The sequence below is a fragment of the Halorubellus amylolyticus genome (assembly GCF_034808145.1).
Classification (GTDB): domain Archaea; phylum Halobacteriota; class Halobacteria; order Halobacteriales; family Natrialbaceae; genus Halorubellus.
In genome coordinates this window covers 1-56,055 of the sequence record NZ_JAXHGM010000014.1, presented here as the reverse complement: position 1 = coordinate 56,055, position 56,055 = coordinate 1, and the positions used below count along the sequence as shown (strand labels likewise).

Below are 56,055 nucleotides of genomic sequence, written 5' to 3'. Positions count from 1 at the left end.
GGCTGATGTGCGCGGTCACGCCGAGGGGCTCGCGGCGCGTGTAGTTCAGGCGCGGGCCGTCCACGGGGATCGTCGACCCGGTTATCTTGTCGGTCCAGCCGGCGTAGTACCGGAACGTGTCGATGACCATCCCGACGTCGATGCCGGCCTCGAACGGCGTCTTGCCGTTGTCGTGGCTCTCGACGAGCGTGATCTCATCTTTCATCTCCTCGAGGGCGTCCGCGAACGCGCGGAGCTTCTGCCCGCGCTCGCTGGGCCCCATGCGACGCCACTCGCTATCGCGTGCCGCGGCGCGGTCGGCGGCCGCGACGGCCGCGTCGACGTCCTCGGGCCCGGCGTGCGCGACGGTCGCGTACACCTCCTCTGTCGCCGGGTCGACGGTCTCGTTCGTCTCGCCGCTCGCGGCGTCGGTCCACTCGCCGTCCACGTACAGCTGGGTCGGGCCGTCGTAGCTCATACCCGGACGTTCTCGCGGACGCGAGATATGCGTACTGGTCGCGGCCGTCGAGCCGGAACTCGATTCCGAGTAAGGATGCCGAGCGTAGCGGCGGGTATGCAAGGTTTTTGTGTCGTGCGCACTCCGACGGGGACGTGACGCCGTCTTCGGACCCGGTCTGTCCAGAATGCGGTGCGGGCGTCGGGTCGACGAGCACGTACTGCATGCACTGCGAGACCGATTTCGACGCCCCGGCGGCTCCCGCCGAGGAAGACGGCGCTCGTGGGGCAGCGACCGCCGACCGGACGACGTCGAGCGCGACGCCGGAGAGCGTCGACGAGTACGGGACCACGGGCGACGGCTACGACGGCGACCATCCCCTCGACGGGGTCGCGCGCGTCCTCAGCCTGGTACTGACTGTGCTGCTGGGGCTCGCAGCGACGGTCACGGTCACCATCGCGTTCGCACAGCGAATGAGCATCTGGCTGCCACTCGCCCTCCTCGCGCTCGCCGGCACCGCTGTCCTCGTCGTGCACGTGTGGCGGTTCCCGACCGGTCGCGGCGCTCTCGCCAGGTCACTGTACCTCGACGCGGCCGGACTCGTCGTGGTCCCGGTCACGTTCGGTCTCCTCGGCGACACCGACGACTCGGTCGTAGTCGGCCTCATCTTCGGCATCAGCTTCGGCGCGATCGGCCTCCTCGTCGCCGTTCCCGTCGCGCTCCTCGGGTACTGGCTTGCCCCCGACCGCGTCTGAACCGCTCGCGCTCGCTCGGGCACACCAGCGTGCTGGCGAAACGGTTTTGCTCCCCGCGGCCGCGTGTGAAGTCGTGACACAGCCATCGGACCCGGTGTGTCCGGAGTGCGGCGAGGCCGTCGGGGCGACGAGCACGTACTGCATGCACTGCGACGCCGACTTCGACGCCCCCATCGACGCATCCGAGTTCACCGGCGGCAGTGCGACGACGGACCAGACAGGCGGTGTGGGCGACTGGGGCGGCACCGACCAGGCCGACCTCGAGGACGACGCCGACTGGGGGGACAGCGACCAGGCCGTCACCGAGCACGCGAGCGGCTGGGACGACGGCGGCCCGGGCGACGCCGGGCACACCGACGGCTGGTCGCCGGACGACGATTCCGCGGCGTCGACGACCGAGTCGACGGCGACAGACGACGCGGCGACGGGCGCGGACCCGACGCCGGCGTCGGTGAGCGACTACGGGACGACCGGCGGAGCGAGCGCGACGACCGGCGACACCGCGGGACGCGAGGACGGAGGGACCGGCCGCAACCTCCTGCAGTCCATCGCACGCATCGGGGCCGTCCTCATCACCGTCGTCGTCGGCCTCGTCACCACGGGCACGCTCATGCTCCTCACCGCCGAGGTGATCGAGCTCTGGATTCCGCTGGTGCTCGTCGGCCTCGTCGGCATCGTCACCGGCGGCGTCGTCGTCGCCCGTCAGGACACCGGCATCGACGCGCTCGCGGACTCGCTGTACGTGACCGCCGCCGCCGTCGTCGCCCTCCCGTTCGTCTTCTTCCTCCTCCTCCCGACCGACCAGTCGATCACCGGCCGACTGGTGCTGGCGCTCGTCGGGTCGTTCATGGGCGCGTTCGTCGGCGTCCCCGCGTTCGTCATCGGGTACGTCCTTCAACCCGACGACGAAGGGCTGCCCTGGACCTGACGCCGGTCGACCGAGTCGCTCACGAGCCTCGGAAAACGAGTTCGGCGGAATCGACCGCTCGTCTGCTCGCCGCTGCCGGTCTCGACGGAATCGAGCGCCAGTTACTCGCCGCTGCCCGTCTCGACGGGTGCGCCGACGAGGTTCCCCCACTCGGTCCACGAGCCGTCGTAGTTGATGGCGTCGTCGTAGCCGAGGAGTTCGTGGAGCGCGAACCACGCGACCGACGAGCGCTCGCCGATGCGGCAGTACGCGACGGTCGTCGAGTCGCCGTCGATGCCCTTCTCGGCGTAGAGCGCCTCGATCTCGTCGTAGCTCTTGAACGTGCCGTCGTCGTTCGTCACTGCGGCCCACGAGATGTTCTGGGCGCCGGGGATGTGGCCGCCGCGCTGCGCGGTCTCTTGGAGGCCCGGGGGTGCGAGAATCTCGCCGCTGAACTCCTCGGGCGAGCGAACGTCCACGAGCGGAATCTCGCGCTCGATGGCGTTCTCGACGTCGTCGCGGTACGCGCGGATGCTCTCGCGCGGGCCGCTCGCCGTGTAGGTGGTCTCGCTGAACTCGGGGGCGTCCTCGGTGAGCGGGTAGTCGTGTTCGAGCCAGTAGTCGCGGCCGCCGTCGAGCAGGCGGACGTCGTCGTGGCCGTAGTACTTGAACTGCCAGTACGCGTACGCCGCGAACCAGTTCGAGTTGTCGCCGTAGAGGACGACGGTGTCGTCCTCGCCGATTCCGTGACTCCCGAGGAGGTCCTCGAAGTCGTCCTTGGTGAGGATGTCGCGGGTCTGCTGGTCCTGGAGCTGTGTCTCCCAGTTGAACCCGATGGCGCCGGGGGCGTGGCCCTCGTCGTACGCTTCGGTGTCGACGTCGACCTCCACGAGTCGGTGGTCGCTGTCGTCGTCCTGGAACGCGTCGAGGTTGTCCTCGACCCAGTCGGCGGTGACGAGCACGTCGTTTGCGTAATCGGTCATGCAACTCGTATATAGCGCGCCCGGTATATATCGAGTCCCACCCCGGCAGGCGTCTCCCCTCGTGGAACGTAGCGGCTGTTCTTGCTGGTTGTCTGTGAGTGGGTACGACGCCATCACGAGCGTGCAGTCGCGTGGTTCGGGGCGGGAGTCCAGAGGGCGGCCGGATGCGCGATACGTACGGGGAACGTTCTCTATAGAGACGAAGCAGCCAGTGTTGCCGGTATCTCGGAGCGGGCGCGTTCGAGACGGGAACCCGAGCGCCTAACGGACCCGACCGCGAACGACCGCGCATGACCGACGACCGCGCAGCGAGCGACGACCGGCGCGTCCCGTGGACGGTCGACGCGGACTGGCTCGCCGCACACGCCACTGACCCCGACGTCGCCGTCGTCGACGTCCGCGACGCCTGGGAGTACGACGGCATCGGACACGTTCCCGGTGCGGTGAACGTCCCCTTCGACTCGTTCCGGAGCGACGACGACGCCGACGTCGGGATGCTCCCCGGCGCCGACGACTGGGCGGCAGTCATGCGCGAGGCCGGCGTCGACCGCGACGACGTCCTCGTCGCCTACGACGACACCCACGGCGTCTTCGCCGCCCGATTCCTCGTCACCGCCCTCATGTACGGCCACCGCGACGTCGCCCTCCTCGACGGCGACTACGCCGCGTACAACCGCGAGCACCCGACGACGACCGACGCGCCCGACGTCGACGAGAGCGACTACGACGCGACGGTCCCCGACGACCGCCCGCTCATCGACGCCGACACCGTCCAGGCACTCCTCGACGACGCCAGCGCCGCGGCCGATACCACCGCCGCGGCCGATACCAGCAACGCGGACGGGGACGTCGTATTCGTCGACACCCGCGACGACCGGGAGTACGACGAGGGCCACCTTCCCGGCGCCGTCAACCTCGACTGGAAGGCGCTCGTCGACGACGAGACCCGCGGTCTCCTCCCCGAAACCGCCCTCCGCGACGCCCTGGAATCACACGGCATCACGCCCGAGAAGCGCGTCGTCCTCTACTGCAACACCGCCCGCCGCATCAGCCACACGTACGTCGTCCTCCGCGCACTCGGCTACGAGCACGTCGACTTCTTCGAGGGCTCGCTCACCGAATGGCGCGACCGCGACGGCACGCTCGAGACCAACGCGTGAGAACGGGGAGAAGAAGAGAGCCTCAGTCCGCAGTGTGACGGAGCCTCGCCGCGGCGAACGTCAACGCGAGGAGCGCGACCACGACACCGAATCCGGGTGACCCACCCGCTCCGGAGCCGTCGGATGCGGTCGACGCGGCCGTCGTCGCCGCGTCGTCGCTCGTCCTTGCGGTCGTCGCCCCGTCAGCCGTGGTATCGACCGTGGTCGTCTCGCCGCCGTCACTCCCGTCTTCGGTCGTTTTGCGAGCGGTCGTCGTGCGAGCGGTCGTCGTCCCGTCACCCGGAGACTCGTCGTCCCCACTATCGGCCGTCGTCGTGGCATCGCCGTCGCCATCGGTCGGTTCGGTGACCGAGACGAACGCGCCACGCTTCCCGTCGACGCTGACCGCGTACGTCCCGGGTTCATCGAACGAATGCTCGAACGTGGTAGTGCGCTTCGAGTTAGCGGTGACCGTCACCGGGCGCTCAGCGACCACGGTCGAACCGATCGAAAGCGTCGGCGTCATGGTCTTCGACGTCGCGTACTCGTTCTCGTAGGTGACCGTGACGGTCATCGTCTCGTCGGTCGTCAGATCCGTGGTGCTGACGTCCACCGAGACGATACCGACGGTCTGATCTTCGCCTGCACCGCCACCACCGCCGCCGCCACCGCCACCACCGCCGCCACCGCCGCCACCGCCACCGCCGCCGGATTCCTCGTCGACGGCGACCGCGACCGTCTCGTTGTCGCGGTGGCCGGAGCGGTCGTAGACGTCGACGTTCACCGTGTACTCGCCCGGCGAGTCGAACGTCCGCGAGACGGTCGGCGAGGTCGTCCGTGTGTCGACGGACCCGTCGCCATCGAGGTCCCAGGCGTACTTCGCGATTGCGTCGTTGTCCGCACTCGCGGACGCGTCGAAGGACACCGAACCGCCAGCGACGATCGACGTCTGCGACGCCGTGACCTCGGCCGTCGGTGCGGTCGTATCCGTACTCTCGACAGCGACCGTCGCTGTCGCCGCGTTCTCGTACGCGTCGACGACTTCGACCGCGACCGGGACGCTCCCGGTGTCGTTGATCGTGGAGACGAACGTCGCATCGGTCGTCTCGTGGTCGAACGTCCCGTCACCATCGACGTCCCAGCGGTACGCCGCGACGCCGGAGTCGTCGGTCGCGTTCGACGCGTCGAGCAGGATCGCATCGACGCCGACCTCGACGCTCGACTCGTTCACGGCGAGCGCCGCGGTCGGCGGTTCGCCGTCCTCGACCGAAACGTCGAGCGTTCGCGTCGCGACGTTCCCGGACTCGTCCGACACGTTCAGCTGGACCGTTCGCGTCCCGGGCGAGGACCAGGCGACGGTCGTCGACGGCGACGTCACCGTCGATCCATCAGGGAACGTCCACTCGTAGCCGGTGATACCGACGTTGTCCGCCGAGCCGGACGCGTTCAGCGCGATCGATTCGTTCACCGCGATCGTCGTGGACCCGTCCTGCTCCGGGCTTCCGTTCACGAGCAGCGAAACCGTCGGCTCAACGCGGTCCACGACATCGACCGTCGTCTCGAGCGTCGACGTTTGGCCGTTCGTGTCCGTCACCTTCAGCGTGACGTCGTGCAGGCCGAGTGTCTCGAACGTGTAGTTCAACCGTGGGCCGGTGAACGTCTCGCCGGAGACGTTCCACGCGTACTCGACGATCCCGTGGTTGTCAGTCGACGTACTCGCGTCGAACGCGACCGTCGTGCTGACGTTCGAGACGATGTGCGTCTCCTCCGACCGGTTCACCGACACCCACGGGGTCGGTGGTGTGTCGACCACACGCGTCGCGTTGAACACGGTCGTGTACGCAACGTCCCCGGCTTCGTTCTCGACGCGGGTCGCGAAGTGGAGCGCGCCGGTATAGTTCCGGACGTCCCCGCGGAAGCGGTCGATGGACGTCGATGACGCAATCGCATCGAACTCCGTCCACGAACCCGCATTATCGATCGAGCCGTCCGCCGCGAACGGATCCGTCGACACCGACTCGTTCGCGACGAACACCCGGACCGACGTGACGTTCTGGCCGTTCGTGGACTCGTACGCCGAAACACCGGCGGTGACGTTCCCGTTCGGAACGGTCCCGTTCAGTGACGCGTTATAGAACCCGTTCGAGCCGATGTAGGGCGCGTTCGAGTCGCCGTCCGTCCGGTTCTTCGCCACGACGCCACTCACGATGCGCGTCGAGAGCGATTGCTCGTCGTTCTTCGCGACCAGCCTGACGCGATAGGGCTCGTTCGCTCCGATCGACTCGCTCAGCACGAACCGGTCGGTCGTCGCCTGCGCGGCCTGCGCGACCGTCCCGTCCACCACGAGCTCGATCGAGTCGGCGGTCCCGTCCTCGTACGCGGCCGACGGGAAGCTCTGCGTCCGCATCGTGTGCGCGGTCACCTTCAGGTTCCCACCGACGACGTTGTGCCGGATGTGACTCCGATACGGGTGCTCGTTAACGGAGCGATACACGCGCTCGCCAGCGCTCGGAACGCCCGCCTCCCAGTCGACCGTGGCCACCCACGAGTCGTCCAGGGAACGCGCGCCGACGCTGTGCGATTTCAGCGCCGGGGAGACGTAGATGTCTTGCTGTCGCCGATCTTCGAGCAGTCCGAGCGAGTAGAGGCTACTCCACCCGTACTCGCTCTGGATCGTCGCGAAGTACGTCTGATCCGGCGTCGCCCGATAGTACCGCATCTCCTTGACGCCGAGCTCGCTCACGTTCACGTCGAGCGTCGTCGGCTCGGTCACGCCGTTCAGACGATGCGCGAGATGGTAGACGGCGTCGGCGTCCAGCGAGTGCGGTCTCTCCTGTTCGTTCGTCGGCACGAGGAGATGCTGGACGCTGAGTTCGAGGTCGCCGTCCGGGTGAACGCGGATCGCGTCCGTCGACGCTGCTTGCGTCCTAATCGAGCCCCCGTACGGAATCCTCTCCGTTGGGTTCGTGAACGCGATCGCGATGCTACGGTTGTCGAGCGGCCCGCTCCGATTCACGAGCGGCTGGTGTTCCAAGTCGACCGTGACCGTGTTCTCCTCGTCCAGGACGACGCTGGCATCGCCGGGGAGCGTCACCTCCTTGGTCATGACGACCGGCTGTCCGGTGCCCTCGACGAGCCCGGTCGTCTGAACGTTGTACCGGCCCGGGTCGACGACCGTCACGTTCGCGGAACCGTTCTCGAGCTGGACGACGCTCTTCGTGTCGAGGATCGACGACTGGTTCGAGTACACGAAGACGGAGTCGTCGCTGACGTCCGACCCGTCGAATCCGCGCTTCGTAATCTGGACCTGCGTACCGCGAACGAACCCGAAGATAGCGGTGTGCTCGCCCCCATCCACCGAGATTCGACCGGAGTACGCACCGTTGTCGACGGACTCGTCGATGGTCACCGACAGCGCGACCTGCGTAGACTCGCCCGGACCGAGCGTCAGCGTCGAGGTATTCAGCGAGACCGGTGCAGCGTCCCCGTCGTCGATAGCTGCTGCGGTCGCGGAGACGTCGAGTTCCGTCGATTCGCTCCCGTGGTTCGTGACCGTGATCGTCCGGTTCGTGGTGCCGGTCGACGTTCGCACGCCGAAGTCGGTCGTCCCGGGCGTGACGACGACGTCGCCGGCGAGCGCTTCCGTGGCGTTCACGCGACCAGCGCCCTGCGAGTAGACGTCAGCACCGCCGAGGGGGTCGGCGCTCGCGATGAGCGTGTTCTTCACCCGAGCGGGCTCCCAATCCGGGTTCGCTTCCAGAAGGAGCGCTGCGACGCCGGAGACGACGGGCGTCGCCATGCTCGTCCCGCTCTTCGAGACGTAGTCCGAGTCGTACCCCGCATCATGCGACGCGGCGCTCATCACGCCGGAGCCGGGCGCGACGAGGTCGGGTTTGACGTACCACCCGACCGGGGTCGGGCCGCGCGACGAGAACTCGCTGATTTTCCCGTTCTTATCCGTCGACCCGACCGTGATGGCGTCCTCGATGACGCCGGGGCTACCGACCGTGGCGTAATGGAACTCGTTCCCGGCTGAGACCACGACGGTGGCGTTGTTCGCGACCGCGTGCTCGACGGCGTCGTGATACGGGTCGTTCGACCGGAGGTCCTCGGCTGTCCCACCGAGACTCATGCTGAGGACGTCCGCGTCGTTGGCGACCGACCAGTCCATCGCCGCGATGATGGTCGACGTCTTCGCGCCGCCGTCGTAGAAGACGCGTGCGTCGAGGAGCGACGCGTTCGGCGCGACCCCTCGATACTCTCCGTTACTCGCGTCACCGTCGCCGGCGAGGATGCCGGCGACGTGCGTTCCGTGACCGATGCGGTCGTCGGTCGATCCGTGCCCCGTGAAGTCCTGGCTGTTGATGACAGAGCCCTCGTCGAGATCGGGGTGGTCCTCGTCGATACCGGAGTCGATGACGGCAACCCGAACGCCGTCGCCGCTGACGTCGTACTTGCGTCGCGCACGCTCGGCGTCGACGATCGACGCCGCTTCGTCGACCGCGACCGTGTACTTCACGTCGAGCGACACCTGCTTCACGTCGTTCGTGCTCGCCAGGTCCTCGAACGTCGACGCGGCGGTGGTCTTTCGAACGTATCCTGCCTCGCCACCGATCGAGGGGAGCGTCGAGGTCAGTTCGGCGCCGGTCGCCGACGTCAGGACGCTCTCGCCGTCAGTCGTCTCTCCGGGCGTCACGCGACCCTGGGTCTTCGTGACGATGACCGGGACCGTCGTCGTGTTCGCGTCGGTGTATCCCTGTTCGATGAGGAGGTCGACGTTGAACAGCGACCGGTCGAACGTGTCGAAGTCAGTCCCGACCGGGAACACGTACGTGCCGTGGCCGGTCCGGATCTTCTGCATCGGTTCGTCCCCCTGCACCCGGTAGCGGGTGGTGCCGTTCGATTCGACGACCGTCACAATCTGACCCGAGACGAGCGTTACCGCGTGTGTCGTCGCGTTCTCTCCTGGCGTTCCAGGCGGAGTGCGGTCGGCTACCCCGCCTCGTTCGCTCGCGACCGGTTCCGCGTCGACGGAGAGTGCCGCGTCTGGTGCGTTCGATCCGGCAGCGACCGGGGTCGCCGCGACCGGTGCAGCCACCATGCACGCGATCACCACGAACACGAACGCGGTATTCAATCGACTCCCGATTCGGCTTCGTCCCCACGTCTGGCCAGCGCTGGCATCCCCAGCGCGGCTGGCTTCCGATTCCAAAATCAATCCCAGCAGACCAATTAAATCCCTAATATTAAAGCGTGATGACTTAATAAAGTTCAAACGGCCGTTATGGTTATCAGTGAGGCCCGGGCAGGTCGTTTTCGAGATGCGTCAGACGGTAGTGGTGTCGCTCTCGTCCGGCACCGGTCTCAGGCTATCAGTTAGCTGTTGTAAACGAACCGGGGGTGTCAGCATCGGTCGCGGCAGAAAGGCGAGTTCACATCACGCTTCTTAAGACCACGCGGTGCAACCACCGAGTCATGAGACGACGTCGTTTCCTGCAGGCCGCCGGGAGCACGAGCGCGCTCGCGCTCGCCGGCTGTCTCGTACAGGACGAAGGGAGCACGAGCACGACGCCGCCTACCGACGAGACGACCACGAGCGGTGACGGCGCGACCAGCACCACGAGCCGGACGACGACCGAGGCCGGCCCCGACCACTCCGGGACCGTCACCGTCGCGACCTACGAGTCGTTCCTGAACGCGCCAAGCGAGAGCTACGACGCGCCCGGGAAGTTCGTCAAGGAGCGCTTCGAGGAGGCGTACCCGGAGGCGACCGTGGAGTACACCGTCCCGAGCAACGGCCTGAACGAGTACATCCAGCGCCGGAAGCAGGGCGCGAGCGTCGACGCCGACGTCTACGTCGGCCTGAACGTCGACGACCTCGTTCGGATCGACGAGAACCTCGGGAGCAAGCGCCTCTTCCAGTCCCTCGACCGCGGGCGGATGGAGCACGCGGACCGCGTCCGCGACAGCCTCGACTTCGGCGACCCGAGCGGGCGAGCGCTCGCGTACGACACGGGCTACATCAGTCTCGTGTACGACGAGCGCGACGTCGACGCCCCGAAGACCCTCGACGACCTCGCCACGAGTCCCTACAAGAGCAAGCTCCTCGCGCAGACCGCGCAAGGCACGGACACCGGGCAGGCGTTCCTCCTCTGGACGATCGCGGAGAAGGGCGCCGACGGCTACCTCGACTACTGGGAGTCGTTGTTGGAGAACGACGTGAAGGTGCTCGGGTCGTGGTGGGATTCGTATAAGGCGTACCTCGACGACCAGCGACCGATGGTCGTCTCGTACTCCACGGACCAGGTGTACGCGAACCGCGACGGTCAGAACATGGCCAAGCACCAGGTCGGGTTCCCGAACGACCAGGGGTACGCGAACCCCGAAGGCATGGGCGTCGTCAACGGCACCGAGGAGACGGACCTGGCGTACGCGTTCATGGACTTCGTGCTCCGCGGGGACGTCCAGCGGACCATCGCGCTCTCGAACGTCCAGTTCCCCGCGGTCGAGGACGAGTACGTCGACCTGCCCGCGGAGTTCAGCGACTACGCGTACCGCCCCGAGAACGCCGTCTCCCTGGGGTACGACGAACTGAAGGGGAACCTCTCCGGGTGGGTTGAGGACTGGTCGCGACTCGTCGCCGGCAACTGACGGCGCGCACTCGACCATCGGTCGCTCGCGAGGGCGTCTCGTCGGTGGAATCGAGGAGACCGCTGCAGCTAACATCGTCGCTCTCACATCACGACCCGTGTCACAGTCGACGCCCGACTCGCCGTCTCGCGCGTTCGTCCAGCGGTTCGTGGACGAGCACGCGCTCGCGGTCGGCGTCGGCGGAACCGCGGTCGTCCTCCTCCTCGTGCTGTACGTGCCGGTCGGCGTCGTGTTCTCCGAGGCGTTCGGCGTCGACGGGACGCCGTCGCTCGCGCGGTTCGCGGACGTGTTCACCGACGGCTTCTACGTCGGTGCGCTCGCCGGCGTCCTCGACTCGCCGTTCGCTTTCGGCGAGCACGCCGCCGCCGTCGCGGGGTTCGTCGGCGGGTTCGGGGTGCGCGTCGCGACGCTCGGTCCGGTTCCCTATCCCGCGCCCGTCCTCCCGTCGGTCGACACCGGCCTGTTCGGGTTCACGGCGTGGCAGGCGCTCCTCTCCACCGTCGCGAGCGTCCTCATCGGCCTCCCCGCGGCGTACGTCCTCGCGACGTTCGAGTTCCGCGGCCGGCGAACCCTGCGCTCGATAACCATCCTCCCGTTCGTCCTCCCCGGCATCCTCGTCGCCGCCGGGTTCTTCGCCGCGTTCGGCGAATCCGGGCTCCTGAACGACGTCCTCAGCGTCGTCGGCCTCCACCAGTCGCTGCTGGAGACGAGCCCGCTGTTCGTCGTGATACTGGCGCACGCGTTCTACAACGCCCCCCTAATCGCTCGCGTCACGACCGGCGCGTGGGAGTCCGTCGACGCCCGCATGGTCGAGACCGCACGGAGTCTCGGCGCACCGCGACGACGGGCGTTCCGCGACGTCGTCGTCCCGCAGCTCCTCCCCGCGGTGCTCGCCGGCGCACTCCTCACGTACGTGTTCACGTTCATGACGTTCCCCATCGTGCTCGCGCTCGGCGGCCTCCAGCTCGCCACCGTCGAGGTCTGGGTGTACAACGCCGCGCAGAACCTCGACGTGCCGACGGCCGCGACGCTCGCCGTCGTCGAGACCGCGATCTCGCTCGCGCTCACGTACGCCTACCTCCGATACGAGTCCGGGCGGAGCGGCCTCGGGAGCGCGGGCGTGGACGTCGACCGCGAGCGCTTCCTCCCCGACCTGGGGGCGCTCGACGCGAAACGCGTCGCGGTCCTGGCGTACGGCGCGTTCGCCGCCGTCCTGTTCCTCGCTCCGATCGCCGCGCTCCTCGTGGAGTCGTTCACCGACGGCGCCGGGTTCACGCTCGACAACTACGCGTTCCTCGTGCAGCGACAGACGACCGGCGCGGCGTTCCAGACGAAGCCGCTCGACGCCATCGCGAACTCGCTCCTGTTCGCGACCGCGACGCTCCTCGTCGCCGTCCCGATGGGCGTCGTCGTCGCCGTCGTCTCCAGCGGCCGCGGCCGCACCCGGACCGTCGTCGACGCGCTCACGATGCTCCCCGTCGCCGTCTCCGGCATCGTGTTCGGCGTCGGCCTGCTCACCGGACTCGTGTTCGGCATCGACCTCCCCGGCCCGTACCGCCTCCAGGTGACGGGCGTGGTCGCGGTCGTCGCCGCGCACGCCGTCGCCGCGTACCCCTTCGTCGTCCGGAACGTCAAACCGCAGCTGGCCGCCGTCGACCGCGCGCTCGTCGAGTCCGCCAGAGCGCTCGGCGCGACCCGCGTCCGCGCACTGCTCGACGTCCAGCTCCCGCTCGTCTGGCCGGGCGTGCTCGCCGGTGCGGCGTTCGCGTTCGCGATCAGCATGGGCGAGTTCGACTCCACCGTCATCCTCGCCACCCAGTCGAGCACCGCGACGATGCCGGTCGCGGTCGAACGCTACCTCGGCCGGACGCTCGGCCCCGCGATGGCGATGGGGTCCGTGCTTCTGGTCGTCACCGCGGCGAGCTTCGTCGCGGTCGACCGCCTCGGCGGCTACATCGGAGGAATCCAACGATGACAGACCTGACGCTCGATGCCGTCTCGGTGACCTACGGCACCACGACCGCGCTCGACGGCGTCTCGCTGGCCGTGCGCGACGGCGAGTTCTTCACGCTCGTCGGTCCCTCGGGCTGCGGGAAGACGACGACGCTCCGCGCCATCGCCGGGTTCGAACGACCGACCGCCGGGCACGTTCGCTTCGGCGACCGGGACGTCACCGCCGTCCCGCCCGAGGAGCGCGACGTCGGCGTCGTCTTCCAGAACTACGCGCTCTTCCCGCACATGACCGTCGGCGAGAACGTCGCCTACGGCCTCAACTTCGCCGACCCGCCCGGCGGCGTCTCGACCGACGAGCGCGTCGCCGAACTCCTCGAACTCGTCGACATGGCCGGGTTCGCGGACCGCGACCCGGAGTCGCTCTCGGGCGGCCAGCAGCAACGCGTCGCGCTCGCCAGAGCGCTCGCGCCCGGCCCGGACGTCCTCCTGCTCGACGAACCGATGAGCGCGCTCGACGCCCGCCTCCGCGAGCACCTCCGCCGGCAGGTCAAGCGCGTGCAGCGCGAACTCGACATCACCACGGTATACGTCACGCACGACCAGGAGGAGGCGCTCGCCGTCAGCGACCGGCTCGCGGTCGTCAACGACGGCCGCATCGAGCAGGTCGGCACGCCAGAGCAGGTGTACCGCGAACCGGAGACGCGGTTCGTCGCCGGGTTCGTCGGCGAGAACAACCTGCTGGACGGCACCGTCGCGGGCGTCGACGCGGACGGCGGCGTCCGCGTTCGCGCGAACGACACCGAGTTCGCGGTCGCCGGCGGCGTCGCCGGCGGGGAATCGGGACCCGATTCGACGACGCCGCTCGCGGTCGGCGACCACGTCACCGTCTCCGTCCGGCCCGCCGCACTCGACCCCGGCGTCGACGCGAACCGCCTCGAACTCGCCGTGACCGACGCGGCGTTCCTCGGCGAACGCGTCCGCGTCGACGGCGACTGGCACGGGACCCGCGTCGTCGCACACCTCGAGGAACGCCCGAGCGCCGACACCGTCACGCTCGGGTTCGCGCCCGAGGACGCCCGCGTCGTCGCCATCGAGGACTGACCGTGGGCCCGGGCGACCGCTTAACACGCCGCCGTGGATAGCTCCGGCCATGAACCCCGATTCCGCCATCGTCGTCGGCGTCGGCCCCGGCCTCGGCGCTGCGGTCACCGAGCGACTGGCGAGCGAGGGCGTCGCCGTCGCGCCCGTCGCCCGCTCGGCGGACTCCCTCGACGAACTCGCCGCCGACGCGCCCGGTCCCGGTACCGTCGACCCCTACCCGGGGGACGCCACCGACCCCGAGCACGTCCAGCACGTCGTCGACGCGGTCCGGGACGCACACGGTCCCGTCGACTGCCTCGTCCTGAACGTCCCCGGTCCCGACGACGCCGGCCAGGGCGTCGCCGAGACCACGCCCGAAGCCGTCGAACGCTGCTGGCGCATGCAGGTCGACACCGCCGTCCGGTGGACGGACGCCGCGCTCGACGACCTCCGGGCGCCCGCGGACGCCGACGCCTCCGGCGCCGTCCTCGCGACGAACTCGATGGCCGCGACCACGGCCTCCAGCAGTCCCGCCCGCGGCGCCGCTCGCCACGGCCTCCGCGGCCTCATGCGCGCGTACGCCGACATCCTCGGCGCACGCGGCGTGCACGTCTCGCACTGTCTCGTCGGCGGCTGGCTCGACAAACCCAGCCTCCGCGAGCGCTTCCCCGACCACGACACGTGGACCGACCCCGACGCCGTCGCCGACACCGTCTGGCACGCCCTCACTCAACCCGCGAGCGCGTGGACGTTCGAGTTCGACGTCCGCGCCAGCGGCGACGACCTCCGACCGCTCTGACCGGCCGCGCCTCCTCACGGCCGCCCGTCAGTCGAGCTTCGACCGGAACCGGTCCATCGCGAGGTCGAGCATGTCCGGACTCACGGGCTGGAACTCCTCGCGTTCGACCGCGGGGATGAACCCACGCACCGAGTTCCACGAGTCGCGAGCGTACCGTTCGTCGACGAGCACGCGCACGCCGACCTCGTCGACGCCGCGGATGACCCGTCCGACCGCCTGCCTCGCCTTCCGGACCGCGGGCACCGTCAGCGCGTACTCGAAGCCGTTCCCGAACGCGTCGTCGTACGCGCGCTGCACCGCCCTCGTCCGGGGACTCGCGGTGTTGACGAGCGGGACGCCACAGACCACGGCGGCCTGCAGGCGGTCGCCCTCGTAGTCCACGCCCTCAGTGAGCGTGCCGCGCAGGGACGTGACGAGGACCTTCCCGTCGCCCGCGAAGAAGTCGTCCTTCAGCGCCTCGGTCGCGTCGTCCGCGCTCGACTCGTCCAGCAGCACGGGCTTGTCCAGTTTTCGTTCGAGCGCGCTCGCCATCCACGCCGCCTCCGCGTAGTTCGGCATCCCCACGAGCGCGTTCCCGTCGACGCTCGCGACCTCGCTCACCGCGTCGACGTACATCCGGCGCGTCTCGTTCCCGCCGTCGGCGGGTTCGATTCGACCCGGGTCCGGTGTCGGCCCGCGGTTCTGGTACGTGAACTTCGGCGCGGCCACCGCGAAGCTCTCGCGGTTCTCCGCGGGGAAGTGCAGCCCATAGGTTCTGGTCTCCACCGGCCGGTCCTCGCGTTCGAGCGCGTCCAGGCCCGTCACCTCCGCGAACACGTCGAGCGGCTCCAGCGTCGCCGACATGAGGACGCCGCCGCCGAACTCGGCGAGGTGCTCGGCGAGCACGTCCGACGGCACGCAGTTCTGTATCGAGAGGTGCGCGTTGTACGCCCGCCGCCACGACTCCGGCGGTTCCGCGTCGTCCCACGTCCGCTCCAGGTCGATTTCCCGGAAGTACCGCGTGTGGTCGCGGGTCTGCCACGCCGCCAAGACGCGTCCCGCCGTGGCGCACGCGCGCTGCTTCTCCTCGTCGGCCTGCTCGTTCAGGATCCGCTGGGCGGTCGCGCCCACCGACTCCGCGGTCGTCCAGAAGTTCGGGCCGTACCCCACGCGCTCGGCCCACTCCGTCAGCTCGTCCTCCTGTGGGGTCTCCGGGTCCCGCAGGGGTATCTCCGCGTCCGGGAGGTCCGCGAGGTCCGCGCGCCACCCGCGGTGCTCGCGGTCCAGGTACGCCTCGACGCGCCGCGACAGCTCCTCGCGGAGGTCGCGGACGAAGTCCCGGGTCGCCCGCACGTCGTCGACGTCGAGGTCGGTCTCCGCGAGCTCGCCGCGGACGAGTTCCGCGTCCGCCTTCGTGTGCTGGGTCGCGTCCCCCGTGCCGTCCTCGTCGAACGCCACCGGCTGGATGACTCGCGTCAGCTCCGCCTCGGCATCGCGCAACGTCCGGTCGGCGACGCCGTCGCTCACGAGGTCCCTGACTCGGGGTTCGAGCATGTGCGCCTCGTCGCAGACGACGAACGTCGACTCGTCGAGCAGCGCGCCCGTGAACGCCTCGACCGTCGTCGGGTCGAACGCGTGATAGTAGTTCCCGACGACGACCTCCACCTCGTTCAGGAGCACGCCCATCAGCGAGTGCGGGCACGTCCCGTACTCCATCCCGGCGGCGACGAGGTCGTCGGGCCGCATGAGGCCGGCGTCGGTCACGTCGAAGGGAATGCCCTCGGCGGCGTCGCCGTCCTCGGGGATGTCCGCGAGGTACTGCGCGTAGAACGGACAGTACTCGACGGTCGTCCGGTCGGTCCCGTACTCCGGTATCTCGCGGGGGTACGGCGACGGCTCGCCCGCGCTCTCCAGGTACGTCGCGCCCGCCGACGCCGACGGCCCGCTCGCCAGGTCGACCTGTTGGCTGCGCGCCTGGCCGGCGAGCGAGTCCGCCGAGGTCTCCCCGCCCTCGCCGGTGAGGTCGCGCGTCTTCTCCCGGAGGGTCTCGCAGCGCTCGTACACCGACCCCTGCCCGAACCCCGCCGCGTCCTCGCGCTCGTACGGACAGACGTCGGCCTTCCCGACGAGCGTCATCGCGCTCACCGGGTCGTACCCGCTCGGGAGGTTCGCGTTGATCGTCTCCAGGTCCTCCTCGAACTGTCGGAGCTGCTGTTTCACGCTCGTCAACACCATCACGCGCTCGAACTCGGAGTCCGGGTCGCGCACGAGATGCAGGCCCGCAGTCAGTGCGAGCATCGTCTTCCCCGTCCCGCACGCGCCTTCGAGGACCGTGAACCCGCCGTCGCGCGCGGTGTCGACCGCCGCGTCGATACCGTCCTCCTGCTCCGGATAGGGTTCTGAGTGTCCGAAGACGTCGTCCCACGCGGGTGCGTCCTCGGCCGCGGAACCGTTCGCGTGCTCGCTCGCGGACGCGTCGCTGTCCGCGTCGTCCGTCGGGGCGTCTCGGTCGTCGCCGGCGTCCGCTGTCACTGGAAGGGGCATGGGGTTCGTGGCCGCAAAGGCCTGTCGAACGTCGCCGCGGCATCGCACTTGAACCCACGGCCGGCGGTCGGTCGCGTGCGGCCGGCGGTCGACCGCTGGCGTCGAGTCGTATCGCGTGCCGCGTCCGAAGGCAGAACTATGTGGCGTCGCGTCGTCGTGCCGGCCGTGACCGAGCGTCCCGCGACCGACGCCGTCCGTCGGGCACTCCGGCATCGCGAGCGGAACGTCCTCGCGGTCGCGGTCGTCGTCGGCGCGTTCGCGCTCGCGGCGGCCGTGGGCACGCCGACCGCGTACTTCACCGCGTCCCTCGTCGCGTTCTGCGCGTGGATGGCGTGGTTCGTGCACGCCGTCATCGCGTGGATCCGCCTCGCCGACTTCTGACCGCGGCGCGACCCGTCCACTCGACCCGGAGGACCGTCGCGCTCGCGACGCACGTACCGCGAGCCTTTTCGGCGCGAGCGCCGTACGAATCGGGTAATGACCGACGCGGACGCCGACGCCGACGACCCAAGCAACCCGCCCGACGCGGACGACACTATCGAGCGCGCCGACAGCCAAACGAACGACCACGCCGACGACGCAGGCCACGCGGCGACCCAAACCGGTCCCGCCGACGAACTCCTCGGTCACGAGGACGCGGACGCAGGGTCGAGCGTGCTCTGCCCGCGCTGTGGGGAGCCGTTGAGCGAGCACGCGGCGAAGGACCCGCTCGGGAAGTCCGAGGTCGGCGTGTGCGACGACTGCTACTTCGACCAGTTCGAGCTCGTGAACGCGCCCGACGAGCTCCGGATAGAGGTGTGTGCGCGCTGCGGCGCCCTCCATCGCGGGAACCGCTGGGTGGACGTCGGCGCGAAGGACTACACGGACGTCGCCATCGACGAGGTCGCCGAATCCCTCGCCGTGCACGTCGACGCACGCGACGTCACGTGGGAGGTCGACCCCGAGCAGGTCGACCAGAACAACGTCAAGATGCACTGCTCGTTCTCCGGAATCGTCCGCGGCCAGTTTCGCGAAGCACACGTCACGGTCCCGGTGAGCATCGCGCGCCAGACGTGCCAGCGCTGCGGGCGCATCGCGGGCGACGCCTACGCGAGCGTCGTCCAGGTTCGCGCCGTCGACCGCCTCCCCGACAGCGACGAGGTCGAACGCGCGAAGGACATCGCGAACGACATCGTCGGCGCGATGGAGGCGACGGGGTCACGGGATGCGTTCGTCTCGAAGATGACGGAGGACGGCGACGGCCTGAACGTCAAGCTGTCGACGACGAACCTCGGGAAGAAGGTCGCGAGCAAGATCACCGAGGAGTTCGGCGGGGACTGGGAGGACCACGAGACGCTCGTCACGGAGGACGAGGACGGGAACGAGGTGTACCGCGTGACGTACGCCGTCCGCCTCCCCGAGTTCCGTCCGGGCGACGTCATCGACCCGGAGGACGACGACGGCCCCATCCTCGTCCGGTCCGTGCAGGGGAACCTGAAGGGGCTCCGGTTGGCGTCCGGTGACCGCTTCGAGGCGAGCTACGAGGTCGGGGACGCCCCGGACGCGCGTAAGCTCGGTACCATCGACGACGGTGTGTCGACGACGCTCGTCGCGTACGAGGACGAGCACGCCGTCCAGGTGCTGGACCCGGAGACGTACCAGTCGACGACGGTGCCCCGGCCGGACTACCTGGACGCGGACGCCGGGACCGAGGTGCCCGTCCTCCGGCATCGGAACGGCCTGCACGTTCTCCCCGACGAATGACCGACGAGGAACCCTCCGCCGAGGACGCCCGGGAGTCGGACGACGCCGGGACCGCCGGCGATACCGGGACGCGAGCGCTCGACGCGGCGAGCGCGGACCGGGACGCGCCGCTCGCGGCGGTGGTCGCGAAGCCGCGCGCGGAGGTCGCGACCGCCGGATTGCGCGCCGAGGGCGTCTACGACGACGACCGTGCGGTGCGTGCGTTCGACGCCGACACCGTCGCGCTCCCCGTCACGAGCGCTCCGCAGGAGACCGCTGTCAGGCGGGTCGTCCGCCAGCCCGACCCCGAGTACCGGTCGCGCGAACTCGCGGACTACCTCCGCGAGCGCGGCTGGAGCGACGACCAGATAGCGACCGCGCCGGGGTCGTGGGCGGTCGTCGGCTCCGTGGTGCTCGTCGACGACGGCGACTACCACGACGACGCCGAGCTCGGCGACGCCCTCCTGGAACTCCACGGGAACGCCGACACCGTCTGCGTCCGCAGCGGCGTCTCCGGCGTCCACCGCACGCCGGACCTCCGCATCGTCGCCGGGACGGGCGACACCGAGACCGTGCACGTCGAGCACGGGACGCGGTACGCGCTCGACTGCGCGACGGTCATGTTCTCGCCGGGCAACCAGGCCGAGCGCGCCCGCATGGGCGAGGTCGTCGCCGAGGGCGAGCGCGTGCTCGACATGTTCGCCGGCATCGGGTACTTCGCGCTCCCGATGGCGCGCGCCGGCGCCGACGTCACCGCCGTCGAACTGAACCCGGAGGCGTACCGGTACCTCGTCGAGAACGCGCAGTTGAACGAGGTGACCGAGAACCTCCGGCCCATCCTCGGCGACTGCCGGGACGTCGACGCGACCGCCGACCGCGTCGTCATGGGGTACTACGGCGTCAGCGAGGACGCCAGCGACGGTCGCGGCGAGGACGACGACGTCGAATCGGGCGAGGACGCCGACGCGAGCGAGACGCCGCGCGCGCTCGAAGCGTTCGACTACCTCGACGCCGCCCTCGACGCGCTCGAACCCGGCGGCGTCGTCCACGTCCACGCCGCCGTCCACGACTCGGAGGTCCCCGACGCGGTCGCCGGCCGCGTCCGCGACGCGATCCGCGACCGCGGCCGCGAGCCGACCGTCGACGCCGTCCGCCGCGTCAAATCCCACAGCGCCGGTGTCGCGCACGTCGTCCTCGACGTCACCGTCGACTGAGAGTTCCCGGCAACGAACCCGCGTCGTGCTCGTGGCGTGCTATCGGTTCGCGTTTCGATCGTTCAAAACCACGCGAGCACCGTCGAACGAGCGTCTCGTCGTCGTTCGAACCGTCTCGCGAACGGTCGTGAACGACGCGAACGACCACGACCCCCTTTCATCGGCGAGCGCCGAGTCCGGAGTACGATGCGTCCAGAACGAGACCGGTCCGCCGTCCTCGGCGAGGCCGCCACGGTCGTCGCACTGACCTTCGGATTCCGACTCGCCGGCGAGCTCGCCGCCGGCGCCCTCGGATGGGTGACGGGGCCGCTCGACGGGACCGCGGGCGAACTCGCCGCGACGGTGACGAGCGCGCTCGCCGCGTCGCTGACGTGGACGGGCGTCGTCGTCGCCGCCGCGTACATCTACCTGCGCGTTACGCGCTACCGGCGGACGACGCCCGACCCCGAGGAGCAGACAACGAGGTACGGGACCAACGGCTGAGTTCGCGTTCGGCGCGCCGGGCACGACGACGCGCTCGCGTATCGAGCGTCGAACCGTCCGAACCCTTGAAATCCCTGCGGACGGAACACGCCCGTATGGACCGACAGCAACTGTTCGCCGTCCTCATGGTCGGCATGATGGTGCTCTCCGGCGTCGCGTACGCCATCAGCTTCATCTAACCCGCCGGGTTCGCCCGAACGGTCGGGTTCGCCCGGACGGCCGGCTGCATCCGAACGGTCGACTCGACCGCACGCGAGTCCAGTCGCTCGCCGCGACCGGCTCGCGTTCAATCGTGATTCCAGACGTCCGCCATCTCCGAACCCTGTTTCCGCGAGCGACGCCGCCGCGAGTACCCGCCGTCGTCGTCGCGCCCGTCGTCGCCGCCGGCGTCGGTCCCGACGCTCGTCGACGACCCCCGAGCGCCGTTCATGCCCGCGAGCGCCTCGCGCGCCGATATTTCGGGAAGCGACGGCTGGCTCATCCGGTCGACCTGCGCCGCGAACCAGTCCGGCATGTCGGTCCGGGCGCGCTCGAAGAGGTCGAGCAGGCTCGAATCCGCGACGTACGTGTGCCCGACGTCCTCCGGCGACCGGACGACGCGCCCGCACGCCTGGATGACGGTGCGGAGCGCCGCGCGGTAGTACCACGCCCACTGGCCCTGTTCCAGGCGGTGCGCGACCCGCGAGTCGCCCGTGTTCAGGTACGGTGCCTTGCACAGCACCTGCCAGCGACAGAGGTCGCCCTCCAGGTCGAGCGCCTCCTCCATCTTCACCGAGAGGAAGAGTTCGGGGTCACTGCGGGCCTTCCAGACGTCGAGTTCGGCGTCCCGGTCGTCCTTGCCGTGCGTCCGCAGGCGGTCGCCGACGCCGAGGTCACGGAGGTGCTCGCGCAACCGGTCCTGTATCGCGTAGCTGTGACAGTGCACGAGCCCCTTCTCGTCGGGATGGCGCTGCATCAGCCGGACGATGGTCCGCGCGAGCTTCGGGATGGTGTCGTCGCGGTGCTCGTACGTCATCTTCCCCTGGGTGACGTCGTACAGCGGCCGGTGCTCGACCGGGAACGTGTGCGGGACGTCCACGAGCGTCACCCTGTCGGGGTCGAGGCCGACGCCCCGACAGAACGCGTCCTTGTCGAGCATCGTCGCCGACAGCAGCGCGAACCTGTTCCCGCGCTCCCACACCGTATGCGAGAGGTACTTCTCGGGGTTCATCGGCTTCACGCGGGCCGGCGTGCCCGCGCCGTCGGGCTGGTCGACCACCCACTCCGTCGCCGAGTCGCGGTCGCGGTAGTCCTTGACGAACCACCCGAGCTCGGAGATGAGCTCCTGCAGGCGGTCGCGTTCCTTCGCCTGGTCCGGGGTCAACTCGTCCTCGACGAGGAGGTCGTCCTTCCGGCGGGTCGCGGTCCCCTGGACGCTGTCCGCGAACCGCGCCGCGCGCTCGACGTCCCCGTCCATCTCGGGGACCTTCAGGTCGTCCCACATCGGGACGGTCTCGGGCGACAGCTCGACGGTTGCGTACATCTCCGCCCACTCCGCGAGCCCGTGGGCCTCGTCGACGACGACCACGTCGCGCTTGCGGAACACCTCCGAGCCCGCGGTCTGCATGAAGTACGCGAGCGTCATCGCCGCGATGGAGCGGTTCGACGCGATGGCGCGGTCCGAGAAGTACGGGCAGCGATGCTGTATCGAGCAATCGTACCCGGACTCGCGCACGCACGGCGCCTGGTCGACCGGCGTCTCCGTCTCCCCGGGCAGGATGCAGTTGTAGTTGTTCTTCCCGCGGATGATCGAGAGGTCCTGCAGGAGCGCGTCGCCCTCGACGTCGTCGAGCTGACTCACCTGCGGCGTGGTGTAGTACGCGCCCGCCGCCTCGCTCGGCGCGACCTCGTCGACCTTGTCGGCACAGCCCGCGATGGCTCTGGCGAGCAGGCTCTTCCCGCTCCCCGTCGGCGCACGTACCAGCACCACGTCGTTCCCGTCGTCGAACGCCGCCTTGATGTCCCGGAGCGCCTGCTCCTGGGCGCCGCGGTACGACGGCGCGGGGAACGCGTCGAACATCCGGTCCGTATCCACTATCCTACTTCGAGCACGCCCCGCGCAAAAGCTCCCGCGGTCGACGACGCACCGCGGCCGCTCGTCTCCCCGGTCTCCGCGGACGCGCCCCGACCTCACTCGTCGTCGTCGACGTCGACACCGGGTGGGTCACCCCACTCGTTCGCCTCGCGTCGCTGGTCCGCGGGCGTCGGGCCGTCCGGCCCGCTCGGGCCACCGGGACCGGTGAGCGCGTTCGCGACCGCCGCGCCGAGCGCGACCCCGAGGAGTCCGACGACCGCCGCGAGCACGAGCGGGTCACCGACCGCACCGAGCCCGCCCGCCGACTGCTCCAAGACCGTCACGAGCACGCCCCCGAGGACGATGGAGCCGACCGCCGCGAGCGAGAGCGCGAGCACGAGCAACCGACGGGACGCGACCATACCCGCGAGTTCGGTCGCCAGCGCCGAGTGCGTTACGGGGCGTCGGTCGCGAGCGGCTACGCCCCGGGCACGTCGCCTTTCGTCGGGTCGTCGGGGAGCGATTCGATGCAGTCGAAGCAGAGGAACGCTTCGGTGCCGTCGTCGAACTCGAGGGTCATGCCGCCGGAGGGCCCGGGCGCGGTCCACATGTCGCCGATGCCGCCGGCGACGCGGACGCGCTTCCCGCAGCCGTCACAGGGGTCGGTCGTCACACGAGCGAGTCGGTGCCAGCGCCGCAAGTGTCTTTCTCCGAGCCGGCCGCAGTCCGTGGCCGCGACCCGCGAGCCGTGGCCACGACTGGTAGGGTGGCCGCGCGATGGTGAGGTGACCGCGCGAAGTGGCTCGCGAGTGACCGCTTTGGCACAGGGTTATTCGTCCAGCTCTCGTATGCTAGAGGATGGCAGACAATAAACGAGGGCGAGAGAAACAGGCGGACGACGCCGACAGACGCCAGCGGGAGCGCGCCATCAGGACCGCCATCGAGCGCGCGGACGAGCCCGAGCCGCCGGTCGATTCGAGCGAACTCGCCGAACTGGAGCGAGCGCTCGACGACGTCGCGTTCCCGGCGACGGGCGTCGAGGTCGTCGCCGCCGTCGGCGAGCGCGAGGTCCGGACGGGCGCGGACACGTACGCCGTCGCGGCGCTCGTCCCGGAGACGGACGTCGAGACGTTCGACTCCCCGACCGCGGTCCGCGAGCGAGTGCAGCGACCGACGGTCGCCGGGGCGATGAAACGCGTCGCGGAGGCCGCGGCGACGCTCCCGGACCCGGAGTTCCCCGAGTCACAGCGCGACGGCTACCAGCGGACGTTCGCGGCGCTCGCGGACGTCGACGCCGCCGACGACGACGAACCCATCGGCGTCATCGCCGACTGGATCGTCGAGCGCATCCACGAGAAGGAGGCCCTTCCCGGGAGTCGAGACGTGCGTCGGGAGGCGGCGAAGCACTGCCGGAAGCGCGGCTATCCCGTCCGGGACGACGAGTGGCTCGGCGTCTGAACGCCGGGACTCCCTCCCCGAGTCGGGAACGGCGACGGGACGCGGCCCCGGACGACCGTCGCGTCGACCGACGACGACCGAGCGAGGTATTTCGTCGTTGCGTGCAGAAGGGCCGAGTATGCGCGTGAACTGCGAGGGCTGCGCGGGCTGCTGCGTCGACTGGCGGTCGCTGTCGGCGACGCCGGACGACCACGAGCGCGTCGGCCCCGAACGCCCGCTCGACGACGTGTACAACCTCGTGCCGTTGACGCGCGACGAGGTCCGTGACTTCGTCACCGCGGGGTTCGCGGACGCGCTCGCGCCGCGGCTCTGGGAGCGCACGCCCGCCGCCGGCGACGCGGGCGAGGCGTCCGACCGGTCGGTGCGCGTCGACGGGTTCGACGTCGCCGCCGTCGCGGGCCGCCCGGCGTTCTTCGTCGGCCTCCGGAAGCCGCCGAAGCCGGTCGCGCCGGTCGGCGCCGACGAGACGTCGTGGCTCCCGACGTGCGCGTTCCTCGACCCCGAGACCTTGCAGTGCCGCGTCCACGACGACGAGCTGTACCCCGACGAGTGCGCGACCTACCCGGGGCGGAACCTCCTCATGGACGTGGAGTCCGTGTGCGAGCGCGTCGAGCGCGAGTTCGGCGCACCCGGCGACCGCCTCGTCGAGGAGTCGGTGCCGGCGGACGCCGAACCGCTGTTCGGCCCGCAGGCGCTCGGGGGGAAGGTGTTCGCGCACCCCGACCCCGGCGCGCTCGACGGACGCGTCGCGCGGCTCGCGGCGGGCGAGGCGACCGCCGCGGACCGCGCGGAGTTCGTCGCCACCGCGGCCGCCGCCAGCCCCGGCCGCATCGAGCGGAACGACGACGCCTACGAGCGCTACCGCGACCGCGCGCTCGACGCCGGCTCCTGGGTCGGCGCCGCCATCGACGACTGGGAGACGCGCGCCGCCAGCGGAGAGCCGTCCGACCCCGGCCTCGCCGAGCGCGTCGAGGACGCCAGGGGCGCGCCCGAGACGCCCGGCTGGGACTGACCGACGTCGCGACGAGCGGTTCGTTTCGACGGCGTTGGAGGCATCCTTAAGACGGCGGCGGCCCGACCCCGTGGTATGCGCGTGTTGGTGACCGGTGCGACGGGGTTCGTCGGCGGCGAGTTGATCCCCGCGCTCATCGCGGGCGACCACGACGTCGTCGCACTGGTCCGGAACCGCGAGGACTACCCCGGGAACGAGGTCGAGGTCCACGAGGGCGACCTCCTCGAGCCAGACAGCCTCGGCGGCGCGTTCGACGACGTGGACGTCGCGTACTACCTCGTGCACTCGATGCGCTCCGGCGAGGACTTCGCCGAGCGCGACGAGCGCGCGGCGCGGAACTTCGTCGCCGCCGCCGACGCCGCGGGCGTCGACCGCGTCGTCTACCTCGGCGGGCTCGGCGAGGAAGGCGAGGACCTGAGCGAGCACCTCGCGTCCCGCCGGAGCGTCGAGGCGGTCCTCAGCGAGGGCGAGTTCGACCTGACGACGCTGCGCGCCGCCATCATCGTCGGCGCCGAGTCGGTGAGCTTCGAGATGATAACGCAGCTCGTCGGCCGCCTCCCCGTGATGATCACGCCGCGCTGGGTGAACACGCCCTGTCAACCCATCGCGGTGAGCGACGTCGTCGGGTACCTCACTGGCGTCCTCAGTCGCCCGCACACCGCCGGTGAGACCTACGAGATAGGTGGCCCGGACGTCCTCACGTACCGCGAGATGCTGGAACGCACCGCCGAGGCGATGGGGAAGCGATTGTACATCGTCCCCGTACCGGTGTTGACGCCGCGGCTCTCGGCCTACTGGGTCAACCTCGTCTCGGACGTCCCGAAGGAAGTGGCTCACCCCCTCATCGAGGGGCTGAAGAACCCGGTCGTCGTCGAGGACGACCGGCTCGCCGACGAGATCGACGTCGCGTTGACGCCGTTCGACTCGGCGGTCCGCCGCGCGCTCTCCCGGTCGGCGAACGGGAGCGGCGGCAGCCCGCTCCAGGGCGGGAGCCCCGGACTGCAGTGACCCGCTCGTCAGACGACGCCGCGTCCGCCGACGCGGCCACGACGGACGCGGAAGGTCGTCCCCCTGGGGACGCTGGCGGGACGGCGTCCGACGGTGACGCTGCGGGACGACGTGCCGACGCGCAGTACGGCGACGCGTGGGTGTACGAGAGCATCGTCGGCGCGCTCCCTGGCGTCGACGTCGGCTCCTCGACCGCCATCGGCATTCAGGTGCTCGCGTTCGAGGCGGGCGTGCTCGTGGTCGCGGCGCTGTACGGACTGTGGGCCGGTGTCGTCGTCGGCACCGCCGCGGTCGCGGTCGCCGCGGTCGGGAGCGCGCTCATGCTCGCGTACGCGAGGCGCATCCGCGAGCTCGACGCCCCGGAACCGTACCGACGGCTGCTGTTCGGGTCGAACGTCGAGGTCGTCCTGGGCGTGCTCGCGTTCGTCGCCGTCGTCACGCACCTGTTCGTGTACGACCCGCGCGTCGCAGCCGACCCGCTCGTCGCCGCGCTCCTCGGCGACGAACCGCCGGTGTTGGCGACGTACCTGACGCTGCTCGTGCTCTGGGACGTCGTCTACCGGATCGGGACGAGCTGGTGGGCGGCGGTCGCGGCCGTCTGGCGGGCGTACACGTTCGAGTTCGACGCGGCCCGGAGTCGTGCGTTCGCTCGCGCCGACGGACTGAACCTCGCGTTCGCCGCGGTCCAGTTGGCGTTCGTCCCGTTCGTCCTCGACCGACCGGTGCTGCTCGTCGTGCTGCTCGGGCACGTGCTCGCCGTGGCGGCTGCGACCGCGCTCTCCGTCGGTCTGACGCTCGCCGGCGTCGACGACAGCGCCCCGTCCACGTGACGCGGCCGCTGGACGCGAGCCGACAGCGCCACGTGACCCGATCACCGGATGCGAGTGGAGTGCCGCGGCTGGCAGCGGCGTCGAATCTCCCCCCGCGAGTCGCCGGACGTCGCGACTACTCCTCCTGAAGTTGCTTGAACTGGTCGAGCAGTTCCTCGGTGGATTCGCCCGAGTCGTACTCGACCTCGCCGTGGTAGACCGTCCGCTCGTCGTCGAAGTCCGCGTCGACGTGCGTGGACTTCTCCTCGCGACGTTCGTACTCGTCCTCGTCGTAAGCACCCATCGACATGCTAACCATCACCGTGATAAGGCATGTCTATATTTGAACCTGTCGACGGTACGCGTTCACGTGGCATGAAAGTCCAGGGTGCAAGTGGTCTTGGGCGTTCCATCACGCGGTCCGCCTGCGAGGGGAGTTCGAACCGTCTCGATGCCGACCGACGACAGCGCGCGCATGCCGTGGCTCTCATGTGACAGGGGGGCGTATCGGGCGACGTGGCACGCCCCCTCCGCTTCCGGTACTCGCAGGGCCGCTGGACCGACCAGCAGGTCCACCAGCAGATTTTCTCGCCGCTCGACGACAACCTCGGAGCGACCAGGACCACGCCCCACTACCGGCCGCCGGACGGCTGGACGGGCGTGCGGTTCGAGATGGACAACGGCGACATCGCGCTCTTCCTCTACGACGACAGCGAGGCGTACTGGCTCGGGAACACCGAGACGCCGAGCGCGCTCTGGCGGACCGACAAACGCGACTGGGACGAGATACCCTACCCGGTCCACCGCTGGGCGCAGCGCGAACTGCTCGCTGACCTCGCGGTCGAGGCGCCGTGGACGACGGAGTACCCGCACGTCGCGTGGTTCTTCCTGCCCGTCCTGATGAGCAAGGACGGGCGACACACCACGCGCGAGTTCCTCTCCGAGCACGCCTGCGGGTTCCCGGACGCCGACGCGGACGACGCGCTCGCGTTCCTCGAACGCGTCCTCGACACGGGCGTCCTCGACGACGACCGCCACGTCATGGCGGGCAAGCTCGGGACCAGCGAGTACCTCGACCTGACGCGGATGGCGTCGGCGATCGCGGAGTACGTCGCCGCGTGGCTCCTCACCGAAGCCGGCTACGACGTCGTCCCCGAGATCGACGTCGCGGGCGGCTACAGCCTCGATTACCGCGCCATCGCGTCGGACGGGACGAGCAACCTCGTCGAGGTGACGCGCCCGCTCCCGCCCCAGGACCGGTCCGCGAACGATCCCGTGACCGCGATCCGGGAGACCGCGCAGACGAAGACCACCGGCCAGCTCGAAGCGCACGGCGGCGGCGTGACGCTGTTCGTCGACTGTTCGAGCTACCACGACGACCAGTGGGCCGCCGTCCGTGGCGAACGCCCGGACGTCCACCATCGGCCCGCGCTCGTCTACCGCGTCCGCCCGGACGGCAGCGTCGAGGGCTACACGAAGGGGTCGGTCCCGCTCGACCTCTCCGGCGTCGTCGACGTCGTCGCACGGGACTGAGCGCGTGAGAGGAGCGGTCGTACGCTCCACGCACGCCCGGTCCCGGCTGGAGCTGCGGGCGACCACTGTTGCTGGGCGAACTGCCGCCAAACCGTTAACAATCTGCGTGTGGTCCGTCGGAACATGCCGAGCACGGGCGACGGGTCCCGGAACGACGACGACTCCCCGGTCGATGCGTTCGCGATCGTCGGCAACGAGATCAGAGCGGCGATCGTCCGCGCCCTGGGCGACGCCCGGGTCGAGCAGGGTGCTCCACCAGTGCTGTCGTTCTCGGAACTACGGTCGCGGACCGACACCGACGTGGGGTCCAGCCAGTTCAACTATCACCTCAAGCAACTGGTCGGGCGGTACGTCGAATCGCTCGAAGACGGGTACCGGATGCGCGCCGAAGGACGCCGGCTCTACGGCATGATTCGCGGAGGGACCTTCGAAGAGAGCGACTCCGTCCACGGGATCGACGCCGGGTTCGCGTGCCACTACTGTGGAGCGGACGTCACCGCGACGATCGAGAAGAGCATGGTCTCGGTCGAATGTCCCGACTGTGCGTACACGTACGGGTACTCCGGCGCGCCACCTGGGGTCGTCGCGGGAGGGTCGGCGGCGCTGGACCGAGTGGCCGCGTTCTACCAGCATCGCCACCTCGCGTTCGCTCGCAGCGTCTGCATCACTTGCGGGAACGAGCTCGACACCGAACTCCTGGACGCCGAGACGGCGCCGTACGCCGACTCCGACCGCAGAGCGCTGTCGGTGTACCGGTCGTGCACTCACTGCGGCGATCAGCGGCATCTGACGCTCGGCACCGCGCTCCTGCCCGATGGGGACGTCGTTTCGTTCTGTCACGAGCACGGCGTCGACGTGTTCTCGACGCCGCTGTGGGAACTGGAGTTCGCGGCAACCGACCGCGGCGTGACCGTCCGGTCGACCGACCCCTGGCTGGTCGGCCTCACCATCGAGTTCGATGGGGACGCGCTCACGCTTGTCGCCGACGGCGACCTGAACGTCGTCGAGCGGACCCGGTCGTGAGACGAACGCCGCTGTCGACGCGACCGCGAACCGCGTGGTCGACGTGCCGGATGCGCGTTTCGTCCCCAGCGGGACCGCTGGAACCGGACCACCGCTCGTAGCGTTCGGCGGAGCGACCGCGTTCGCTTCCGGTTCGCGTGGGGACCGGTGTCGTCCGTGCGAACGGGTCGCGAACCCCCTTCGCTTCCACTGGAGATACGCACGACCGCGTGGTGGTCCGCTCTGACGCCGCGAGCGAAGGGCTTACCCGCGCTCGTCGCCAAATCCACTTCCATGACCGAGGAGAACCCCGACCGAGACCACGAGTACTCCTCCGGCCAGGGGTTCGACGACCCCTACGCCGAGTTCGACATCGACCCGCCGGAGCTCGACGTCGACCCGTCGAAGGTCGACCCCGTCGACAGCCGCGTCGTCACCGACCTCCTGGACCGCGAGAACACGAACGCGAACGCCGTCGACGCCGAGGAGCTGCTCGACGTCGGCCTGAACTACGTCGCCATCAACCGCTACGAGCAGGCCGTGGACACGTTCCAGCGCGTCGCCCAGTTCACCGACGACGACGCCCTCGCGCAGGAGGGCTGGGTGAACAAGGGCGCGGCGCACGCCGAACTCGAGGAGTGGGACGAGGCCATCGGTGCGTACCGGGAGGCCCTCAAGATCGACGACGAGTCCGAGCACGCCGCGAGCGCCGAGACGAACCTCGCGTACGCGCTCTGGGAGTCCGGCGACGTCTCGCGCGCCCTGGAGCACTCCGAGCGCGCCGTCGAGATCGACGACCGGTTCGGGCAGGCGTGGTACAACCGCGGGTTCTTCCTCGCGGAGCGCGGGCTCTCCGAGGACGCCGTGCAGTGCTTCGACAACGCCATCCGCCTCGGCATGCGGAACTCCCAGATTCTAGAGGAGAAGGCGCGGGCGCTCGAGGACATGGGCGAGGACGAGCGCGCCGAGGAGGTCGCCGCGGAGGCCGAGGAGCTCCGCGAGGACATGGAGCAGCAGATGGTCGACGCCCAGACCGGGCAGGCACCCGGTAACGCGCCCGAGGGGCTCCGCGGCGAGGACCCCCGACCCGACCCCAGCGAGGACCCGCGCGTCGACGGCGACGACCCGCGAGGCGGCGGCCGCGACGGCCGAGGCGACCGTCGAGGTGGTCCGGGCGGCGGTGGTCCGCTGTGATACTGCTCAGCGAACGGGAGACGACCGAGGGGTTGCTCGTCGCGGCCTGCGACGCGGACCTGCTCGGTGAGACGTTCGAGGACGGCGAGCTCTCGTTGACCGTCACCGAGGAGTTCTACGGCGGCGACGAGGTCGAGCCGGCGGCGGCGGTCGACGCGGTCCGTCGCGCGGACGTCGCGAACCTCGTCGGCACCGAGACCGTCGCGGCCGCGGTCGACGCCGGCGTCGTCGACGAGAGTACGGTCCTTGAGGTCGAGGACACGCTGCACGCGCAGGTTCTGCGGCTCGGGTGAGTCGGGGTCAGCCCTCGCTGACGTGCTCCCAGACGACGCACCAGTCCTCGCTAGCGACGTATCCTTCGACGGCGGCGCACGCGCCCCACCCGTCGTCGTTCTGGTCGGGGACGAACTCGGCGCAGTTCCCGCAGGACTGCCCGGGTTCGGCGTCGCCGTCCGCTATCGCTTCGACTGACTCCGTGAGGCTGACGTCCGCCTGCGCGCTGAGCTGCTCGGGGTCGCGCGTCTCGCCGCCCTGCGAGGTCGCCGTCCGGTATCCCTCGGGGACCTCGGCCGTCGCGAGGTCGTCCTCGCTGCGGTCCTCCGGGACCGACGGTTCGGGGAGCGACTCGTAGAGCGAGCACCAGTCGGCGCCGTCGACGTACCCCTCAACCTCGGCGCACGCGCCGAACCCGTCCCCGTTCTTGTCGGGGACGTAGTCCGCGCAGTTCGCACAGCAGCGCCCCGGTTCGTGCGTCGGCCGGTCGAGCGCGTCGTCGTACTCGGAGAACTTCACGTTTCCCTTCGGTTGCAGGTCGTCCGGGTCGCGCGTCTCCCCGCCGAGCGAGACCGCGGTCCGGTACGCTTCGGGGACGGGCCCGTTCTCGAACTCGTCCTCGGAGACGCCCGCGGGTCGGTCGTCGTCGCCGTTCTCCTCGTCCGGTGGTTCGTCGGTCTCCGGTTCGGTGCCGGTGTCGGTGTCGCCGTTCCCGCTGAGACAACCGCTCAGTGACGCGAGACCGCCGGCCGTTCCGGCGGCCGCGACGAGGTATCGCCTGCGTGCGAGGAGGGCGAACACGTCGCTTCGCTCGTCGCCGTCGCCGCCAGAACCATGCGTGACATTGTCTTGCATACTCTTGGAGAGATGGCAGCATACATCATTATTGTTCGGCATGTTTGAGCGGGCGACGCGTTCCCGAGTCGAACGTTCGACCGGTGGACGGGGTCTAGCAGTGGCCTGTGACGAAAGAACTGCGCCGACAGGTTCGACTGCAAGCTTATGCCGCGAGGGGCCGATGGGTATGCCGTGATGGACGAACGCAGCATCGTCGTCGGCGGCGTCGTCGTGGCGGTCTGTGCGAACGCCGTTCTCGGAGCCGTCACCGAGACGGCGACGCTGCTCGCAGTTACGCCGGTCGGCGTCCTCGTCTACCTCGTGGTCGGCGTGGGGCTTCCCCAGCTCGTGGTCTACCGGCGGACCGCCTCCACGGGAGCGCTCGGGACGAGCGTCCTCGTCGGCGTCCTGAGTGGAGCCGTCCTCGTCGCCGGACTGCTCGGCGGCGGCCTCTGGAGCGACTGGGGCGGTTGGTTCGCGGCCCTGTTGCTCCTCGCACTACTGGGCGTCCTCCTGGGCGTCTCCGGGCGCGCGTTCGCCGACGGCTACCGGAGCTGACGGCCGTCGTCGCCCGTCGAATCGACCGGGACACGCAGTTTTACCTCCCACGACGCCGTATCCTTGCGTGGTGCTACCAATGTCCAAGAAGATACTGATGATCGTCGGCGACTTCGGGGAGGACCTCGAGATAATGGTACCGTTCCAGGCACTCGATATGCTCGGCCACGACGTCCACGCGGTCTGCCCGGAGAAGGAAGCGGGCGAGAAGGTCAAGACGGCGGTGCACGACTTCCGGGGCGACCAGACGTACCTCGAGGAGCGCGGGCACGACTTCGAGTTGAACGCGACGATGGCCGACGTCGACCCCGCCGCGTACGACGCGCTCGTCATCCCCGGCGGTCGCGCCCCCGAGTACCTCCGCGGGTACGACCAGGTGCTGGACGCCGTCCGGCACTTCTTCGACGCCGGCAAGCCCGTCGCCGCCATCTGTCACGGCCCGCAGATACTCGCCGCCGCGGACGTCCTCGACGGTTACGAGATGACGAGCTATCCCGCCGTGCAGGCCGAGGTCGAGGGCGCGGGCTGTGCGTGGGTCGACGAGGTCACGACCGACCGGAACCTCGTCACCGCGCAGGCGTGGCCCGACCACGCCGAGTGGCTCCGCCAGTTCATGACGCTGCTCGGCGACGAGGTCGTGCACGACGACCCCGCGGTCGCCGCCGACGACGACTGAGCCGCCAGCAATCCCGTATTTTTTCACGTTGCGTCGAGACGACCAGAACGATGTCCGACCCCGCAAGCGAAGCCGCTTCACCCTCCACCGACGCGACCGCGGACGACGAGTCCCCCCTGGCGCCGAGGCCGCTCCGGGCGCTCTCGCTCGCCTGCGCGTTCGGACTCATCCTCAATCGGTTCGGCATCAGCCTCCTGCTCGGTGCCGCCGTCATCGCGCTCCGCCCGCGGATTGACGTGTTCCCCGCGTGGCGCGTCGCTGTCGGCGCCATCGCCATCATATCGACGGTCGGAATCGCCGTCTCGTTCGTCCAGAGCGGTCTCGGCGTGTCGCTCGGGGACACCGCTCGATTCCCCGTCGACACGGTCGCGCTCGTCGTCGCCGTCGCCGGTGAATGGTACGTCTACCACCGCGACCCGGGGGTTGACGTCGATGACGGATAGCGACGACCCACCAGATGCGACCCCGTTCCGCGTGCTCTCGCTGTGGTTCGCGCTCACGCTCTCGGTCGGCGCGCTCGCACAGCTCGCGCTGACCCCCCTCCTCGGGCCCGAGCAGCGGACGGTCGCCGGGAGCGCGCTCGCGCTCGTCGTCGCGGTGTCGACGCTACGCGTTCGCCCGGGCGTCTCCGCGGACCCGGCGTGGCGCGTCGGCGGCGTCGGCATCGCACTCGCGATGCTCGCCCTCGCCACGGACGAGATACTGACCCACCTCACCGCCAGCGGCACCGGACTCGGCGCGCTCGGCAGCCAGTTCGTCGCCGTCCCGCTCGGACTCGCCGCAGGGGTCGCCGTCGAATGGCATCGACGTCACCGCGAGCGGTGAGCCAGACGTCGACGGGGCGTCGTGGCCCTGGAACGGCGACGTCGCCTCAGTCGCCGATGACCAGCGAGTACGCGATCGCGCACAGGCCCGTGAACTGGAGGGCGCGGACGACGAGCAGCACGTAGTTCTGCTGGAGGAACGAGATGACGTGGAAGCGGACGAGCGCGGACCCGACGAGCGCGGTGAGGTACGCCGCGCCGAACAGGAGAACCATGCCCGCCGACAGGAACAGCATCTTGCGGCTGCGGTCCCGGAGCACGCCGCGGAGCGCGAGCCCCGCGATGAACAGCCCGACGATCGCGGACCCGGTGGCGAGCGCGAGCGTGAGGAGTTCGACGACCGCGTAGGGCACCGGCATGACTAGAACTTGCCCCAGAGGCGCTGTAGTTCGTCGGTCATGTCGCGGTCCATGCGTGCGACGTCGTGGACGAGGTCGCCGTCGCGGAGTCGCACCTCGAAGCGGTCGAGGGTCGCGACGTAGACGGCGTCGTGGTGGCCGTCGGGTCGCGCTCGGGTCTCTTCCCGGAGGAGGTCGGCGGCGGCGAGGTCGTCGACGCGGCGGGAGACGGTCTGGAGCGACGCGTCGCAGGACGCGGCGAGTTCGCTCTTGGACCGCGGCTCGACGCTCGTCGCCGCGAGCACCCGCTGGGCGTGTTCGTCCGCCAGCAGGTCCGCGACGGTCGACAGGTCGGGGTCGGCCGTCATGGAACCGTGGTCGGTCGCAGCGAGCGGTTCGGTCCGGGCCGTCGCCGCGAGCGGTTCGGTCCGGGCCGTCGCCGCGAGCGGTTCGGTCCGGGTCGTCGCCGCGAGCGGTTCGGTCCAGGCCGTCGCCGCGAGCGGTTCGCGTCGGTCGGTCGGGTCGTACCCGTGCGTGGGTCGTCGGTCACGTGTTGCTGCCGTTTGCTGGATCATAACTGAACAGGAGCGAGATGCTGTCGTCGGACTGGTCGTACGTGAGCTCGATGTCGTCGTCGTCGAGGTCGGCGGTCGCGAACGCGAGTTCGTCGCCGGGTTCGAGCGTCGACCCCGGCTCGGGGCGGTCGCGGAGCGCTCCCGGGGGGCGGAACTGGGTGGGGTCGACGGGGACGGGGTCGCCCGCGTCGTGACTGACCGTTATCGTGTCCGGGCCGTCGTCGACGCCCCACGTGACGAACGGCAGCGACCGGTAGTCGTCGGCGTCGTCGCCGTCCATGTACGCGCGCTCGTCGAGCTGGAGGGCGACGCGCACGAACGGGTCGTCGATCGTGACGTCGACGAACGACGCCTGGTCACTGCGCGTGATGCCCCGAATCTGGTGTTTCACCTCGCTCGCCGTCGGCGTCTCGCCGTCGCCGAACACGTGGTCGTAGACGAAGTACGCCGACGAGTCGTCGAACGTGAACCAGACCGCGCTCGCGAGCCCGCCGTTCAGGATACCGAACGCGCTCAGTACCGTCGGGGGTGCGCCGACGCGGTCCGTGTGCGCCGCGAACGTCTCGTCGACCTCGTGTCGACGGGCGACGCGTCCTGCGCCGGCGTCCGCGAGCGCCTTGGCCTTCGCTCGCCGATGCTCGCCGCTCGCGTGGACGACGGCGTCCGCGGAGACGGCGAGGAGCCGGTCGACGTCCGTGCGGTCGTAGACGTCGTACTCGCGGTAGCCGTCCACGCGCTCGTAGTTCGTCTCGGCGAGCGTCCGTGCGACGACGTCGCGGTCGACGCTCACCTCGGCGACGGTCCCGACGGGACCGACACTGACGAGGCGGTCGTAGTCCGCCATCGGGTAGCCGACGTAGTCCATCGACACCTGCGCGACGTTCCGCCCGATGTCGAACGCTTGACCGAACTGTGCCGTACCGAGCTCTCCGGGTGTCGCGTACGTCCAGTTCCCGTACGGGTCGTCGTCGTGGGCGTCGTCGAGCGGCGGGAGTTCGGACTCAGCGGGGAACCACCGCCGGTAGCTCGGGGTGGCGTCTCCACGTCGGGGGACGTCGACGTCGCCGTACCGTATCGCCCGGCTCGCGGGCGGCAGGAGGTTCGTGCAGCCGGCGCTCGCACCGGCCGTGGCGGCGGCGAGCGTCGCACCGGCTCGACGAAGCAGCCCGCGTCGAGACCGACCACCCCCACCGTCGTTCGTTCGCTGTCGCATCGTCACCAGGTGCGAGCCCCGTGGTATTATACCCAAGGACCCGCGGTGACGACCCTGGAACCCGAAGAAAGAGTTAAGTGAGTCAGCGTCGCCGGACGCCCAACACCGTCTGCGGGCTGGCCCGGGCACGTCCCGGGGACGTCCCGGGTTCGGGAGCGACTCCCGGGACCGAAGGACAGTAGACCCCGGAGCCGCTAGACGCTCGTAATGAGTACGCAGGACGCCGAGAGCCTCGACGTGGCCGCCATCCGCGAGGACTTCCCCGTCCTCGAGCGGGAGTTCAACGGACACGACCTCGTCTACCTCGACAACGCCGCGACGTCGCACACGCCCGACCAGGTCGTCGACGAGATCGCGCGGTACTACCGCGAGTACAACGCGAACGTCCACCGCGGCCTCCACCAGCTCAGTCAGGAGGCGAGCATCGCGTACGAGGACGCGCACGACCGCGTCGCCGAGTTCATCGGCGCGAGCGGCGAACGCGAGGAGGTCGTGTTCACGAAGAACACGACCGAGAGCATGAACGTCGTCGCGTACGCGTGGGGGCTCAGCGAACTCGGGCCGGGCGACGAGGTCGTGCTCACGGAGATGGAGCATCACGCCGCGCTCGTCACGTGGCAGCAGATCTGTAAGAGGACGGGCGCGGAGTGCAAGTACGTCGGGTTGACCGACGACGGCCAGCTGGACATGGACGACGCTCGGGAGACCATCACCGACGACACCGAGATGGTGTCCGCGGTCCACGTCTCGAACACGCTCGGCTGTGTGAACCCCGTGAGCGAGCTCGCTGACGTCGCGCACGACCACGACGCGCTGTTCTTCGTCGACGGCGCTCAGGCCGCACCGAACCGTCCGGTTGACGTCGAGGCGATCGACGCGGACTTCTACGCGTTCAGCGGCCACAAGATGTGCGGGCCGACCGGCGTCGGCGTCCTCTACGGCAAGAAGCACCTGCTGGAGGAGATGGACCCGTACCTCTACGGCGGGATGATGATCCGGAAGGTGACGTTCGAGGACGCGACGTGGAACGACCTCCCCTGGAAGTTCGAGGCCGGGACGCCCGTCATCGCGCAGGGCATCGCGCTCGCCGAGGCCATCGACTACCTGGAGGACATCGGGATGGAGAACGTCAAGCGCCACGAGGAGCGCCTCGCCGAGTACGCGTACGACCGCCTCACCGAGATGGACGACGTCGACGTGTACGGCCCGAGCCCCGAGCAGGGCCGGACGGGACTGGTGTCGTTCAACCTCGGGGACGTCCACGCGCACGACCTCTCGAGCATCCTGAACGACTACGCGGTCGCGATCCGCGCCGGCGACCACTGCACGCAGCCGCTGCACGACCAGCTCGGCGTCGCGGCGAGCGCTCGCGCGAGCTTCTACATCTACAACACCGAGAGCGAGGTGGACAAGCTCGTCGAGGCCATCGAGGGCGCCCGCGACCTGTTCGCCTGAGATGCGCGGCGGGCTCGACGAGTCCGCGGTCCGCGACCGCGCCCGGTCGTACTTCGAGGGCGTGTCGCCGTGTCACGACTTCCAGCACGTCCGTCGCGTGGTCGCGACCGCGAAGCGCCTCGCGGACGAGACCGAGGCCGGCGCGCACGGTCCCGCGCGGGACGTGGACCGCGACGTCCTCGTCGCCGCCGGGTGGCTGCACGACGTCGGCCGCGGCCGGGAGGACCGCGGCGAGATAGACTGTCACGCCGAGTGGGGCGCGAGCGAGGCCCGACGCGTGCTCCGCGACCTCGCGGGTGGCGACGACCCCGCGGTCGGCGTCGACGACGCGTTCCTGGACGCGGTCGCGCACTGCGTCCACGCACATCGCTTCTCGAACGACGTCGAGCCGCGCTCGCTCGAGGCCGAACTCCTCTGCGACGCGGACAACCTCGACGCGACGGGCGCGGTCGGCGTCGCTCGCGTGTTCGCGTACGCCGGCGAGCACGGCCGGACGCTGTACGACCCCGACCTGCCGCCGAGCGAGGACGACAGCGCGGCCGGCGAGACGTCGTTCAACCACTTCCACGAGAAAATCCTCCGGCTCGAGGAGAGGATGTACACCGACGCCGGGCGCGCGCTCGCGACCGACCGGCACGCGTTCGTCGAGGAGTACCTCGACCGGTTCGAGCGCGAAGCGCGCGGCGAGGACGCCTGAGCGGTCGTCGCCGGACGCGTCCGCGTCGACCGACCGCTCGCCGGCGAGGACACCTACCGCTCGTCGTCGCCGCGCCGTCCGAGTAGCCGCCAGACGCCGACGCCACAGCCGGCGAGCGCCGCCAGTGGACCGAACCCGGGGACCGGGCTCGGGTCGTCGACCACGACCGTCCCGTCGCTCGTATCGCCCGGGCTCGTCGTCGACGAGCCCGCACCCGTCGTCGACCCGCCGGCTGTCCCTCGACCGGACCTACTGGTCGTCGCGGTGGCGTTCGGCGACGGGAGCTCGCGGCGCGCCATCGTCGGCGCCGGTTCGCCGGACGACCCGTCCGGGTCGGGGAACGTGTAGACGCGAGCGCCCTCGCCGCGGCGGTTCTCCTCGCGCGTGTTCTCGGGGTTCACGTAGCTCGTCGCGAGGAACCCGCTCGCTATCGGTTTCGCGGTCCAGAACGTCGTCGTGTCGGGCTCGCGCCACGCGCCGAGGAGGTGCGGCTCCGCGAGGTCAGCGACGTCGTACACGCGGACGCCGCCCCCGTACCAGGACGCGTACAGGCGGTCGCCGTCGATACCGAAGTTGTGCGATGTCCACTGCGCCGCCGGGTCCTCACCGGCGTCCGGGTCGGGCTCGGGCGGCCGGAGGACCGACCGGAGCGCCGGGTCGTCGCCCGAGAGATCCCAGCACTCGATGCCGCCCGGCCCGCCGTCGTGCTCGGTCCCCTCGGCGTCCCACGCCTCCTTCCCGACGAAGACGGCCGACGCGTCGGCGTTCGGCTGGACGTAGTGACTGTTCCCCGGGAGCTCGCGGAACTCCGGCGTTATCTGCCCGAGTTCCGCCAGGTACGCGGGGTCGTGCCCGCCGAGGTGCGCGGTCGCGGTCGGGTTCGCGGGGTCGCTCACGTCGACGAGCCACGTCCCCGCGTCCCAGTACGCGACGTAGAGCGTGTCGTCCTGCACGTAGATGTCGTGGGTCTGCCGGTAGTTCCGACCGACGTCCGTCCACGCGTCGTCCGCGTCCGCCGCCGACCACCGCGCGACCTCCTCGGGGTCGTCGTCCGCGACGTCGTAGACGACCGTCGGCGACCGAACGCCGCCGCCGGTGAGGTAGACGTACTCGCCGTCGACGAACGAGTTGTGCGGGCCGAACGTCGTCTCCTGGACCGCGACGCGCTCGGGGGTCGCGGGGTCGGTGACGTCGTACAGGAAGAACCCCGAGAGCCCCTCGCCGAAGCCGTTCGGGCCGGAGACGAGCAGCCGGTCCCCGGACACCTTCACGTCCATGATGGAGGTCATCGGGTCGCTCCCGTCGTGGGTCAGCTCGCGTTCCTCGGCGAGCACCGTCGGGTCCGCTGGGTCGCTCACGTCGACGACGGCGAACCCGTCGACGACCGAGCAGTACACCGTCTCGCCGTCGTCGTCGACGACGGCTTCCGCGACGCCGCGGAGGTCGAGCGACCCCGCCGGTTCGAGTGCCGTGACGCCGACGGGTTCGTTCGACCGGGCACGGGCGCTCGCGGACCCGACGCTCGCGGCAACGCCAGTCCCGGCCAGCGCCGCGAGGACGCGTCGTCGACCGACTGCGTTGGAGGGCAGTGGCATACGCAGCTCGTTCGGCCGCGACGGACAAGGAACTCACGTTGACTGAAACGCGTCTTTGTCCACGCTCAAGGCCATCGAGACGCGTGCTGCGGAACGCTTTTGCGGCCGACGACCCAACCCAGAGGCAACGATGGGAATGGGCTCGGACATGTACCGACAGCAGATCCTCGATCACTACAAGAACCCGCGGAACTACGGGGAGATCGAGGAGGCGACGTTCACGCACGTCGGCGAGAACCCGATGTGTGGCGACGAGATAACGATAGACGTCGTCCTCGAGGACGACGACGAGACCATCGAGGCGGTCGCGTTCCGCGGCGACGGCTGCGCCATCTCGCAGGCGAGTGCGAGCATGCTCACGAGCGAACTCCGCGGGAAGACCCTCGACGAACTCCACGAGATGGACCGCGACGACGTCGTCGACATGCTCGGCGTCGACATCTCCCCGATGCGCGTGAAGTGCGCGGTGCTCGCGGAGAAGGTCGCGCAGGACGGCGCGGACATCTACAAGGGCGACATCGAGGACGTCGACATCACGCGAACCGAGGAAGACGACGCCGACACGCCCGACGACGCCTGAAGTCCCACATTTTCGCCCCCGTTTTCCGGCGGTCGAGCCGCGAGCGAAGCGAGCGGTGACCCCGCCGAGAAAAGGTGGTCGCACGTCGCGCGAACCGAAGACGACGACGCCGACACGCCCGACGACGCCTGACGTCCCCGACGACGCCCGAGGAACGTTCTTTCGCCGACGCTCGACGTCCGAGACCGCGAGAGACGAGTGTTATCGGTCGTGTTCGCGATGCAGCCGCGTCGCCCCCAGGCGGTGGCCCGACACTGGACGAGTCGAACCCGCCTCGAAGCGACCCGGCCGCGAGGTGGTGCAATCCTCGACGGCCGCCCACCGGCCGCGCCCCCGAGCACGTGCCCGCGAGCGGCCGCTGCCGCACGAACCCAATCGGCTCTGCGTCGACGCCGACGTCGCCCGATGTCCACGGGTCGCCGGTGACCGTCGAACGCGTCATCGCCGGAACCGGCCCGCCGTCGGGCCGGTCACCGTCGAGGGGCGTCGGCGTCGCGAACGCCCGCGCCGAGAGCTTTCGCGACCGCGAGCAGGTACCCGAGGCCGGTGCGGACCTCGGGGTCGCGGGTCGCGCGGAGCGCGCCGACGACGCCGACGGCCTCCGGCGGGTCCTCGTTGGCGTCCCCGACCGCTTCCAGCATCGTCTCCAGCCCCTGGACCGTCTCGGGTTCGGCGGCCGTGTCCGCGAGCTCGCCGAGAGCGGTCCCGCGTGCGGCGAGCGTCTCCACCATCTCGTCGTCGAGCGCGCCCGACGCGAGCGCGACGACGTCCGCGATGGCCGCGAGGTCGTCGAGCGTCCCGGACCGCTGGAGTGCGACGACCGTCTCCATCGCCTCGGCGAGCTCGGTGCCGTTCGCGCCGACTGATTCCGCGAGCGCGACCGTCTCCCGCGTCGCGAGGCCGTCCGCGGACTCCGCGAGCGTCCCGCCGGTCGCCGCGAGCGACTCAACCATCTCGTCGTCCATCGCCCCCATCCCGAGGTCGAGGACGTCGAGGAGGTCGTTCACGGCGTCGAGTCGGTCGACGAACCGCGCGACAGCTTCCGGGTTCTCCTCGATAGCGGCCGCGAGCGCCTCGCGGTCGTCGCCCCCGAGGTCGATTCCCGACATCGCCTGGTGCTCGTGTTCGCTCATCTCGACCACCTCACAGCGTCCCCCTGGCAGTCAGCCAGTACGACTGGTTGTACGCGAGCTTCGCCCAGTGCACGGGCCTCGATTCGTCGCGGACGACGGGCGGGTGCTCGTAGTCGAACTCGATGAACGTCGCCTCGTCCATCCCGGCTTCGAGGAAGCACATCGTCTTCCCGTCGTACGTCGCCGTCGGAATCCCGCCGCGGACCTGCGCGGCGAGGCGTTCGGCGACGACGCCAGCCTGGTAGTGCGCGACGCTCCCCGCCTTCGACGTCGGGACGTCCGCCGCGTCCCCGATGGCGTACACGTCCGGGGCGCGAGCGGCTTCGAGCGTGTGCTTGTCGACCTCGACCCAACCGTCGTCGCCCAGGCCTGAGTCCGCGATCAGCGGCTGGCCGTCGTGCGGTGGGATGGCGACGAGGAGGTCGTAGTCGAGCTCGACGCCCTCCATCGACTCGAGGACCTTCGCCTCGGGGTCGACCGACGCCGCGTTGAAGAACGTCTCGGCGTGGATGTCCCGTTCCGCGAAGCGCTCTGACGCCCACTCCGCGATGGGCTCCAGCCCGTGCGTGCGGTTGATCGGGTACGTGTACGTGATCTCGACGTCGTCGCGGATTCCGCGCTGGCGGAACCACTCGTCGGCCATCAGCACGAACTCGACGGGTGCGGCCGGACACATGTGCGGGACGCCGACGACGCTCAACACGAGGTGCCCGGACTCGAACGCCGCGAGCTCGTCCCGGAGCGCCTCGGCGCCCTCGGGCCCGTAGAAGTGATGCCCGCCCTCGACGAGACCGGGGACCTCCTCGGGCGTCAACCGGGCGCCGGTGGCGACGGTCGCGTAGTCGTACGCGAGCGTCGAGCCGTCCGCGAACTCGACGCGTTTCCCGTCCGCGTCCATGTCGGTGACGCGCCCGATGCGGAGGTCGACGCGCCGGTCGACGAGCTCGGAGAGCGGCCGGCGCGCGTCCGCGACGGTCTTCTTCCCGAACGGGACGTAGAGGAACGTCGGCTTGTAGACGTGGTCGGGGCTCTCGTCGACGAGCGTCACCGCGACCTCGCCCGCGTCGATCTCCGCGTGGAGTTCGTCCGCGAGCTTGTTCGCGAGGACGACGCCGCCGGTGCCGGCCCCGACGATGACGATTCGGGTCATGCTTTCTCCACGTAGAGGCTCCAGTAGTCGTCGTGCTCGACGCTGTCGAGGAGTTCGTGTCCGGCCTTCTCGACCCACTCGGGGACGTCCGTCGTGGACCCTCGGTCGCTCGTCTGCAGTTCGACGACGGTCCCGGGGTCGGCCTTCTTGATCTTCCCGATGAGGTCCATGAGGGGGCCGGGGCAGCCGGCGCCTCGCGCGTCGATCGTTACGTCGGGGGTGATGGTTTCGGTCATTGTCTTGGGTTGGGTTCGATTGGGTGTTCGCGTGCCTGTCCTGGGCGTGCGTCGTCGCGTCTTCAGACGAAGACGACCTGCTTGTCCTCGGCCTTCCCGAGGAACCCGGAGACGCCGAGTTCGTCGTCGAAGAGGTCGACGTAGTCGTCGAGTTCGCGCCCCCACATCTCCATGGCCATCGTGCAGGCGTACATCGAGAGCGGGCCGATCTCCTTCGCTTGCGCGAACTGTTCGGTGAACAGGGGGACCTCGGTGTCCTCGTGCGCGAGCATCGCTTCGCCGAGCGGCCCCGTGTTGAAGTCACGGGTGTCGACGACCTCGCGTTCGAACGCGCGCAGCCCGTTCATCGTGACGAAGATGTCTACGGGAACGTCCGACGCGGCGGCGACGGAGCTGATGATGCTCGACGCGGTGATCTTCTCGAAGTCGTCCGTCGCGACGACGATTGCGTATCCAGTCATGATTCGGTCACGACTGAAGATACGTCATTCAGCAGTATAGTATTGTACAGTAGTTCCAAGACAATGAGAATGATGTCGGCAAGGGCAGGGCACCCACCGACCACAGAACCAGCTAAAACGCTATTCAGACCATCACCAACGTCATACCGACCGGTTGGTCGTGTTCTACACGTACACTACCAGAGAGAGAGAAAGAGGACCGCAGTCAGTCAGGTCGACGCGACGGTTACTCGGGCTTGAGACCGTCGTTCGTGACGCGCATCACGGACTCGCCGTCGGCGAGGTTCGGTGCGTCGACGAGCCGCACGATGCGCTTGTCGTTCTTCGACTTCCGGAGGTACATCCGGAACGTCGACTTGTGCCCGAGGATGTTCCCGCCGATCGGCTGCGTCGGGTCACCGAAGAACGAGTCCGGGTTCGACGCGACCTGGTTCGTCACGAGCACCGCGCAGTTGAACAGGTTCCCGACGCGGTCGAGGTCGTGGAGGTGCTTGTTCAGCTTCTGCTGGCGTTCCGCGAGCTCGCCACGACCGACGTACTCCGCGCGGAAGTGCGCCGTCAGCGAGTCGACGTTCAGCAGGCGAACGGGCCACTCCGACTCCTCGTGTTCGTCCGCGAGGTCCTGGGCTTTCTCCGCGAGGAGCATCTGGTGGTTCGAGTTGAACGCCTTCGCGACGTGAATCTTGTCGAGGACGTCCTCGAGGAGTTCGTCCATCGCCTCCTCGTCGTCCGGACTCCCCTCGATGCCGCGGTCGTCCATCGTCGCCTGGATGAGCTCGTCGTCCAGCCCGCGCACCATGTCGTCGATGCGCTCCGGGCGGAACGTGTCCTCGGAGTCGATGAAGATGACGCTCCCGCGGAGCCCACCGTGCTCCTTGGGGAGCTGGACGTTCACCGAGAGTTGGTGCGTGACCTGGGACTTCCCGGCGCCGAACTCGCCGTACACCTCCGTGATGGACTGCGTCTCGACGCCGCCGCCGAGCATGTCGTCGACGTCGTCGATGAACCAGGAGAGCTTCCCGATCTCGTTCCGTCGCTCAAGGACCTGCGAGCCCGTCTCGAACCCACCGATGTCCGCTTGCTCGCGGGCGGCCTGGACGATGTCCGACGCCGTGGACTCGCCCACGTCCGCCTGGTTCGAGAGTTCGCCGCTCGCCGCGACCGCGATGCCCTGGAACGACGTGTAACCGGCGTCGCGGAGCTTGTCTGCTGTAGCGGGACCCACACCCGGGAGTTCTTCGAGGTTGACGTCTGCCATACACGCTACTGGCGCGGCCACGGGTATAAAGCCTCGTTAACAGGAGAGTGAAAGTGAAATCGCGAGCATGGAACGGGACTCTCGACGGGTCGACGCGAGGGTTCAAACGGGAAGAACACATTCGCCGGCGTCGAACGCCGGCCGTCGTTCACCGCGAGCTACTGCCAGGGGTGCCGTCCGGGACGCCGAGGCCAGTAGGGGTACCAGTACTCCTTCTCGGGTTCGAGGTCGAGCTCGGTGCCGAACTGGCTCTCGAGCTTGAACTCGACGCCGCTGTCGCGCTCGCTCGTGCCCTTCGGCACGAACGGATAGTACGCGCCACGGCGGAACGAGTACACCCAGTACGCGTGCGTCGGCTCGGTACTGTCGCCGCCACCGCCCCCCGCTCGAGAGTCGGTAACGTTCTCGAACGCGAACAGCGCGGCGAGGAGTCGCGACCCGTAGTCGCGTTCGACGAGCGTGTCCGCGGCGAAGTGCACGCTCGTCACGAGGTCCTCCGGGTCGCTGTCGTCGTGGAGCACGACCCAGTTGTAGCCGTGCGCGTCCTCGTGGAAGTCGGCTTCCGTCCCGGTCTCCTCGCCGCCCGCGTCGAGGATGGCCTTCACCTCGTCGACGGTATCTGCGAAGTCGGTGCTGTCGACGTCCGCGAAGCAGAGCGCGGCGTCGCCCGTCGACTCCCACCCGAGTTCCGCGGCCATCGTGATGTACGCCGTGCTCATCCCGAAGAGGTCCTCGGGGTCCGCGTCCCGCGACGCGTCCGCCTCGGCGCGCGACCCCAGTACCGCCCGGAGCGAATCCAGCAAGCCCATTACCCACACGTCGGTCGCGCTGGGTCTTTGTCCTGACGGACCACTCGCTCGGCCGGCCACGCCACCGACCGGATTCGCGACGCGACGACCCCACCCGACCGTTCTTTAAGTCATTCTGGTCCCAATGGGTCATAGTGAGGCAGGCGACGCCGGGCGACGGCGTCGCGAGTTCTACGTCGCTCGACCACACAGCGACGCGTCGCTTCGTCCGACAAGGCCACCGTGCGAACCACCTACACATTCTTTTAAGTCATTCTGGTCGTAATGGGTCATAGTGAGGCGGGCGACGCCGGGTGACGGCGTCGCGAGTTTTCCGATGACTCGGTTCCGGCGAGCATCGCGGCCGTTCCTCGCTGGAGTTCGGCTATCACGACTCGCCGTCCGGCCGACGTCTCGCGTTCTCGAAACGTTGTCTTTTCATACCCGAATACCGTCACCGATAGTAATGGCAACAAGTGCGTTAGAGTCGCTCAAGCACCCCGAGTACACGGGCGAGAACCGGTGCATGCCGTGCACAGTCGTCAACAGCGTGCTCGCGGTCGCGTTCGCCGGCGCCGTCGCCGCCGGCACCAGCGCCGCGGGCGCGACCCCGACCGTCGCGGCGGGTGCCGCCGTCGGCTTCCTCGCGCTCGCCGCGGCGAGCATCTGGCTCCGCGGCTACCTCGTCCCCGGGACGCCCGAGCTCACCAAGCAGTACATGCCCGAGTGGATGCTCGCGTGGTTCGGGAAAGCTCCCGAGGACGCGAGCGGACTCGACGGCGGCAGCGACGCGGTCGACCCGAGCGAGGTCGACGTCGACCCCGAGCGCGTCCTCCTCGACGCCGGCGCCGTCGAACCCTGCGAGGACGTCGACGACCTCTGCCTCAGCGACGAGTTCGCCGAGGCGTGGCAGACCGAGATGGACGCCATCGACGACATCGAGGTCGCGGACGCCCTCGCCACGTTCGGGTTCGACGAGGACGACTACGAACTCACCCGGCACGACGACGCCGTCCTCCTCAACCGCGGCCCGCACCGCGTCGGCCAGTGGCCGAGCGAAGCCGCCCTGATAGCGGACGTCGCCGGCGCCCGCGCACTCACCGAACGCTACGACGACTGGACCGGCCTCTCTCCCGTCGGCAAGGGCCGCGTCCTCAACGGCCTCCGCGTCTTCCTCCAGACGTGCCCGGACGGCTCCAGCGCCGAGTTCCGCGAGGACACCGTCGAATCCTGCTGTTCGAGCTACGACGTCGTCACCGTCGAATGCTCGGGGACCGGCGAACGCCTCTTCGAACAACGCGTCGACGACATCCCCGCCTGAGACACCGCCCTCGCGGTCGCCGGACGCTCGTTCGAGTAGTCGACCCGAAACGCCGACCTCGCGGTCGCCGTACGCTCGTGCGACCAGTTATCACGCTCGTACGACCGATTCCGGCAATCGTTGCGCGAAAGTAGGAGCGTTTTTCACGCGGTAGTCCGCAGGTCTCGTATGCTCGATTACGTCGGACTGGAGGCCGACCTCGGCGAGGAGGAACGCCTCATCCGCGACACGGCACGGGACTTCGTCGAGGACAAAGTGCAGCCCGACATCGCCGACCACTGGGAAGACGCGACGTTCCCGATGGAGATCATCGAGGAGATGGGCGCGCTCGGGTTCTACGCCCCGAACCTCGACGGGTACGACCTCCCCAACGTCAGCGAGAAGGCGTACGGCCTGCTCATGCAGGAGCTCGAGGCGTGCGACTCCGGCATTCGGTCGATGGCGAGCGTGCAGGGCGCACTCGTCATGTACCCGATTCACGCGTTCGGGAGCGACGCCCAGAAGGACGAATGGCTCCCGAAGCTCGGTCACGGCGAGGCCGTCGGCTGTTTCGGGCTCACCGAGCCGAACCACGGCTCGAACCCGAGCGCGATGGAGACGCGCGCGGAAGCCGACGGCGACGGCTACGTGCTGAACGGGTCGAAGACGTGGATCACGAACTCGCCGATCGCGGACGTCGCGGTCGTGTGGGCGAAGGACCACACGGAGGACGACCACCCGGTGCGTGGGTTCCTCGTGGAGACGGACAAGGCGGGCGTGACGACGAACAAGATCGACGACAAGCTCTCGCTCAGAGCGTCCATCACGGGCGAGATCGCGCTCGACGACGTCCAGGTCGACGCCGACGACGTCCTGCCGGGCGTCCGCGGGATGAAGGGCCCGCTGTCGTGTCTCACGCAGGCGCGCTACGGAATTGCGTGGGGCGCGGTCGGTGCGGCGATGGACTGCTTCCAGACGGCGCTGGACTATTCGACGGACCGCGAGCAGTTCGGGCAGCCCATCGGCGGGTTCCAGCTCCAGCAGCGCAAGCTCGCGGAGATGGCGACCCAGATCACGAACGCCCAGTTGCTCGCGCACCGGCTCGCGGACCTGAAGGCGCGCGGTGACCTCCGCCCGCAGCACGTGTCGATGGCGAAGCGGAACAACGTCCGGATGGCGCGCGAGACCGCGAAGACGGCCCGGGAGATGCTCGGCGGGAACGGCATCACGGGCGACTACTCGCCGATGCGGCACATGGCGAACATCGAGACCGTGTACACGTACGAGGGCACGCACGACATCCACACGTTGATTCTCGGGGAGGACCTCACTGGGATTCCCGCGTTCGAGTAGCACCGCAGGTGCTGCGAGGACATCGGGAATCCCAGTGAGCCCGAACCGGAATCGCGGCGTTCGGGTAGCGCCAGTGGCGTTGTGGGAGAGTTCTCGTCGATGACTGCGTGGGGTGTTGGTCGGTGTGTGGGGTCGGTTCTCGGGGTGGTTTCGTCCGGTTGAGAAACGTTTATTCTTCTTCGAATGAAAGTCGTGGCGTCGCGTCGACTTGCCATCTTTCGCGACTTTCTGCGTGTGGTTGGTGGTGAGCGACGGCGTCGGCGGTCCGATGGTGGTGTGTCGTGTGGTGGCCCGGAACGCACTTGCGTCGTGATGCCGTCGGCCTCTAGTGATGGAGAAGACCGTCGAGGGGGTGCTTGCGGCGGCGTTCCCGGGGCGTCGGGTCGCGGCGACGTCGACGGCGATGGGGTCGGACCGTCTCGGGAGCGAGACGGTTCGCGTGCGGTTCGCGGACGATACCGTGGTGTATCTGAAGGTCGCGGTCGACGACGGGGCGTGGGTGCGCGAGCGGCTGGCGCGCGATGCGGCGGCGACGCGGTACGCGCGCCGGCACGCGGACGTCCGCGTCCCGGACGTGCTCGCGGTGGACGTGACGGGGACGCCGGCGTACGTCGCGACCGCGGCGCTGTCGGGGACCGCTATCGAGACGGACTGGCCGGTCGATTCGACGGTCGCGCGAGCGACCGTGCTCCGGGCCGTCGGACGGGCGCTCGCGGGCGTCCACGCGGCGGACGGCTTCGACCGGCACGCACGCATCCGGGGGTGGAGCGACGCGGACGACGGGTTCGACCTCGCGAGCGGTCCGTGGTCGAGCGTCCTCGAGCAGACGCTTCGAGCGCGCGCCGGCGAGCGGTTCCCGGACCGGTTCCGGGACTGTGTCGCGGACGTCCTCGCGGCCATCGACGATGCGAGTGACGTGCTCGACGCGGCACCGGCGACGCTCGTTCACGACGACCCCCGGCCCGAGAACTGCCTCGTCGATTCGGCCGGTCCGGGGCTGGTCGACTGGGAGACCGCGATGGTCGGCGACCCGGCGCTGGACGTCGTGCGCGCCGAAGCGCAGTACGTCGAGCGCACCGACGTCGACGGTGCAGACGACGACCGGTTACGCCGCGCGCTCCGCGCCGGCTATCGCGACCACGCCGGGCGCCTCCCCGACGGGTTCTCCGATCGATACCCGCTGTATCGCGCCGTGTCGGTCCTGGAGGCCGCGCGGACGTTCGACCGGTGGGCGCCGGACGCGCCCGAGCCCCTCGCGGAGCTCGCGTCGTGGGTGCGCGGTGAGCTCGCCGTACGACTCGACGCACTCGACGGCTGAGAGCACGTCCGGACGTCAGTCTCGCGCAGGCGGTCGCTTCGAGCGGACCTTCCCGAACCAATCCCGGTGGTCCGCGATGAATCGATACGTCGGATCGCGGACGCGCCGGCGTGCCCCCTCCGGGAGCGACTGGAAGACGCGCGCGGCGGTGCCTTCGGCGGTATCGAGTCGCGACGCGACGAACTCCGCCGCTTCGCCACACGAGTACGTGTCGTCGCCGTCGAACACGTGCATGCAGTCCTCGTAGTCGTCGGGTAGTCGCTCGCGTTCCGCGGGGGAGAGCCTGGAGAATCCGAGCAGGTGGAAGTGGCCGTGCGCGTCGGCGTACTCCGCGCTCCACGTGCAGAACCCGCAGTCGTCGTCGTACACGATGGTGGGACGGGTCATACGTCGACGTACGCGTGGCGCCCTCAAGAGCGCCACGACGCGCCCACGGTGACCGACCGCATCGGCCGGTCGGTCGGCGGTCGAGCGCGGTGCCCGCGAGCGGGTCGAACGCCCGCACGGAGGCAGGAAAGGGTGTCTTTTTAGGGCCCGCTTTCGTACCACGAGATAATATGTTCAAGGCCATCGTGAGCGCGGATACGCTCAAGACGACGCTCGATTCCGTGAGCGTCCTGGTGGACGAGTGCAAGATCCACCTCGAGGAGGACGGCCTCGAGATCCGCGCTGTCGACCCCGCGAACGTAGGCATGGTCGACCTGGACCTTTCAGCTGACGCGTTCGAGTCGTACGAGGCCGACGGCGGCCTCATCGGCGTGAACCTCTCCCGGCTCGAGGACATCGCTGGCATGGCCGACGCCGGCCAGCTCGTCAGTCTCGAACTCGACGAGGAGACCCGCAAGCTCCACATCCAGATCGACGGGCTCGAGTACACGCTCACGCTCATCGACCCCGATAGCATCCGCCAGGAGCCGGACATCCCGGACCTCGACCTCGCCGCCGAGGTCGTCGTCGAAGGGAAGGACATCAACCGCGCGGTGAAGGCCGCGGACATGGTGAGCGACCACATCGCGCTCGGCGTCGACGGCTCCACCGAGCAGTTCTACGTCGACGCGGAGGGCGACGCGGACGACGTCCACCTCGAGCTCGGCCGCGACGACCTCATCGACCTCTCCGCCGCCGACGCGCACTCGCTGTTCTCCCTCGACTACCTGAAGGACATGGACAAGGCCATCCCGAAGGACGCGGAGGTCACGATGGAACTCGGCGAGGAGTTCCCCGTGAAGATGCACTTCGACATCGCCGAAGGCATGGGCCACGTCACGTTCATGCTCGCCCCGCGCATCCAGTCGAACTGACGTTCGCTCTCGGCGCGTTCTTCTACCAGAACCGCGCGCACCTGTGATTCCACTGTGACAGTCCGTTCGATGGAATGCGGACAAGTTTTTCCACAGAACGTTCCAGTAATCAGCGATGGTGCGTCATGAGTTCGCTCGCTTGGCTCTCGCGATGGGCGTGCTGGGTGCGCTGATCGGAATCCTCGAGCCGGAAACGTATCTCTTCGAGGGGACCGTCGTGCCGGCCGTCGTCCAGATCGCCGCCGGTCTCTTGGTGCTTGCTGGTACCGGGGTGTACACCGTCGGGTGGTGGCAGGAGTACGCGGCGACCGGGTCCTAGCTCGGGGAGACGCACGGATGACGGTCGGAGCGCGAGGGTGGTTCGAGCCCGAGAGGATCGTCTCGTCGTCGAACTGGAGAGACGCGAATCGCGGCTCGACGTTCCGGTATCCCTGTTCGTCGCGGGTTCAGTCCTCGGCGCGCCACGTCGCGCGTTCGGCGAACGTGTAGCCGGCGATACCGGCGGCGAGCGGGGCGAGTGCGGCGAACGCGACGAGGCCGACGACGAGGTCCCGGCCGGGAGCGGGCGCGAGCGACCGCATCGCTGCCCACGTCGCGAGGAGGACGCCGGCACTCGCAGCGGTGGCGACGACGGCACGACCGCGGTCGTCGAACGCGACCGCGATGCCGGCGAGGTAGGCGACGGCGGCCGCGACGACGGCACCGACGAGCAGCGCGAGGGGCGTCTCGTCGCCTCCTAGCAGTAGGACCGCGAACTGGCCGGCGACGGGGATGACGGCGACGAGGGCTCCGCGGCGAACGGCGAAGCGAGCGAGCGCGCCGTACGTCGGTGTGGACGGCAACTCCGGGTTCGTCCACGCGCGCAGCGACTCAAGGACCGGCATACGCCACCTTGCTCCAGCCCACCACTAAAATCCTCTCAGAAATAGCTCGAAAGCAGGTCGACGACCACCCGGTCCGCGTTCGCGAGTACTCTCATCTCCCGGTTCGGCGCGCGAGCCGCCCGCGTCGTCGAGCAAGCAGCGGCGAGACGACGCGGGTCGACGCGTGCGAGGGGCGAGCGCGCCGGTGACCACCGGGAACCGGCCGCGAGTCGGCTGGGGAGGGCGAGGCGCAGTGCGGTTGCGGTGCTGTGCGGGCACCACAGGCACCGGCTCGAGTAGCGGACACACCACTCTCACCGACAGCAATCGACACGCCGAATCACACACCACACTCACCAGTACCCGTCGAGAACACCGGTTCAGACGCGCCGGTCGATGACGGCCTTCGCCGCCTTCGCCTTCTCCTTCCAGCCGTACCCTTGCTCGTGGACGTGGCGTTTCGATTCGACGAGCTCCTCGGGCGATGCTTCCTCGAACCCGCCGCGTTGCCACGTCCCGGATTCTTTGAGCCAGTCGACGACCTTCTCCTTCGTCTCCGCCCACGTGAGCCCGATCATCTCGTAGTACGCAACCATCGCGAACACGCTGTTGTCGTGCGCGCCCGGCACCGAGCCTTCCTCGTAGATCGTCTTCACGGGGTCGTGGGGCGGATGCGCGAGTCGCTCCCGGTACTCGTCGGGCGTGACGAGCTCGAGGACCTCGCGGCCGCTCTCGTCGGTCGTCTCGTCGACGCGCCGCGTCGTCCGGAGCTCCTGGAACGCGGCCTGATGCAAGGAGTCCCAGTCGCCGTGCGCGACCGCGCGCAGCTCCTCCTCGGTCTTCGCGCCGTCCGCGAGCGCGCCGACGACGTCCGTGTACGCCTTCTCGACGTCGAACCACGGCGTGCCCGTGAACTTGCAGTCGAAGTCGTGGAGGTCGTTCGTGCTCCGACAGCCCGGACACGGGTACTTGAAGTAGCGCGCCACGACGCACGGGTAGCGGCCGCTCGCCCATGAGCGTACCGCTCCACGACCGTCGTCGCGGAACGTGAGCGCGACCGCCGTCGCGGAAAGCGAACGCGACCGACCCCCGACCGCGTTACGACGACGACGCCACTGTACCGGGTCGTCGGCGTGCGACGACGACGAGCGCCGGGACGAGGAGGACGGCGCCGGCGACGAACGGCGACCAGCGCGCGCCGAACTCGTAGAGGCCCGCCATCACGGGCGGCCCGACCGTGCGGCCGAGACTCCCCGCGCCCTGGGTGACGCCGAACGCACTCCCTTGCTCGCGAGCGCTCGCGCTCGTCGACACGAGCGCGCCCAGCGCCGCCGACAGCAGGCCGTTCCCGAGCGGGATCAGCGGGAGGAGGACGACGAGCGCGACGACGCCCGGCGCGAACCCGCCGACCGCGACGCCCGCGAGCGCGCCGACGTCCGGCGTGAACGGGAGCACCGCCGCGCCGACCGAGAGCACGCCGAGGCCGACGACCGCCATCTTCGCGTCGCCGATGCGTCGCGACACCCGCGGCACGAGCCCACCCTGGACGACGACGCCGAGCACGCCGATGTACGTCAGGAACGCCGCCGCCTGCGGCTCAGCGAACTCGAAGACGTCCGCGAGCCACGGGACGAACGCGACCGTCACGCCCGAGAACGCGACGTTCACGAGGAAGAACGCGACGACGAGCCCGCGGAGCGCGTCGCTCCGGAGCGCCGCCCGGAACTGCGAGACGAGCGTCGACGGCGCCGGCGGCGTCGTCGGCGCCGGCTCGTCCGGAGCGCCCGCTCCGGGTCCGGCCGCGTCGGCAGGCGCGTCGTCGTCCGCGTCACGGTCGTCCGCGTCGGGGTCGTCGTAGATGCTCGCGGGGTCGGGGAGATACCGCCACGCGACGGCGGCGCCGGACAGCGAGAGGACGGCGGCGCCGAAGCTCGGCATCGAGAACCGCGTCACGGGCACGAACCCGGGGAGGACGTCGCGCGCTATCGCGAGGACGTCGGGGCTGGCGAGGACGCCGCCGAGCGCCGGGCCGATGATGAACCCGACGCTGAACGCCGCGCCGAGCACGCCGAGCGCGCCGGCGCGGTCCGCGGGCGGCGTGATGTCCGCGACGTACGCCTGCGCCGTCGCGATGTTCCCACCCGCCGCGCCCGCGACGATGCGTGCGAGGAACACGAGCCAGAGCGCGCCAGCGACCCCGAACACCGTCCACGCGACCGCGCCACCGACGAGCGACAGCACGATGACGGGCCGCCGCCCGTACCCGTCGCTGAGCCGTCCGAGGTACGGCGCGCTCGCGAACTGCGCGAGCGAGTACGACGCCGCCAGCAACCCGATGAAGACGTCGTTCGCGACGAACGACCGCACGTAGAACGGGAGGATCGGGATGACGATCCCGAACCCCAGGAGGTCGAGGACGACGACGAACACGACCACCGCGAACGCGCGCCGCCGACGCTTCGGGAGGCTCGCGTCGGCCGCGCTCGCCGCCGCCGCTGGCGCAGACATACCTCGACTCGTCGACCGATGGCCTCATAATGTCTTGCCCGCCCACGTGTGTTCGTACGTTTCACTGTTGGTTTATCATCCCTCTCGGCGTGCTGTCGGTCGACGCAGATTTTCCCTCATGGTTCCCATAGACACACCACCAGACGACGGGCGAGTGATCGCTGATTACATCGAGAACGCCCGACTCAAGTTGACCGACGACTAGAACGGGAACAGCGGATTGCGACCAGCCATGGACGCCGAGCGCGCACTACGATAACGCATGGTCTACACGGCGACTCGTCCGTATCATTGTGTGAACGCCTGCCGCTTCGACGAAGACCCCGAGTCGGGCGAAGCCGCAAAAAAGTGGTGTCACGAGGTCTGGAATCCGTAACTCCACACGCACTCCGTCGCAGCTACGTCACCGCCACACGGAACGCAGCTCAGCCGAACAATCACTCTACCGCCAGCGACCGACACCAAGCAGCGCGAAAGATAGACACCGGGTCCTCCAGAATCACTCGGTAAAATCGGTTACATTGCCGTGCTCATCCACCACCGTCCCGCCGGCAACGACCTGGATCGAACGGTATTCATCGTCTATTCGGACGGTAACGTCGATAGAGCTCTGCACTCGCTCGCAGTCCAGGTTGGCGTGTTCTTGCAGTGGTTCGTCAGTTGGTGCGACGAAAACGATCACCTCTCCGGACTGATGCTGAGTTGGATGTATGGCGAGGCGCCGATCTGCACTGTACGTGACAGTCCCCTTGATTGAGAGGTGTACGACCCCATCTCGATTTCGAATCGTCGTCTCGAGATCGGTTCTCGCATCGTCTGCAGCACAGTTGACGTCCCACTGCCCATCAGACCCTTTCACCATTCTGTCGTCCACGAATGGGTTCCCGATCACGACCACGCCTGTAACCACGAGGGCGACGATCAATCCGCCAGCGATGGCCAGTCGCGTATTCGACACCATTGAATTGTACTCTGATTAACTTCTGATAACAGATGTGCTGTTACGATTGTTACCCTGCGTCCTCACGTGTGGACGACGACGATCTCTCCTATCAAGGGATTCTTCTCTATAATTTAAATCGGATCGCCCCAGTTCAGATTTGCCGTTACGTTCGGGCCTCCCCAGGTGTACTCGTCATCGAAGTTTGCCGTACAGGTGTTGTCACCCATCTTTTTTCGACTCGGGTACGACTCCGTAGCGTCGAACCACATTCTACTCCCGTGTCGCACCTGGAACACGTCCTGATAGTCGCCACTGATAGAGTATTCCCAGACCGCATCGTTCCTGTTTCCGGCTGAGTCGGTCTCGTCGTACATAGTTGCATCACGTACCTCCTTCGTGTACGTCCACCCGAGCTCGCCCGATACCCCATCGGAGTCGACTCCGATTCCCCCTGATTTGGATACTTGTTCGTCTGCCGTGATGTCGCCCGCCGGATGCGTCTTGTCGATGTACGGCTCCGCCAGCGACGCTCTGCTGTTCGACCAATTTTGCCGTATATCTACTGACTGCAGTACTCGATCACCCACACAGCCGCCACATGGAAGCGTGTTACACCGATAGGTGGCATCCTGCGCCCAGAGCTGCTTTTCAGTACCGGGAAGTTCGCTGGTGTCATATTTGGAGATCGTTGCGCTGATTTTTACCTCGCCCCATTTATTCGCACTGGCGTATGCGGGGTAGGGACCCATCGAAGTCCAGTTTTCGCCTCTACTTGGAGACGTATTGTGAAGTGTTGGACTGTCAGAATAGGCTTGGTGAATCGTGGCATTTTGATCAAACCGAGCCTTGTAGCGTTCGGCTTGCTCGTGCGCACTCTTCGATAGCGACCCAGCATCCAAAGTCCCTACGTCGTGTTCGTCTAGTTTGTACGAATACCCAGTGAAAGCCATCGGTTTCCCGTCCTGGCCGACTTTGTACACGAAGGCAGTGACATATCGGTTATCTTCACCTTCGAACACAGGCGTTGGTACGGCACTGTCTAGTTTAGCACCTCTTCGGCTGGCGTGCGTCCATCGAGCGCCTGGTGCGGCCGCTGATGGTTGTAGTA

56 protein-coding genes (1 of these 56 only partly in view) are annotated in these 56,055 nt (G+C 69.1%); 31 read left to right on the top strand and 25 right to left on the bottom strand.

What is annotated here, in order from left to right:
* Window positions 1–457: the start of an aldehyde dehydrogenase family protein gene (locus tag SM754_RS19130; protein ID WP_323677760.1), read on the bottom strand. Its footprint begins 995 nt before the window's first position; the window shows 457 of its 1,452 coding nt (coding positions 1–457); its start codon is at window positions 455–457; its stop codon lies off the left edge, out of view.
* Window positions 458–591: 134 nt separating this feature from the next.
* On the opposite strand from SM754_RS19130, the gene SM754_RS19125 reads away from it, so the two are divergent.
* Window positions 592–1,191: a hypothetical protein gene (locus SM754_RS19125; RefSeq protein ID WP_323677759.1), complete on the top strand. Its 600-nt coding sequence runs from the start codon at window positions 592–594 to the stop codon at window positions 1,189–1,191.
* A 73-nt stretch (window positions 1,192–1,264) separates the two neighbouring features.
* The gene (locus SM754_RS19120; RefSeq protein ID WP_323677758.1) at window positions 1,265–2,119 is read left to right on the top strand and encodes a hypothetical protein; all 855 of its coding nucleotides are present in this window, start codon (window positions 1,265–1,267) and stop codon (window positions 2,117–2,119) included.
* A 101-nt stretch (window positions 2,120–2,220) separates the two neighbouring features.
* Here the strand turns inward: SM754_RS19120 and SM754_RS19115 are convergent, their stop codons facing one another.
* Window positions 2,221–3,081, bottom strand: a complete 861-nt coding sequence (locus SM754_RS19115; RefSeq protein ID WP_323677757.1) for a sulfurtransferase — start codon at window positions 3,079–3,081, stop codon at window positions 2,221–2,223.
* Between the two features lie 290 nt (window positions 3,082–3,371).
* On the opposite strand from SM754_RS19115, the gene SM754_RS19110 reads away from it, so the two are divergent.
* Entirely contained in the window at window positions 3,372–4,241 is an 870-nt protein-coding gene (locus SM754_RS19110; RefSeq protein WP_323677756.1) for a sulfurtransferase, read from the top strand.
* A gap of 22 nt (window positions 4,242–4,263) precedes the next feature.
* On the opposite strand, the gene SM754_RS19105 is transcribed toward SM754_RS19110, so the two are convergent.
* Window positions 4,264–9,321, bottom strand: a complete 5,058-nt coding sequence (locus SM754_RS19105) for a S8 family serine peptidase (protein WP_323677755.1) — start codon at window positions 9,319–9,321, stop codon at window positions 4,264–4,266.
* Between the two features lie 374 nt (window positions 9,322–9,695).
* Here SM754_RS19105 and SM754_RS19100 point away from each other — a divergent pair, with 374 nt between their 5' ends.
* The 4 genes from SM754_RS19100 to SM754_RS19085 all read left to right on the top strand — a co-directional run bounded on the left by SM754_RS19100 (window position 9,696) and on the right by SM754_RS19085 (window position 14,703).
* Window positions 9,696–10,871, top strand: coding sequence for a thiamine ABC transporter substrate-binding protein (locus tag SM754_RS19100; protein WP_323677754.1), 1,176 nt, complete (start codon window positions 9,696–9,698; stop codon window positions 10,869–10,871).
* Window positions 10,872–10,968: 97 nt separating this feature from the next.
* Window positions 10,969–12,846 carry an ABC transporter permease gene (locus SM754_RS19095; protein WP_323677753.1) on the top strand — a complete coding sequence of 626 codons (1,878 nt, stop codon included), beginning with the start codon at window positions 10,969–10,971 and terminating at the stop codon, window positions 12,844–12,846.
* Window positions 12,843–13,925 (top strand): ABC transporter ATP-binding protein, encoded by a 1,083-nt coding sequence (locus tag SM754_RS19090; RefSeq protein ID WP_323677752.1) that lies wholly within the window; start codon window positions 12,843–12,845, stop codon window positions 13,923–13,925. Before SM754_RS19095 ends, SM754_RS19090 begins: the two co-directional genes overlap by 4 nt.
* A gap of 49 nt (window positions 13,926–13,974) precedes the next feature.
* Complete coding sequence (locus tag SM754_RS19085) at window positions 13,975–14,703, top strand: SDR family NAD(P)-dependent oxidoreductase (RefSeq protein ID WP_323677751.1); 729 nt, start codon at window positions 13,975–13,977, stop codon at window positions 14,701–14,703.
* A gap of 27 nt (window positions 14,704–14,730) precedes the next feature.
* Here SM754_RS19085 and SM754_RS19080 read toward each other — a convergent pair whose 3' ends face one another.
* Window positions 14,731–17,055: an ATP-dependent DNA helicase gene (locus SM754_RS19080; RefSeq protein WP_501993827.1), complete on the bottom strand. Its 2,325-nt coding sequence runs from the start codon at window positions 17,053–17,055 to the stop codon at window positions 14,731–14,733.
* A 336-nt stretch (window positions 17,056–17,391) separates the two neighbouring features.
* Between SM754_RS19080 and SM754_RS19075 the strand changes: the two genes are divergently transcribed.
* From SM754_RS19075 to SM754_RS19060, 4 genes are all read left to right on the top strand, one after another.
* A complete protein-coding gene (locus tag SM754_RS19075; RefSeq protein WP_323677749.1) occupies window positions 17,392–17,607 on the top strand; it encodes a hypothetical protein in 216 nt (71 codons plus the stop codon).
* 96 nt (window positions 17,608–17,703) lie between these two features.
* Window positions 17,704–18,969 (top strand): 60S ribosomal export protein NMD3, encoded by a 1,266-nt coding sequence (locus SM754_RS19070; protein WP_323677748.1) that lies wholly within the window; start codon window positions 17,704–17,706, stop codon window positions 18,967–18,969.
* Window positions 18,966–20,162: a class I SAM-dependent methyltransferase gene (locus SM754_RS19065; protein WP_323677747.1), complete on the top strand. Its 1,197-nt coding sequence runs from the start codon at window positions 18,966–18,968 to the stop codon at window positions 20,160–20,162. The genes SM754_RS19070 and SM754_RS19065 overlap by 4 nt, the downstream gene beginning before the upstream one ends.
* A 186-nt stretch (window positions 20,163–20,348) precedes the next feature.
* The gene (locus tag SM754_RS19060; protein WP_323677746.1) at window positions 20,349–20,645 is read left to right on the top strand and encodes a hypothetical protein; all 297 of its coding nucleotides are present in this window, start codon (window positions 20,349–20,351) and stop codon (window positions 20,643–20,645) included.
* Window positions 20,646–20,931: 286 nt separating this feature from the next.
* On the opposite strand, the gene SM754_RS19055 is transcribed toward SM754_RS19060, so the two are convergent.
* The 3 genes from SM754_RS19055 to SM754_RS19045 all read right to left on the bottom strand — a co-directional run bounded on the left by SM754_RS19055 (window position 20,932) and on the right by SM754_RS19045 (window position 23,371).
* On the bottom strand, window positions 20,932–22,719 hold the full coding sequence (locus SM754_RS19055) for a helicase C-terminal domain-containing protein (protein ID WP_323677745.1): 1,788 nt from the start codon (window positions 22,717–22,719) through the stop codon (window positions 20,932–20,934).
* Between the two features lie 95 nt (window positions 22,720–22,814).
* Entirely contained in the window at window positions 22,815–23,120 is a 306-nt protein-coding gene (locus tag SM754_RS19050) for a hypothetical protein (RefSeq protein ID WP_323677744.1), read from the bottom strand.
* 56 nt (window positions 23,121–23,176) lie between these two features.
* The gene (locus SM754_RS19045) at window positions 23,177–23,371 is read right to left on the bottom strand and encodes a DUF7561 family protein (protein WP_323677743.1); all 195 of its coding nucleotides are present in this window, start codon (window positions 23,369–23,371) and stop codon (window positions 23,177–23,179) included.
* A gap of 185 nt (window positions 23,372–23,556) precedes the next feature.
* Between SM754_RS19045 and SM754_RS19040 the strand changes: the two genes are divergently transcribed.
* The 4 genes from SM754_RS19040 (at window position 23,557) to SM754_RS19025 (ending at window position 27,006) form a co-directional block, all read left to right on the top strand.
* A complete protein-coding gene (locus tag SM754_RS19040; RefSeq protein WP_323677742.1) occupies window positions 23,557–24,156 on the top strand; it encodes a DUF5789 family protein in 600 nt (199 codons plus the stop codon).
* A gap of 118 nt (window positions 24,157–24,274) precedes the next feature.
* Window positions 24,275–25,168, top strand: coding sequence for a YkgJ family cysteine cluster protein (locus SM754_RS19035; protein ID WP_323677741.1), 894 nt, complete (start codon window positions 24,275–24,277; stop codon window positions 25,166–25,168).
* A 75-nt stretch (window positions 25,169–25,243) separates the two neighbouring features.
* Window positions 25,244–26,176: an NAD(P)H-binding protein gene (locus SM754_RS19030; RefSeq protein WP_323677740.1), complete on the top strand. Its 933-nt coding sequence runs from the start codon at window positions 25,244–25,246 to the stop codon at window positions 26,174–26,176.
* The gene (locus tag SM754_RS19025; protein WP_501993825.1) at window positions 26,173–27,006 is read left to right on the top strand and encodes a DUF7530 family protein; all 834 of its coding nucleotides are present in this window, start codon (window positions 26,173–26,175) and stop codon (window positions 27,004–27,006) included. Before SM754_RS19030 ends, SM754_RS19025 begins: the two co-directional genes overlap by 4 nt.
* Before the next feature lie 115 nt (window positions 27,007–27,121).
* On the opposite strand, the gene SM754_RS19020 is transcribed toward SM754_RS19025, so the two are convergent.
* Entirely contained in the window at window positions 27,122–27,295 is a 174-nt protein-coding gene (locus SM754_RS19020) for a DUF5786 family protein (RefSeq protein ID WP_323677791.1), read from the bottom strand.
* Between the two features lie 206 nt (window positions 27,296–27,501).
* On the opposite strand from SM754_RS19020, the gene SM754_RS19015 reads away from it, so the two are divergent.
* The 4 genes from SM754_RS19015 to SM754_RS19000 all read left to right on the top strand — a co-directional run bounded on the left by SM754_RS19015 (window position 27,502) and on the right by SM754_RS19000 (window position 31,007).
* Window positions 27,502–28,518, top strand: a complete 1,017-nt coding sequence (locus SM754_RS19015; RefSeq protein ID WP_323677739.1) for a DUF5784 family protein — start codon at window positions 27,502–27,504, stop codon at window positions 28,516–28,518.
* A gap of 123 nt (window positions 28,519–28,641) precedes the next feature.
* Window positions 28,642–29,541 (top strand): DUF7351 domain-containing protein, encoded by a 900-nt coding sequence (locus SM754_RS19010; protein ID WP_323677738.1) that lies wholly within the window; start codon window positions 28,642–28,644, stop codon window positions 29,539–29,541.
* 273 nt (window positions 29,542–29,814) lie between these two features.
* Entirely contained in the window at window positions 29,815–30,714 is a 900-nt protein-coding gene (locus tag SM754_RS19005) for a tetratricopeptide repeat protein (protein ID WP_501993824.1), read from the top strand.
* The gene (locus SM754_RS19000) at window positions 30,714–31,007 is read left to right on the top strand and encodes a DUF424 family protein (RefSeq protein WP_323677790.1); all 294 of its coding nucleotides are present in this window, start codon (window positions 30,714–30,716) and stop codon (window positions 31,005–31,007) included. Before SM754_RS19005 ends, SM754_RS19000 begins: the two co-directional genes overlap by 1 nt.
* 7 nt (window positions 31,008–31,014) lie before the next feature.
* Here the strand turns inward: SM754_RS19000 and SM754_RS18995 are convergent, their stop codons facing one another.
* Entirely contained in the window at window positions 31,015–31,842 is an 828-nt protein-coding gene (locus tag SM754_RS18995; protein ID WP_323677737.1) for a high-potential iron-sulfur protein, read from the bottom strand.
* 174 nt (window positions 31,843–32,016) lie between these two features.
* Here SM754_RS18995 and SM754_RS18990 point away from each other — a divergent pair, with 174 nt between their 5' ends.
* The 4 genes from SM754_RS18990 (at window position 32,017) to SM754_RS18975 (ending at window position 33,883) form a co-directional block, all read left to right on the top strand.
* Window positions 32,017–32,382, top strand: a complete 366-nt coding sequence (locus SM754_RS18990; protein WP_323677736.1) for a hypothetical protein — start codon at window positions 32,017–32,019, stop codon at window positions 32,380–32,382.
* A 79-nt stretch (window positions 32,383–32,461) separates the two neighbouring features.
* Window positions 32,462–33,058 (top strand): DJ-1/PfpI family protein, encoded by a 597-nt coding sequence (locus SM754_RS18985; RefSeq protein ID WP_323677735.1) that lies wholly within the window; start codon window positions 32,462–32,464, stop codon window positions 33,056–33,058.
* Window positions 33,059–33,108: 50 nt separating this feature from the next.
* Window positions 33,109–33,501, top strand: a complete 393-nt coding sequence (locus SM754_RS18980; RefSeq protein WP_323677734.1) for a hypothetical protein — start codon at window positions 33,109–33,111, stop codon at window positions 33,499–33,501.
* Window positions 33,491–33,883, top strand: coding sequence for a hypothetical protein (locus SM754_RS18975; protein ID WP_323677733.1), 393 nt, complete (start codon window positions 33,491–33,493; stop codon window positions 33,881–33,883). The genes SM754_RS18980 and SM754_RS18975 overlap by 11 nt, the downstream gene beginning before the upstream one ends.
* A gap of 46 nt (window positions 33,884–33,929) precedes the next feature.
* Here the strand turns inward: SM754_RS18975 and SM754_RS18970 are convergent, their stop codons facing one another.
* From SM754_RS18970 to SM754_RS18960, 3 genes are read right to left on the bottom strand one after another with little or no spacing between them, the layout of a single operon-like run.
* Entirely contained in the window at window positions 33,930–34,241 is a 312-nt protein-coding gene (locus SM754_RS18970; RefSeq protein WP_323677732.1) for a hypothetical protein, read from the bottom strand.
* Window positions 34,242–34,243: 2 nt separating this feature from the next.
* Window positions 34,244–34,795: a helix-turn-helix domain-containing protein gene (locus SM754_RS18965; RefSeq protein WP_323677731.1), complete on the bottom strand. Its 552-nt coding sequence runs from the start codon at window positions 34,793–34,795 to the stop codon at window positions 34,244–34,246.
* The gene (locus SM754_RS18960) at window positions 34,767–36,008 is read right to left on the bottom strand and encodes a hypothetical protein (RefSeq protein ID WP_323677730.1); all 1,242 of its coding nucleotides are present in this window, start codon (window positions 36,006–36,008) and stop codon (window positions 34,767–34,769) included. The genes SM754_RS18965 and SM754_RS18960 overlap by 29 nt, the downstream gene beginning before the upstream one ends.
* A gap of 207 nt (window positions 36,009–36,215) precedes the next feature.
* On the opposite strand from SM754_RS18960, the gene SM754_RS18955 reads away from it, so the two are divergent.
* Complete coding sequence (locus tag SM754_RS18955; protein ID WP_323677729.1) at window positions 36,216–37,463, top strand: aminotransferase class V-fold PLP-dependent enzyme; 1,248 nt, start codon at window positions 36,216–36,218, stop codon at window positions 37,461–37,463.
* Window position 37,464: 1 nt separating this feature from the next.
* Window positions 37,465–38,160: an HD domain-containing protein gene (locus SM754_RS18950; RefSeq protein WP_323677728.1), complete on the top strand. Its 696-nt coding sequence runs from the start codon at window positions 37,465–37,467 to the stop codon at window positions 38,158–38,160.
* Window positions 38,161–38,213: 53 nt separating this feature from the next.
* On the opposite strand, the gene SM754_RS18945 is transcribed toward SM754_RS18950, so the two are convergent.
* Window positions 38,214–39,755, bottom strand: a complete 1,542-nt coding sequence (locus SM754_RS18945; protein WP_323677727.1) for an LVIVD repeat-containing protein — start codon at window positions 39,753–39,755, stop codon at window positions 38,214–38,216.
* Between the two features lie 130 nt (window positions 39,756–39,885).
* Between SM754_RS18945 and sufU the strand changes: the two genes are divergently transcribed.
* Window positions 39,886–40,335 (top strand): Fe-S cluster assembly sulfur transfer protein SufU, encoded by a 450-nt coding sequence (gene sufU / locus SM754_RS18940; protein WP_323677726.1) that lies wholly within the window; start codon window positions 39,886–39,888, stop codon window positions 40,333–40,335.
* A gap of 470 nt (window positions 40,336–40,805) precedes the next feature.
* Here sufU and SM754_RS18935 read toward each other — a convergent pair whose 3' ends face one another.
* The 6 genes from SM754_RS18935 to pspAB all read right to left on the bottom strand — a co-directional run bounded on the left by SM754_RS18935 (window position 40,806) and on the right by pspAB (window position 45,382).
* A complete protein-coding gene (locus SM754_RS18935; protein ID WP_501993826.1) occupies window positions 40,806–41,444 on the bottom strand; it encodes a helical membrane plugin domain-containing protein in 639 nt (212 codons plus the stop codon).
* 34 nt (window positions 41,445–41,478) lie between these two features.
* Window positions 41,479–42,618: an NAD(P)/FAD-dependent oxidoreductase gene (locus SM754_RS18930; protein WP_323677724.1), complete on the bottom strand. Its 1,140-nt coding sequence runs from the start codon at window positions 42,616–42,618 to the stop codon at window positions 41,479–41,481.
* Entirely contained in the window at window positions 42,615–42,854 is a 240-nt protein-coding gene (locus SM754_RS18925; RefSeq protein ID WP_323677723.1) for a sulfurtransferase TusA family protein, read from the bottom strand. The genes SM754_RS18930 and SM754_RS18925 overlap by 4 nt, the downstream gene beginning before the upstream one ends.
* 62 nt (window positions 42,855–42,916) lie before the next feature.
* Window positions 42,917–43,315, bottom strand: a complete 399-nt coding sequence (locus tag SM754_RS18920; protein ID WP_323677722.1) for a hypothetical protein — start codon at window positions 43,313–43,315, stop codon at window positions 42,917–42,919.
* Window positions 43,316–43,541: 226 nt separating this feature from the next.
* Entirely contained in the window at window positions 43,542–44,573 is a 1,032-nt protein-coding gene (gene radA / locus SM754_RS18915) for a DNA repair and recombination protein RadA (RefSeq protein WP_323677721.1), read from the bottom strand.
* A gap of 158 nt (window positions 44,574–44,731) precedes the next feature.
* Window positions 44,732–45,382, bottom strand: coding sequence for a PspA-associated protein PspAB (pspAB, locus tag SM754_RS18910; RefSeq protein ID WP_323677720.1), 651 nt, complete (start codon window positions 45,380–45,382; stop codon window positions 44,732–44,734).
* 445 nt (window positions 45,383–45,827) lie between these two features.
* On the opposite strand from pspAB, the gene SM754_RS18905 reads away from it, so the two are divergent.
* The 3 genes from SM754_RS18905 (at window position 45,828) to SM754_RS18895 (ending at window position 49,332) form a co-directional block, all read left to right on the top strand.
* On the top strand, window positions 45,828–46,682 hold the full coding sequence (locus SM754_RS18905) for a DUF8054 domain-containing protein (RefSeq protein WP_323677719.1): 855 nt from the start codon (window positions 45,828–45,830) through the stop codon (window positions 46,680–46,682).
* 168 nt (window positions 46,683–46,850) lie between these two features.
* Window positions 46,851–48,014, top strand: a complete 1,164-nt coding sequence (locus SM754_RS18900; RefSeq protein ID WP_323677718.1) for an acyl-CoA dehydrogenase family protein — start codon at window positions 46,851–46,853, stop codon at window positions 48,012–48,014.
* 331 nt (window positions 48,015–48,345) lie between these two features.
* Entirely contained in the window at window positions 48,346–49,332 is a 987-nt protein-coding gene (locus SM754_RS18895) for a phosphotransferase family protein (RefSeq protein WP_323677717.1), read from the top strand.
* Between the two features lie 15 nt (window positions 49,333–49,347).
* On the opposite strand, the gene SM754_RS18890 is transcribed toward SM754_RS18895, so the two are convergent.
* Complete coding sequence (locus SM754_RS18890; protein ID WP_323677716.1) at window positions 49,348–49,719, bottom strand: thiol-disulfide oxidoreductase DCC family protein; 372 nt, start codon at window positions 49,717–49,719, stop codon at window positions 49,348–49,350.
* Between the two features lie 170 nt (window positions 49,720–49,889).
* Between SM754_RS18890 and SM754_RS18885 the strand changes: the two genes are divergently transcribed.
* Together SM754_RS18885 and SM754_RS18880 are read left to right on the top strand one after the other, a co-directional pair.
* Complete coding sequence (locus tag SM754_RS18885; protein WP_323677715.1) at window positions 49,890–50,633, top strand: DNA polymerase sliding clamp; 744 nt, start codon at window positions 49,890–49,892, stop codon at window positions 50,631–50,633.
* Window positions 50,634–50,748: 115 nt separating this feature from the next.
* On the top strand, window positions 50,749–50,952 hold the full coding sequence (locus SM754_RS18880; RefSeq protein WP_323677714.1) for a hypothetical protein: 204 nt from the start codon (window positions 50,749–50,751) through the stop codon (window positions 50,950–50,952).
* A 127-nt stretch (window positions 50,953–51,079) separates the two neighbouring features.
* On the opposite strand, the gene SM754_RS18875 is transcribed toward SM754_RS18880, so the two are convergent.
* The 5 genes from SM754_RS18875 to SM754_RS18855 form a co-directional block, all read right to left on the bottom strand.
* Window positions 51,080–51,517 (bottom strand): hypothetical protein, encoded by a 438-nt coding sequence (locus SM754_RS18875; protein ID WP_323677713.1) that lies wholly within the window; start codon window positions 51,515–51,517, stop codon window positions 51,080–51,082.
* A gap of 359 nt (window positions 51,518–51,876) precedes the next feature.
* The gene (locus tag SM754_RS18870; RefSeq protein ID WP_323677712.1) at window positions 51,877–52,482 is read right to left on the bottom strand and encodes a DUF7474 family protein; all 606 of its coding nucleotides are present in this window, start codon (window positions 52,480–52,482) and stop codon (window positions 51,877–51,879) included.
* A 112-nt stretch (window positions 52,483–52,594) separates the two neighbouring features.
* The gene (locus tag SM754_RS18865) at window positions 52,595–54,004 is read right to left on the bottom strand and encodes an MFS transporter (protein ID WP_323677711.1); all 1,410 of its coding nucleotides are present in this window, start codon (window positions 54,002–54,004) and stop codon (window positions 52,595–52,597) included.
* Between the two features lie 499 nt (window positions 54,005–54,503).
* Complete coding sequence (locus tag SM754_RS18860; protein ID WP_323677710.1) at window positions 54,504–54,965, bottom strand: hypothetical protein; 462 nt, start codon at window positions 54,963–54,965, stop codon at window positions 54,504–54,506.
* A 113-nt stretch (window positions 54,966–55,078) separates the two neighbouring features.
* Complete coding sequence (locus SM754_RS18855) at window positions 55,079–55,966, bottom strand: hypothetical protein (RefSeq protein ID WP_323677709.1); 888 nt, start codon at window positions 55,964–55,966, stop codon at window positions 55,079–55,081.
* Window positions 55,967–56,055: the final 89 nt, after the last annotated feature.

Excerpts from the sequence above, each read along its gene's own strand:
- SM754_RS19115 (WP_323677757.1), bottom strand. The coding sequence starts at position 3,081 with ATGACCGATTACGCAAACGACGTGCTCGTCACCGCCGACTGGGTCGAG.
- SM754_RS19110 (WP_323677756.1), top strand. The coding sequence starts at position 3,372 with ATGACCGACGACCGCGCAGCGAGCGACGACCGGCGCGTCCCGTGGACG.
- SM754_RS19105 (WP_323677755.1), bottom strand. The coding sequence starts at position 9,321 with ATGGTGGCTGCACCGGTCGCGGCGACCCCGGTCGCTGCCGGATCGAAC.
- SM754_RS19100 (WP_323677754.1), top strand. The coding sequence starts at position 9,696 with ATGAGACGACGTCGTTTCCTGCAGGCCGCCGGGAGCACGAGCGCGCTC.
- SM754_RS19090 (WP_323677752.1), top strand. The coding sequence starts at position 12,843 with ATGACAGACCTGACGCTCGATGCCGTCTCGGTGACCTACGGCACCACG.
- SM754_RS19085 (WP_323677751.1), top strand. The coding sequence starts at position 13,975 with ATGAACCCCGATTCCGCCATCGTCGTCGGCGTCGGCCCCGGCCTCGGC.
- SM754_RS19070 (WP_323677748.1), top strand. The coding sequence starts at position 17,704 with ATGACCGACGCGGACGCCGACGCCGACGACCCAAGCAACCCGCCCGAC.
- SM754_RS19065 (WP_323677747.1), top strand. The coding sequence starts at position 18,966 with ATGACCGACGAGGAACCCTCCGCCGAGGACGCCCGGGAGTCGGACGAC.
- SM754_RS19060 (WP_323677746.1), top strand. The coding sequence starts at position 20,349 with ATGCGTCCAGAACGAGACCGGTCCGCCGTCCTCGGCGAGGCCGCCACG.
- SM754_RS19050 (WP_323677744.1), bottom strand. The coding sequence starts at position 23,120 with ATGGTCGCGTCCCGTCGGTTGCTCGTGCTCGCGCTCTCGCTCGCGGCG.
- SM754_RS19040 (WP_323677742.1), top strand. The coding sequence starts at position 23,557 with ATGGCAGACAATAAACGAGGGCGAGAGAAACAGGCGGACGACGCCGAC.
- SM754_RS19035 (WP_323677741.1), top strand. The coding sequence starts at position 24,275 with ATGCGCGTGAACTGCGAGGGCTGCGCGGGCTGCTGCGTCGACTGGCGG.
- SM754_RS19030 (WP_323677740.1), top strand. The coding sequence starts at position 25,244 with ATGCGCGTGTTGGTGACCGGTGCGACGGGGTTCGTCGGCGGCGAGTTG.
- SM754_RS19020 (WP_323677791.1), bottom strand. The coding sequence starts at position 27,295 with ATGTCGATGGGTGCTTACGACGAGGACGAGTACGAACGTCGCGAGGAG.
- SM754_RS19010 (WP_323677738.1), top strand. The coding sequence starts at position 28,642 with ATGCCGAGCACGGGCGACGGGTCCCGGAACGACGACGACTCCCCGGTC.
- SM754_RS19005 (WP_501993824.1), top strand. The coding sequence starts at position 29,815 with ATGACCGAGGAGAACCCCGACCGAGACCACGAGTACTCCTCCGGCCAG.
- SM754_RS18995 (WP_323677737.1), bottom strand. The coding sequence starts at position 31,842 with ATGCAAGACAATGTCACGCATGGTTCTGGCGGCGACGGCGACGAGCGA.
- SM754_RS18985 (WP_323677735.1), top strand. The coding sequence starts at position 32,462 with ATGTCCAAGAAGATACTGATGATCGTCGGCGACTTCGGGGAGGACCTC.
- SM754_RS18980 (WP_323677734.1), top strand. The coding sequence starts at position 33,109 with ATGTCCGACCCCGCAAGCGAAGCCGCTTCACCCTCCACCGACGCGACC.
- SM754_RS18975 (WP_323677733.1), top strand. The coding sequence starts at position 33,491 with ATGACGGATAGCGACGACCCACCAGATGCGACCCCGTTCCGCGTGCTC.
- SM754_RS18970 (WP_323677732.1), bottom strand. The coding sequence starts at position 34,241 with ATGCCGGTGCCCTACGCGGTCGTCGAACTCCTCACGCTCGCGCTCGCC.
- SM754_RS18965 (WP_323677731.1), bottom strand. The coding sequence starts at position 34,795 with ATGATCCAGCAAACGGCAGCAACACGTGACCGACGACCCACGCACGGG.
- SM754_RS18960 (WP_323677730.1), bottom strand. The coding sequence starts at position 36,008 with ATGCGACAGCGAACGAACGACGGTGGGGGTGGTCGGTCTCGACGCGGG.
- SM754_RS18955 (WP_323677729.1), top strand. The coding sequence starts at position 36,216 with ATGAGTACGCAGGACGCCGAGAGCCTCGACGTGGCCGCCATCCGCGAG.
- SM754_RS18950 (WP_323677728.1), top strand. The coding sequence starts at position 37,465 with ATGCGCGGCGGGCTCGACGAGTCCGCGGTCCGCGACCGCGCCCGGTCG.
- SM754_RS18945 (WP_323677727.1), bottom strand. The coding sequence starts at position 39,755 with ATGCCACTGCCCTCCAACGCAGTCGGTCGACGACGCGTCCTCGCGGCG.
- sufU (WP_323677726.1), top strand. The coding sequence starts at position 39,886 with ATGGGAATGGGCTCGGACATGTACCGACAGCAGATCCTCGATCACTAC.
- SM754_RS18935 (WP_501993826.1), bottom strand. The coding sequence starts at position 41,444 with ATGTCGGGAATCGACCTCGGGGGCGACGACCGCGAGGCGCTCGCGGCC.
- SM754_RS18930 (WP_323677724.1), bottom strand. The coding sequence starts at position 42,618 with ATGACCCGAATCGTCATCGTCGGGGCCGGCACCGGCGGCGTCGTCCTC.
- SM754_RS18925 (WP_323677723.1), bottom strand. The coding sequence starts at position 42,854 with ATGACCGAAACCATCACCCCCGACGTAACGATCGACGCGCGAGGCGCC.
- SM754_RS18920 (WP_323677722.1), bottom strand. The coding sequence starts at position 43,315 with ATGACTGGATACGCAATCGTCGTCGCGACGGACGACTTCGAGAAGATC.
- radA (WP_323677721.1), bottom strand. The coding sequence starts at position 44,573 with ATGGCAGACGTCAACCTCGAAGAACTCCCGGGTGTGGGTCCCGCTACA.
- pspAB (WP_323677720.1), bottom strand. The coding sequence starts at position 45,382 with ATGGGCTTGCTGGATTCGCTCCGGGCGGTACTGGGGTCGCGCGCCGAG.
- SM754_RS18905 (WP_323677719.1), top strand. The coding sequence starts at position 45,828 with ATGGCAACAAGTGCGTTAGAGTCGCTCAAGCACCCCGAGTACACGGGC.
- SM754_RS18900 (WP_323677718.1), top strand. The coding sequence starts at position 46,851 with ATGCTCGATTACGTCGGACTGGAGGCCGACCTCGGCGAGGAGGAACGC.
- SM754_RS18895 (WP_323677717.1), top strand. The coding sequence starts at position 48,346 with ATGGAGAAGACCGTCGAGGGGGTGCTTGCGGCGGCGTTCCCGGGGCGT.
- SM754_RS18890 (WP_323677716.1), bottom strand. The coding sequence starts at position 49,719 with ATGACCCGTCCCACCATCGTGTACGACGACGACTGCGGGTTCTGCACG.
- SM754_RS18885 (WP_323677715.1), top strand. The coding sequence starts at position 49,890 with ATGTTCAAGGCCATCGTGAGCGCGGATACGCTCAAGACGACGCTCGAT.
- SM754_RS18880 (WP_323677714.1), top strand. The coding sequence starts at position 50,749 with ATGGTGCGTCATGAGTTCGCTCGCTTGGCTCTCGCGATGGGCGTGCTG.
- SM754_RS18875 (WP_323677713.1), bottom strand. The coding sequence starts at position 51,517 with ATGCCGGTCCTTGAGTCGCTGCGCGCGTGGACGAACCCGGAGTTGCCG.
- SM754_RS18865 (WP_323677711.1), bottom strand. The coding sequence starts at position 54,004 with ATGTCTGCGCCAGCGGCGGCGGCGAGCGCGGCCGACGCGAGCCTCCCG.
- SM754_RS18860 (WP_323677710.1), bottom strand. The coding sequence starts at position 54,965 with ATGGTGTCGAATACGCGACTGGCCATCGCTGGCGGATTGATCGTCGCC.